Raw genomic sequence first — 57,671 nt, forward strand, 5'->3', positions numbered from 1 at the left:
TTTGCGGCCACGAAGCAATTCGCGGGCGCGAACAACGTGGGGTATTTGCCGATAAGTCCAATTCCACCAGCCGAAGGCGCGTGCAGCGAGATCGAGAGCACCCTTGGCATAACGCTGGGGTCCCCGGTTCGGTTGCCTCTGGCCCAGGTCGGCTCGAAGGTGTTCGACTCCGGCAACAGGAGTTTCGCCGAATCCGCACGTTGTGACGCTGTACTGCTCCGCGAAGGCGCGCACCTGCTTGAGAACTCGTGCATCTTTCGAGATATCCGAAAAGCAGACAATCAAGAGTGAGGGCTTAGTCATACACCATCCAAGGATTCGCTCAATATACGTGAGACCTCCGCGCCAGAGACGCTCGCGACTGCATGCCGCCGCACCCAATCCCGTCCAGCAATCGCCTTGTTAAGCGCGAGATCTCTGTCGAGGATTAGCTCGCGCAGCCGGTGGGCTATCTCGTGATGCTCGGTGACGACCCACGCATCATTGGTTCCTGTAGGAAGCTGCGGCTCAAGTCGCTCATCCGCGCTTACCATCATCGCGCATCCAGCTGCCATAGCCTCGATGCCGAAAACACCTGGCACGTAGCTATAAAACTGGTTGAGCACAATGTGGGCCCGTTCAAGTGCCAACCTCACCTGCTCATGTGGGACGCCAGAGAGCTCGACATACTCGAACTCGAGCCCCTCCCGTTGCAGCAGCTCGATCGCGGCACGAACCAGCGGGGTGCCTTTGAGGATCGGCGATGACGGCGCGTGCACGACAATTGGCTTTTGATAGTCGTCGAACTTTTCAAAGCTGCGAACAACTTCTGCATCATCGTGAAAGTACTGAAAGGGATGAACTGGGCTAGTCAGGTAGGAACGCTGATCGGTGTCTGCATTAAATATGACATCGGCAAACTGATCCGCTGCCTGCGCAATGAGCCGCTTGCTCGCGTCATACCCCGGCGAGGCGAATACCGGGTTCAAGTTGCCTAAGTAAGTGCCAAGGTTAGGTCGTCCAGTTTCGAGCTCAAGTTGCTTCATGAGCTGCGGCGATCGGATGTCGTTGCCGGTGAAGTAGCACACGACGCGCAACCCCCGGCGTTTCAGAAACGCGAACTCATAGTTGCGGTGGTCGAACGCTGAGTTAATGAAGCCTTCGGCACTTACATAGACAAAACCTCGAGCCGCACGCGACAAGCGCCCCATAATCCAGGGGCCCAAGAAGAGTGAACGAAGGTGGGTCTTGAGAGCCGAAGTCGTCGGTTCTGGACTCCAGCCGTACGAATGAGTGTAGAACGGGTGCGGCGCGAGCACTACCGAGCGCGCGCTCGGCAATGCGTTCGCCAGTTGATGCACGATTCCCGCGATTTCGTAAGGACCAATAATCCAGTCCACTGGACTCTTGACTTTCCGCAACCCCGCTAACGCATAACTAACGTGCAGCGTGACGATTTGAACGAAAAAGCGCACCCGGACGACTAGTTGATACATCAGAGCACGCCGTCGAGTCGGACGGAGATCGACGCGATCATCGCTTTGCCGCCGAGCGATTGCCAGCGACAACCTCGGAGAGCACTTCGGCCACGTGCTGCAACTCAGATTCTTCGAGTTGAGGGTAAAGCGGGAGAGTAAGCGCACTTCGCTGAGCTCGCGTTGCCGCAGGCAACGCCTCGTCAGAGATGCCGAATCGCTCCGAGAAGTACGGTTGCAGATGCATCGAATAGGTGCCGAGAGTCGTCTCGATTCCGCGAGCTTTCATACCATCAATTACGTGATCGCGATCAATGTCTTCGTCAAGCAGCACGACATACGACTGGAATGAGTGCTCGTCCCCCGCTGGTGTGATTGGGGTGGTAACTCCAGGAGTGTCGACGAACAAGTCTGCATACGTTGCCGCTAACGCTCGACGGCGTTCCAAGATGTAATCGAGTCGCGCCATTTGCGCGACTCCGATTGCTGCATGAACATCACTGAGCCGATAATTGTAGCCAGCGTCGATGAATGACATATAGCGTTCACCGCGTACGGCACCGTGAGATCGCAAGACAGAAATGCTTGCGGCAACCTTCTCGTCGGACGTCGAGATCAGTCCACCTTCCCCCGTGGTGATGATCTTTCGAGGATGAAAGGAGAATACGCCGGCGGTTCCGAGCGCTCCTGCACTGACGCCGCGATGTGTCGCGCCGAGCGCGCATGCCGCATCCTCAACTACAGGGATATTGTGGCGGGCCGCAATATCAGAAATTGCCGTCATGTCCGCTGTCAGACCGAACGCATGCACCGGCATGATCGCCCGAGTGCGAGGAGTAATTGCTTCTTCAAGCAGTGACGGATTGAGGTTGAAAGTAGCGAGATCGATGTCGACAAACACGGGAATAGCGCCTTGCTGGATGACAGCGTTTGCCGTCGCAGGAAAGCTGAAATCCGGAATAATAACCTCGTCGCCAGCACTCACGCCCACAGCGTGTAGAGCCAAATGCAGACCCGTCGTCGCTGAGCTGGTAGCGAAAGCGAACGTAGCCCCGATATGTTCTGCGATCAGCTTCTCAAATCGCGCGGCTCTTGGTCCTTGAGTGAGATACCCGCTCTCGAGAACCTCCGCGATCTCGGCAAGCTCTTCGGCTCCGGTCAGGGGGACGTTGAGCCTCATGACAGCTCTCGGACGTACCACTCGACGGTCTCGGTGAGAGCGTCCTCGCTCAGCACCGCTGGGTGTTTGCCGAGCAGAGAATCCAGTCTGGTGACATCTGCCATGTGACGACGCACATCGCCCGGACGCTCGGCTGTATGGATGATCGGATGATCGGATGCGTTCATGATCTGGAGAATGCGCGCGACCAATTCATTGACCGACGTTCCGACTCCCGTAGCGACGTTGAGCTCGGAGCCTCTGCACGCCGGGTCGTCATGGATAGCGACAGTGAAATCAGCGGTGTCATGAACAAAGGTGAAGTCGCGAGTTTGTTCTCCGTCACCGTGGATCTCGATGGGCTCGCCCGTGAGCGCACGTTTGATGATGATGGGGATGATGCCGGCATACGACCCAGGGTTTTGACGGGGACCATAGTTATTGAACGGACGGACGATAGTCGCATCGATCCCGAAGGTGCTCACGTAGGAACGAATGATGTGGTCTTCGGCCGATTTCGCCGCGGCATAGGGAGTTATCGCGTCGTGAGGGTGATCCTCATCCATCGGCACATAGCGACCCGAACCATAAGCCTCTGAGCTCGACATATGCACTAGTCGCTCGATTAGACCGCGGCGCGCAATCTCACAGAAAGTTGTGGTGATTCCGATATTCGTCTGCATTGTCCAATGCGGATAGGTCAGGGACGTCGGCAAGGGAACTACTGCGAGGTCGAAGACGGTATCAATCTCAAACTGAGTGACGACATCCTGCATAGCGGCGAGATTTGACGCATCAAGACGGAGGACCTCAAGGTCAGGACGCACTCGTCGCGCTTCATCCAGGTTGCGTTCGTTGCCGAGAAAGAAATTGTCGACGACGATCAGCCGCTTAGGGTTCTCTTGGATCAGTCGATCGACGAGGTGACTTCCGATGAAGCCGGCACCGCCAGTAACTAGAACCGCCTTGGTGGTTATGGGCAAGAGAGACACTCCTCGTCGTTGTGGGACAATAACAACGCTGGTTACCGCGAAGCCAATTGATCTTACTTCATTGGCCAAGCAAGCGGCCTCCAGCCGAAGCGAAAGGGCGAGCGTGGCTCAGTTCCAGCAGACTAACGGCCTCCCAGCCAACCCGTACAATCCCCTGGCGTGGCTCATAGGCGAACCGACAATCGGAGACGACGTGTGGATCGGAGCGTTCTGCGTGATTGACGGAAGCGGCGGGCTTAAAATAGGGCGCGGGTGCGATATCTCAGCGGGAGCCCAGATTTACACTCACTCAACAGTCGGGCGCTGCCTGAGCGAAAGACGAGTCGACACCGATCGACACCCAGTGGAGATCGGCGAATTCGTTCATATTGGGGCTAACGCCGTAGTCCTCATGGGCACCACGATCGGACACCATTCAATAGTGGGTGCGGGTGCGATGGTCCGTGAAGGAACCACCGCACCTCCCTACAGTGCTCTTGTCGGGGTGCCCGCGAGAGTTATCGAGGGCGGCGCACTGCGTTACGCCGAAGCAGGCTTATAGATCCACTGCTCGCTTAGCACCTGAGCGCTCCACGACCCGGAATGAATCACATCTGCGAACTTGCGGCCCGAAGCTGCAGCCTGCCGCATGCTGTCTGGATCCGCAATCAACCCGAGCAGCACGGCTTCAAGCGTGTCGGGATCGGCCTCAACGACCGGCAACTCATGACCGGTCAAGTGCGCGATCAACTCGCGCACATCGGGCAGGACATGTCCGATAACGACACGGGAGGCAGCCATCGCCTCTACCGCCGCTACACCGTATGAGCCGATCCGGAACTGGTCGAGCACGATATCTGCATCCCCAATGATGGCGGGCATTTCGGCAGACGGGATCCCCGTCAAGCCACGGTATTCGATAACGCCTTCCGCATGAAGTCGATGAAGCATCGGCTCAATCAAATGCGTTCCTTTTACCGAGCCCATACTCGGCAAGTGAACTACCACGGGTACGGAATAGTTCAAAAGTTCTCGGGAGGACTCTCTCCAGCGCTCTGTTTCGACGACTACCGGACACCACGCGGCCTCGGGCACCTCGATCAGCAGATCGGGTGTCGATACGAAGATGGGCAGCTGATGAGCGCGAAGTAGGACCAAGTTAGCATCGGCGTCCGCTTGGAGTGCCGCCGTGTAGGCGTCATCTCCATACGGAGAAAAGTGGTCGCGCTCGAGGTGAAGCCGGGGCGAACGGATATCGGTGCCGTGACAGAGGAAAGCGCAAGAAATATCCCGCTGTTCGAGTTCACGGATTTCTTGCGCGACGTTTCGGCCGAAAAGCGGGCCAAACAACGAACGCTCAGCTTCGAAGAGAACATGAGTGAACTCGGTTACTGCCTCAAACTCTGCGCGCTGCCATGCAGAAGAAGCAGTCTGCACTGCGGTCGGCACCAGCGAGTCTGCCGGGAACGCAAAACCAGCAGGCAATTCAATTGCCATGTTGCGTGCGCCGATAGAGCCATCGGACGATTCAAGGGCACGAGCCCAGAGATACCCCTGGCCCGCATAGTTCGTCGGACCGATGTATACCCGCACCGGAGTGGGGGGGATATTTGTAGCCGGAGGAACCCGCTTGGGGTCTGCCCCGCCCAAGAGGCGCGCCGCAATTTTTCCCGCGAACCCATCCGGATTCTTCGCGACGTCATCGATCAATCGGTTGAGCGAACGCGGCAAATGCTGGCGGCGTGATACCAGATACGTCACCGCGCGGTGAATATTCTGTGCAAGGGTGCTCATCGCAGCCCCAACCGCTCTGCAATGCTGGTCACCCGGTCGGCAATCGCAGACAAGGAGAAGCGTTCACGGGCCCAAATGCTTAGCCGCTCGCGCCGGTCTGAACTGAGCGGTGCCTCAGCGATTCGCGCCATTGCCTGCGCGACAGCCTCATATTCGTAATCGACCGCAACCCCAACCGGATGCTCGCTCTGATGGTTCGCGATGAAATCCGCAGTGGGACCAACTCCCGTGAAAATCACGGGGCAACCTGCAGCGATCGAGGCATAAAGCTTAGTGGTGAACGCATAGTCGTAGCCCTGCGCCGGCTTCAAACTCGCCAGCGAAGCGGTGGCACCGGTAAGCAGGAGATTGAGTCGGGCCGCGTCAACCGGGTCGTGAAATTCGAGACCATCAATACCGAGTTGATTGCCCATGCGCTCAAGTTCAGCGCGCTCCGAACCATTGCCGACGAAAAGGAGACGATAGCCCGGATGGCGTTTGCTGAATTGAGCAAATGCCTCAAGCAAAATAGATGCGCCATGCCACTCGGAGTAAGTACCACCGTAAACAAAATATGGTCTATCGGCCGTCTGCGCCGGCAAGTAGCGGAAAACTGAGGCATCGACGCCGAACCCCAAAATAGTTGACTCTGTAGCTGATCCCAGCTCGCTCATTCGATCAGCGACGCCGCTTGAGATCGTAGTGACATGACCGGCTCCACGCCATGCAAAGACTTCGAGCGCGCGCAGAAGAGAAAGCACGAGGCGCGATCTGGTTGCCATGGCTGCGGCATCAGACCACACATCTGCAGCGTCATAAATGTATGGTCTCCTCAACAAGGCAAGAGCCACACGCATTACAGCTCCCGTAGTAGGAGGTGGCTCGACGAGATATACATCGGCTTTCTTCGTGAAGAGAAGCCGAAAAAAAAGCGGGAGATCGAAGCTCAGGTAGGGCAAATAGCCGCGCACATAGCCACTTTTGTCGCGGAGCACCGCAGCGCGCTTCACACAGACGCCTGCTACGTCGCTGGCTGCAATTCCCACGGGCGGCTTCGTCGTCAGGACAGTGACATCGTGCCCGGCACCGCTCAGTGACTCTGCGATCGATTCAAGCATGAAGGATGCCGCCGATGGCTCGGGCGAATAAATGCGGCTCGCAATAATGACGCGCATCTACGTCACATCCAAGAAGTGCTCATGGAGCACCTTGCTCGACAGCGTGCCATCGTGAACAGCACGAGCAAAAGCGGGGCCCTGCTGCGCGAGCCTGCGCGCGGCATCCCGATTTCTCAGAGCATCTCGCAACACGTCTTCAAGGCTCTCAATATTCGCCTCGAGAATCGGCAGATCGAGACCACACATCTGCTTGACAGCGTGACGCGCGTGCTCGCTCACATGCGAGATCACCAGACGGCCGGCAGCCATCGATTCACAGGCAGCTGCCCCGTAATCGCCCAGTCGGAACTGGTCAAGGACAATGTCTGCCTCACCGTAGATTGCGGGCATTTCGTCGTGAGTCCGGCCACTGATTGTCAGATATTCGATGAGTCCCTCATCGTGAAGGCGTCGCAGACCACCTTCAATCTCGCGTGTCCCCTTGAGTAGAGGATTGGACGGAACGTGGACCACCCTGGGGCGGTCGCGGACCAGAACCTCATGGCCACTGGCCCACGGTTCGACGGAAATGACAACAGGAAGCAGATGAGCGTAGGGAACGTCGAGCAGGAGACCCGGTGTCGAGACGAAACTGGGGAGGCTCAGTTCATCCAGAAGCTCCCGGTTTTTTGACGTTACGTCTTCAAGTTCAGCGACATTCGCCCATCGGTCCGCAGTGAACGGCGACCACTGTTCGTGTTGCGCATGCCGCGAAGGAAGACGAATGTCAGAGCCGTGGCACAGCATCCCCACCGAGACTCCGCCCTCTTGTAGAGCCTTAATCTGGCGACGAACGTCTTGATCCCACAGTCCACCCAGCGGCGGCATCTGTGCTTCGACTAGCACGTGAGTGAAACCACTCGTGAGCGCGGCGAGCTGCTCTCGTTGCCAGCGGCGAGAGTGTGTCATTGTGCGGCCGCGAACCGAATAGTCCGCTGGGTATCCGAAAGGATTGATTTCGGCATAAACAGAATTGGATGCCGTCACATGCCCAGCCCGCTCAACGGCACGCGCCCAACGGTAACCCTGCCCCGCATAGTTGGCCGGAGCGATGAACAGTCGGATCGGCTCGTCCGCGCGCGGAGCGGGAGCAGCGGGGATCGGCACGCGAAGCGCAGAATCGATGACTGTCGCGAGCACGTCTTGCAGCGGCTTAGGAAGCGCCTCCCAGAGCGGAGCGATACGAGGATGCATTAGCTGTCCTCGCTTTCGGATCCGGATGATCGACGAATCCAGTTGTCTAAGAGCACTTGCGAACTCAGGCGTCCGTCGTGGACAGCAGAGACGAAATCAGGTCCCGCGCTTTGTGCTGCTGTAAATATAGTCGGGTCTTGCGCGACTGTCTCCAACACCGATTCAAGCGAATCTGGTGTCGCTTCAACTATCGGTAATTTCATTCGTGTCGCAGACTCGACAACATTACGAACCTCGGCCGTGACATGCCCTACGACTAATCGCCCCGCAGCCATGGCTTCGCATGCCGCGACGCCATAGGAGCCCAACCGGAACTGATCGAGGACTACATCACTGCCGGAAAGAAGTTCCGGCATGGCGGCCGCTGGCACACCTCGTACTGGTCGGTACTCAATCACTCCCTTCTCATGGAGCGAATGCAGCATAGGTTCGATGAGGTGGGTTCCCTTCATGAGCGCTGATGTCGGCGCGTGCAGTACGCGCAGTGGACCATCGCTTCGCTTCGCCACGGTTTTCCATGCGGCCGGGTCAACAACAACCGGGCACCACCGCGCGGACGGTAGGTCCGCGAGCAGATCTGGGGTCGAAACGAACAGAGGACGACCCGATTCTTCGAGAATTTTGCGGTTGAGGGATGCAAGTCGCTCGAGTCGATCAAGGTAGAGATCCGGGTCCCTGTATGGCGACCACACCGTGCGATCCTGATGGCCGCTCGGGAGACGAACATCAGTGCCATGGGCCATGAACGCTGTATCGACGCCGTGCTCGGCCAAGTAGTGCGCTTCTCTCGCCACATCCCGATCAAAAAGTCGCCCGAAGATGGGTTCTTCGGCCTCGAAGAGAACGTGAGTAAAAGACGACACGGCATCGCGCTGGGCACGCTGCCACCGCGCGCCATTGTGATAAATCGTCGTCGAAACTTCGAGGTCGGTGGGGAATGCGAACCCACCTGGCACTTCAATCGCCATCGTGGCCACAGCCAGATCAGGTTGGACATGCTCAAGAGCGCGTGCCCAGAGGGATGCTTGACCTGAGTAATTCACCGGCGCGATAAGTACGCGAGCGTGCGCGTCTTCTCGCACTGCGGAAACGGGGGTGGTGTCGTCTGTGCTCGGTGCGCCCCATCGACGTGCAGCAAGGCGGCCCAAGACCGAAGTGGGTCTCTCTGCGATCGAATCGATAAGCCGATTAACAAAGGTAGGAAACCGGTTTCGCCTAGAGAGCAGTTTATCTACGACGCCCATAGTGCTATTCCTCCGTCGGAAGCACCCTGTTCGCGAGACCCGCGAGCGCGACCTGTTCGCCAAAAGCCGGTAGATTGCGCGCGAGTTCAGAGAAGGTGCCCTTGCCCTTGATGAGGCCAGCTTCGAGATAACAGATCTGATCGTAATCTTTAATGGTCGACAGGCGATGCGCGACCGAGATCAAGGTCACCTCACCCTTAAGGCTGCGGATTGCTTGAGTAACGTCGTCTTCAGTCTTCGTGTCTAGCGAACTCGTTGCCTCGTCGAGCACGAGCACGAGCGGATTCGCATAGAGAGCGCGGGCAATGCCGAGGCGTTGCTGCTGGCCGCCCGATAGAGACATGCCACGTTCACCGATTCGCTCGTCGATGCCGCCAGCACGATTAGATACAAGAGAAGAGAGCTGAGCCTTTTCGAGCACCTCGACGACGAGATCGCGGTCAAAATCATCGCTCCAGGTCAACGCAACGTTTTGCGCAATACTCGCGTCGAAGAGCGCAACCCGCTGAGGGACATAACCGACTCGACTGCGCCACGCGCGAATCACGTCAGTGAGGGGCAATCCATCAATAGTGATTGCCCCTTGACTCGGGACGCTGAGGCCCAAGAGCAGATCGATGAGCGTTGACTTTCCTGCACCCGACGGGCCAACGATGCCGAGCGAACTGCCAAGAGGAATGTCAAGATCGAGCCCACGGAGCACATCTTCATCGTTCTTGGGGTACCGAAAAACCACGGAATCGAGGGACAGAAATTTCGGAGAGACCGGGAGCACGGCTTTGTCGGCCGGCGTCGACGTCTCTTGGATGTTGCGCTCAGCGCTTGTCAGGTCGCCGATGACATCCTGCGCCGAAGGCACGCTGGCAGTGGCCTGCACGACCGCGCCCTGAATTGAGTTGATCGCCGGAATCAGACGGAAGCCCGTCGCCGCGAAAAGAGCAACCGCAGCGACCGCCCCGGTGAGGCCACCTTGGATGAATGCGGCAGCACCGATAAGCACGAAACCACCGACAAGCGCAGCCTCGAAGGCAAACAACGGTATGACGCCAAGGAACGAAGTGTTGGCGCGCGCGCGTACAGCATGAATACGGTTTTGCCTGATGACCTCCGCTACTTGGGGCAGACGGTCTCGCAAGCTCAGTTCTTTAAGAGCATCGACCATCTCGGTCATGAGGGTTGCGACACGGTAGCTGAAATTGCGGTTGACCATTCCTGCCTCGAGCGCGCGACGGGTTACGACCTTATTCACAACCAGGGCTACCGAAACGAGATAAACGAGCGCAATCAACGACGTCAGCGGATCTGCCACCAACATCACCCCGAGAATGAGCACCGTACTGGCAAGGCTTGCGGGCAAGGCCGCGAGCGGAAGCACGAAGCCCATTATGGTGTTCGCAATGCCAGCGTCTGCGATCCGTGTGATTTCAGCGACACTGCGCTTCGAGCGTTCTTCCCAACTCGAGTGGATGTATGCGCTGAAAAGTCGCTTGCCGATGTCGAGTTCGAATCTCGCAAAGCGGCGAGTCGCTATCCAGTGCAGCACCAAGGACAGCGCGCTCTTGAGAATAATGAGTGCACAGGCAACGAGCACGATGAGGGGGGTGTAGCTCGGATCTAGTTCGCCAATGACCGGAAGGTTGAGAGTTGATCCCGTGACTGCTGGCCCGATGACCAAGGCGAGAAGACCTAGGGCGGTGACATCTAGCACCGTAAGCAAACTTGTCATCGTCATGTAGATGAAGAAGAACTTTCGGGCCCCCGCCGGAAGAAGCGGGAGAAGGTCGCGCAGCGTGCGCCAGATCAGTTTCATTGTGTGTTGAGGATATCAGCACGCGTCCACGACACCTGTGCGATAAAAGGTAAGCGGCAGCGGCGTAAAAACATGCAGGTCACACGGTGTGCGATGAAGCTCTGAGCGAGCTCTAGAAGGGCGCGAGAGACGCCTAAACCGCGCGCGGATCGAAAGCGGCGAGCACGAGTGCGGCACCGTCGTTGACGTCACTTTCGGTGACTTCATTGGCGACCGCGCGCACGTCATCCGGAGCCTGCCCCATGGCGACACCACGACCGTGCGCGGCTGCCCACTCAAGCATGTCGATGTCGTTGCGACCATCGCCCATAGCGAGCACGCGAGACCGTGGGATGCCCAGTCGCGAACGTACGTTCTCTAACGCCGTCGACTTGTTGACGCCGTCAGGGGCAATATCGAGCCAGGCCGTCCAACCGACGTTGTAGCTGACCTTGTGCAGACCCATTCGTTCAACGACCGCAAGGAAATCTTCAACCTGGTGTTGCGGAGAAATCACGACGACGCGAGTTGCTTGAACCTTCACGAGCTCTTCAAACGCGACATTCTCGCTGACCGCTCCCAGCGCTCCGTCAGGGAACTCTCCGTAGACAAAGAACTTGCCGGTCGCATCCTCAACCGCATAGTTCGCCGAGCCGAGGTGGTCCTTGATGCTCTTGAGCACTTCGCTCGGATTAAACATCTCTACAAATTCGCGGGAGTAGCCGCCCTCGCCCATCGGATCGCGCTTGAGGGTGATCGCACCGTTTGAGCACACAACGTACTCGGGCTTGAGCCCCAACTTGTGCAAGATCGGCAGAGTCATGGCAACCGAACGACCGGTGGCCAGCATCACTTCGTGGCCGGCATCCCGCACCTTCGCGACCGCCGCGATGACGGCGTCGTTCATTTCGCCCGATTCGAGCAGCACAGTGCCATCGATGTCGAGTGCGATCATCCAGCGGTCATCCCGTGCTGCGGTTGTCACGCGATTGGCTCCAATACTTCGAGTCCGCCGAGGTAAGGGCGCAGCGCTTCTGGCACTACCACCGAACCATCGGGTTGTTGGTGGGTTTCAAGAATGGCAACCAACCATCGGGTCGTAGCCAAGGTTCCGTTGAGGGTTGCGACCGGGGCCGTTTTGCCCGACTCGGTGCGGTACCGAATGTCGAGCCTGCGTGCCTGATAGGTCGTGCAGTTGGAAGTCGATGTGAGCTCGCGGTACGTGCCTTGAGTGGGAACCCACGCCTCAATGTCGTACTTGCGGGCAGCGCTCGAACCGAGGTCGCCACCGGCAACATCGATCACCCGGTAGCTCAGACCACACGCCTGCAACATGGACTCTTGGAACGACAGCAGCCGCTCGTGCTCTTCTTGAGCATTCTCCGGCAACACGTAGCTGAACATCTCGAGCTTGTTGAACTGGTGCACCCGCAGGATGCCGCGGTTGTCTTTGCCCGCAGACCCGGCTTCGCGACGGTAACAGGTCGACCATCCGGCATAGCGCAGCGGCCCCTGAGAGAGATCGAGAATCTCGTCAGAATGGTAGCCCGCGAGCGCGACCTCACTCGTGCCCGTGAGATACAGGTCGTCGGCGGGCAAATGGTAGATCTCGTCGGCGTGCTCGCCCAAGAAGCCGGTGCCGGCCATCATCTCGGGGCGCACAAGTGTGGGAGTAATGAGCGGGATGAAGTCGCCAGCGATGGCGCGGTCAAGAGCCATGTTCATGAGGCCGATCTCGAGTCGCGCACCGACGCCCTTGAGGAAGTAGAAGCGGCTGCCCGAGACCTTTACTCCGCGCGGGATGTCGATCGCCCCAAGCATCTCGCCAATGTCGGCGTGATCGCGGGGTTCGAAATCGAATGCTGCGGGAGTGCCGACCTCGCGCACAAGCTCCCAGTCATCCTCGCCACCGACGGGCACGCCGTCGACTGCGATGTTGCCGAGAGCTCCGACGATGCGAGTGAACTCTGCTTCAGCCTCGCTCGACGCCTGCTGGGCGGCCTTCACTTGAGCAGAAAGCTCTTGGGCCTGCGCGACAAGGGCCTTCTTCTCGTCGGAGGGTGCCTGAGCGACCTTCTTGCCGAAGCTGTTTTGCTCGGCACGCAATGCCTCGAACTCGCCAATGCGCGAGCGTCGGTTCTGGTCGGCAGCAATAGCGTCGTCAACCAACTGAACGGATGCCCCGCGAGCGAGTTGCGATTGCCGCACGGCGTCAGGGTTTTCTCGAAGAATTTGGGGGTCAATCACCAGTACAGCCTATCCATTCATGGCGTAGCGTTTATCTGTGCCCACGACTAAGAACACAAAGCCTCGAGTGGCGGTTGTTTACAACCCCATTAAGGTCGACCTTGCCAAGCTCAAGAAGTTGGTAAACGCAGCCGCGAAAGCTGCTGAGTGGGCGGCTCCGCTGTGGTTCTCGACAACAGAGGAAGATGTCGGCCAGGCAGTCACGGGCAGTGCCATTCGTCGCGGGGCCACGATCGTAATCGCTGCTGGCGGTGACGGCACGGTGCGTGCCGTTGCAGAGGCCCTTCGCGGCACCGGAGTGGCGATGGCGGTGGTTCCTGCGGGCACCGGCAACCTCCTCGCCCGCAACCTCGATCTGCCTGCAGGCAATCTTCCTGAAAGTGTCGAGATCGCTTTCAACGGCGTCGACCACACCATTGATTTGGGCATGGTGGAGATCGTGCGAGACAACGATGATCACGAAGAGCACGCCTTCTTAGTGATGGCTGGGCTTGGTCTCGATGCCAAAATGATCAAGAACACGAGTACGAAGCTCAAGAAAGCTGTTGGCTGGCTCGCCTACGTCGATGGCATTGCTCGTTCGATCCCCGAGCTGCGACCGGTCAAGCTGCGCTACAGCGTGGATGGCGCACCCAATCGTTCGCTCAGTGCCCACACCGTCATCATCGGCAACTGCGGGGCGCTGCCCGGCGGCCTTCTTCTCATGCCCGAAGCTAAACCGGATGACGGCATCCTCGACATGGCGGCGCTCGTGCCGCGTGGTCGTTTCGGCTGGCTCAACATTTGGAACAAGATCGCGTGGGAGAACGGCGTGCTGCGTAAGAGCGCTATCGGGCGCCGCATCATCGACCTATCGAAAGACGTTCGCGATGTTCGGTACGCCACAGGCAAAGACCTCAACATGATCGTCGAAAACCCCGAAGAGTTTCAGCTGGATGGTGACGAATTTGGTCTCGCTAAGTCGGTTCACGCGTGGGTCGATCCCGGTTCGCTCATTGTTCGCGTGCCGAACTCCGGCTCCAAGTAAGGTTCGGCAGCACAGTCATCCGCACGCAGAACTGAACAGCTTTAGCGAGCGGGCGGCTCGTTCGTCGTGATGGCCCGCAACCAGTCGCGAGCTTCTACAAAAACGTCGTTGCCATAGCGCGGCGTCACCGTCGTGGCGAGCTTGTCTGCGCGCGGGTAACTGCCCAAGAAGATGACGTTGGGGCTGAAACGCTTGAGTCCAAGAAGCGCATCGGCAACTCGCTCGTCAAAAATGTGCCCTTCAACATCAATGACGAAGCGGTAGCGCCCCAAGGAGTCTCCGATGGGCCGAGACTCGATGAGGCTCAAGTTCACCCCTCGCGTCGCGAACTGTTCGAGCATCTCGAGGAGTCGACCCGGCTTATCGTCCGGAAGCTCGACGATCATGCTCGTCTTGTCGGCCCCTGTCGGCTTTGGCAGCTCCGTGCGAGAGCTGACGAGAACGAACCGGGTGACCGCGTTCTGGTTGTTTCCGATCTCGGTTGCCAACACATCGAGGTCGTAATGCTCGGTGATGCCGGGCGGGGCGACGGCGGCATCCGCAAGGTCACTGTCGAGAAGAGTCGCCGCAGCCGCAACGTTTGAGCTAGCTGGCACGTGGCCGTGGCTCGGCAGGTTGGCATCGATCCACCGGCGCGTTTGAGCGTAGGCGACCGGATGCGCGTTGACGACCTTGACGTCAGCGAGCGTGGTTCCCGGGCGCGCGACAAGAACGAAGTTCACCGGCACAAGATACTCACCCATGATGCGCAGGTTGGGCACGGTCGTGAGCGCATCCTGGGTGGCGCTGACCCCACCCTCGACCGAATTCTCGATGGCGATCATTGCCGCAACGCTGCGACCGCTCGTCACATCGTCTAGCGCTTCGCCAACATTATTGACGCTCTTCCAGTGCGCCCCTACCGCTTCGGGAACCTGCTTGAGTGCAGCCTCCGTAAAGGTTCCTGCGGGCCCCAGATAGCTGTAGCTCGCAGTGTTCAGGTCGGGCGTCGAAGTCATGACACGAGTTTAGAGTGCCAACAGCTAGCCGTAGGTCGGTGCGGCAGGCAGTCCAAAGAACTCTTCAAGAGTTTGGATGCCCGTGCTGTGCAATTCTGCGGCAAGCTCCGTGCCGACATACCGCATGTGCCATGGCTCATACTCGTAGCCGGTCACGTCAGTCTTGCCCAGCGGGTATCGCACGGTAAAGCCGTACTTCCAGCCGTTTGCCGCAAGCCACTGCCCCTGAGGGGTGTCGCCAAAGCACTGCTCAAGCGAACAGTTGGCAGGCAGAGCACTGACGTCGATCGAGAGCCCCGTCTGGTGTTCGCTGTGGCCGGGGCGCGCACTCGTGAGGTCTGCTGCCTCCTGCCCGAGACTGGAAACCCACCCCGCGTAGACGCTCTCTTGAGACCAATAGCTTCGATACGAGCTCTGCGACTGCATCTGGAGGCCGGTCTCGGCTTGGAATGCCGCAAACATCTCAATGACGGCGGCCGCGGCATCCGGGGTCAAATAGGGCTCATAGACGTATGGCACGTCTACGAACACGAGGTTGGGCTCGTACGTTTGCGGATTGAGGGGACGCAGTTTGTTCGCGACCACCCACAGGCTGCTGGCGTCGTCGTTCGAGAAGGCTGTCTTGTCAAAAGTCGGGGTCGGGGTCGGCGTCGGTGTTGGAGTCGGTGTCGGTGTCGGTGTCGACGTTCGAGTCGGGGTTGCCGTCACCACCGGCTCTGGAGTGGGGGTGAGCACAAAGAACGACACCACAACAGCAACAACAATCAGCACGAGGCCCGTGACAGCAATGATGATCAATCGGCGGTGAGACCCACCAGTAACCGGGGCAGCAGATTCAGACACGCATCGATACTATGCGCATGCTCAGGCTCGCCGGTGAACTGATCCCCACACGGTGTCCCGCGAGTAGGCTTGGCACTATGGCGAGCGAAGTTATCCATGATCCTGCGATGACCCGTTACGAGTTGCTCGTAGACGGTGTTCAAGCGGGCCTTGCCGACTACCGGCTGCGCGACGACGAAATCGTCTTTGTGCACACCGAAATTGACCCCAAGTTTCGGGGACAAGGTCTCGCCAACGAACTCGCCAGGGGCGCCCTCAATTTGGTGCGTGCCGAAAGCGAGGCTCGTGTTGTCGCGCGCTGCGAGTTCATCAAGAAGTTCATCGGGGATAACCCCGAATACCGCGACCTGCTCAGCCGCTAAGCTCTCGCTGACGTCAGCGGCGAGGAACGACGACCGGATGCCCGCCAACGTCGCGGAGTTCGACAGCGAGGCCGTAGACCCGCTCAACACGCTCGGCGGTGAGTACCTCGCTGGGGGTTCCGATCGCGTCGAGAGCGCCATGGGCAATAAGGGCCAGTCGGTCGGAGTAGGCACCGGCGAGACTTAAGTCGTGCAGCACCACGACGACCGCCCGACCGTCTTCGGCCATCGAGCGCGCGACCCGCATGACATCTTCTTGGTGACGGAGATCGAGCGCGGCAGTTGGCTCATCCAAGAACACGACAGGGGTGTGCTGGGCGAGAACTCGCGCGAGTGAGACGCGAGCTTTTTCCCCGCCCGACAGGGTCGTGTAGCGACGGTCACCGAGGTGCGCGACATCCGTGACTTCAAGAGCTTCGTTAACGACGGCAACATCATCGCGGCTCTCCAGCGAACGGGCCCAGGGGCTGCGACCCATCGCGACAACCTCCGAGACTCGGAAAGGGAAGCTCACACTGTTCTCTTGAGTGAGCACAGCGCGCAAGCGAGCCAGTTCACCGTGGCGGATGCTGCCGAGCTCTCGCCCATCGATGGTCACGGTGCCGCTGTCGGGCTTTCGATCGCCGCTCAACACTGAGAGCAGAGTCGATTTTCCGGCACCGTTGGGGCCGACAAGGGCAAGCACTTCACCCGGCGTGACGTCGAGGCTGACGTCGTCGAGGATGGCGCGGCCCCCGAGTCGCACAGCGATATTGCGTGCACTGATCATGCCCAGCCTCCGCTCTGGCGACGCTGGCGGAACAAGAGGTAGAAGAAGAAGGGGCCACCGACGAGTGAGGTGAGCAATCCGATCGGCAGGTCACCGCCCGCGACGACGGAGCGCGCGAGTAGGTCGGAGAGAACAAGAAGCACGCCACCGCCGACAGCGCTGGCAACGATCAGCGAGCGATGGGCGGGACCAATAACCATGCGCATAGCGTGCGGAACGACGAGCCCGACGAAAGCGATGATGCCGCAGAACGCCACCGCAACACCCGTGAGAAGTGCGACGATGATGATCGAGACGATGCGGAGCCGTTCGACATTGACGCCGAGGTGCCGCGCGTTGCGCTCCCCCAGCGCGAGAAGGTCGTAGGGGCGCGCAAGCACAATTGCGGCCGTGAGTCCGACGGCGGTGACGAGCGTGACGATGAGAACTTCACTCCACCGCGATCCGTTCAGCGAGCCGAGTTGCCAGAAGACAATCTGTTCCCGGCTGCCCGAATCGGCAACAAAGAGCAAGAAGGCAAGACCTGCGCCAGCGAAAGCGTTGACGGCGATACCGGTGAGCAGAAGGGTCACGACTTCGGTGCGACCGTTCGCGCGCGAGACAAAGTAGACGAGCAGGGTTGCGAGCAACCCGCCGACAAAGGCAAAGAGTGCGATCGCGCTGTCCCCGAGAGCGGCAACGCCGACAACGATTGCGGTGGCGGCACCGAGCGCTGCTCCGGATGACACCCCAACGACCCCAGGCTCAGCGAGCGGGTTTCCAAAAATGGCTTGCATGACGGCGCCTGCGACGGCGAGTGCAGCGCCCACGACCAGGGCCATCGCAATGCGGGGGAAACGTACGACCCACAGTGTGGATTCCACAATCGAGTCGTTCGGTGCCCACTCGTTCTGGATGCCAAGCGCCCGCAAGAGCGACCCGCCCACTTCGGCGGGAGCGATGGGAAGTTGCCCGAGCACGGCCGATGCCACAATGCCGCCGAGCAGCAGAGCGGCAAGGGTGAGCGTCAGAGTCAGGCCGCGGAGGGTGTGGTTCACGGAACGCGCTGCAACCACTCTTCGGTGCCAAACTTTTCGGCAACGAGTTCTTCGGCGCGCGCGATCTCGTCACTCGTGAGTTCACTCTCGGTGAGGCCATGGAGTCCCCGGAACGTCGCGACCATAGTGTGGATGATGTCGGCGCGCTCCATTCCGGTCTGGCTACGCAGCGGGTCAACGCGCTTGGCCGCCGACTTCGTGCCTTTGTCGCTCATTTTCTCGCGACCGATGCGCAAGACCTGCACCATTTTTTCGCCATCCATGTCGTAGCTCATGGTGACGTGGTGCAGCACGGCCCCTGCGCCGAGACGTTTCTGGGCGGCTCCGCCGATCTTGCCGGTGGGGCTCGCAATATCGTTGAGCGGCTGGTAGCTCGCGTCGATGCCGAGCGACTTGAGGGCGATAATGACCCACTCATCGAGGAAGGCGTAGGAATCGGCAAAGGTCATTCCCTGCACGAGTTCAACGGGGGCGTAGATCGAGTACGTGATGACGGTGCCGGCTTCCATGAACATGGCACCTCCTCCGGAAATTCGGCGCACGACCTGGAACCCAAATTTCTCGGCATTTTCAAGGTCAACCTCGTTGCGCAGCGACTGGAAGCTACCGATGACGACGGCGGGCTTGTTCCACTCCCAGATGCGCAGGGTCGGCTTGCGGCGACCGGAGGCGACCTCTTCGGCGAGCACCTGATCCATCGCCATTTGCATGCGCGGTTCAAGCGGCGGTCCGGAGACGATCTGCCACTCATAGTCTTTCCACGTCGTGGCCCGCTGCAGAGCGCGACGGATGGCCGTGGCCACAGATTCGGCAGAGAAGCCGAGCATGACAGCACCCTCGGGCAGCGACTGCTGAACAGCACTCGTGATGGCTTTCGCATCAGAGTTGGCTGGCAGCCCTTCGATCGCCGAATTGATGTCTTCTAGCGCCTCATCCGGCTCCAGAAAGAAGTCACCAGCGAGGCGAAAGTTGGTGATGGCGTCATCGACAACATCGAGATCGACCACTACGAGTTTTCCGCCGGGCACCTTGAATTCGCCGTGCATCGCTCACCCCTGTCTAGTTGTGCTGAATCCAGCCTAATGCGCCGCGTTCACCTGCGGAATTGACCAGTCGAGCCCAGGAACAAACTCCCCATGCCCGTGGTCGATCATCCGCGCCCGTAATCGCTGAAAAGCCTCGTCGAGCGCCTCGGTGCCGGGATCGCGATTGATGCCGGTGTGGCTGTATTCGTAGACGGTCCACGACGGCCAGACGTGCAAGTGCGCGTGCGGAACCCGATAGCCCTCGAACATGACGCCGACACGATCGGCATCCCATTCATCGCGCTGAGCCAAACCGATGAGTCGCCCGACGCGAAAGATGTGCATCGCAAGTTCTTCGTCGAGGTCACTCCACCGATCAACCTCGATGCGCGGAATCACGAGCGCGTGACCCGGCTTGCGGGGCTCGATGGTGAGAATGGCAAAGACACGGTCATCCGCCCAGATAAAGCGCCCGGGCGAGCGACCGTTCAAAATCTCGGTAAAGATCGATGCCATTTATTCGGGCTTTGCTGCCTCAGGAAGGGGCGCACCCGGATGCACGGGCTTGAGTCGCGCATCGAGCCACCCCACGAGGTCGGCAATCACTTCGTCTTTATTGGTCTCGTTGAAAATCTCGTGCCGCGCCCCCGGGTACACGATCGCTTCGATATCGGTGAGTTTGGAACGAGTGACATAGTCTGCCGCGAGCGCCTCAATGCTTGCTTCTCCGCCGAGCGAATCTTCGTCGCCGATCATGATGAGTAGCGGGATGTCGCGAGCGAAGTTCTTGGCTGGGCGACCCATCAGGCGCAATCCATCGGCGGGGCCGAAGAGTTTGAGGGCATCCGCATAGAACGTCAGCGGGTCATTTACGAAGTCATCGGCAACCTGCGGGTCGCGACTGAGCCATTCGTACCCGGTGGTGCCGAGAGCTTTGTGCTTGGCGTTGAGATCGCCACTGTTCATGTGGGTGAGAGTGCGGTGCGCTGTGCCGGTGAGGATAGCGACTTCGTATTCGTTGGAGTGCTTGTTGAGCACGTCTTGCACCATGAGTGAACCCCACGAGTGGCCGAGCAGCGCGAGAGGAAGATCGGGATGTTCACGACGGATGATGGCCGAAAGCTCACGGATGTTCTCGGTTGCCGCCCGCAGACCGCCCTTGCCGAGCTTGCCCAGTTTGCTGGCATCGCCCGCAGCCTGCTCGAGACCCGTGGCACCGTGGCCGCGGTGGTCGTCGGCATACACCGTGTAGCCGGCGGCGACGAGCGCTTGCGCGACGTGCTCGTAGCGACGGGCGTGATCGCCTAGACCGTGGGTGAGCTGAAGCACGGCGTGCGCTTTGGGTGACTCCCAGACGTAGTAGTGAATCGTCACTCCGTGCGCGTCAGTGTAGGAGTGGTCAGTTCGTGGCGCCGTAAACGTGGGCATTGGGGCCTCCTTGCTCGTTCCATTCTACGGCGGCGAACTCGGGAGAAGAATGGGTGAGTGTGGCTCGCACCGCCGTTTAGTTAGCAAACCTAATTTGCTAGACTAATGAAAATGCCCGACAAACTAGACGACGAACTCAGAATCGCCCTCATGCGCATCGCTCGTCGCATCCGGCAGCAACGCCACGACGACACTCTTAGCGACAGCCAACTCTCCGTGCTTTACGTGCTCAGTCACTACGGCAGCAGCACGCTCGCCGCTCTCGCCGAGCACGAACGAGTCACCCCGCCCTCGATGAATCGCACCGTCAATTGCCTCAGCGACGAAGGCCTCATCACGCGCTCCAGCTCGCCAGACGACGGCCGCAAAGTACTTATCGAAGCCACGGATGCCGGAATCGAGCTTGTCGACAAAACGCGCCAGCGCCGCGCCGAGTGGTTTGCCGCTGAACTTTCGACCCTCAGTGCTGAAGAGCACGACGCCCTCCATGCAGCCATTCCAGTGCTGTTGAAGTTGGCCAATTCGTGAGCGCAATGTTTCGCTCGCTTCGCTTCTTCAACTACCGGCTCTGGACCATTGGCGCGATCGTCTCCAACACTGGCGCGTGGATGCAGCGCACCGCCCAGGACTGGATCGTTCTTACCGAACTGACCGACCACGATGCCGCCGCTCTAGGTTTCACGATGGCCCTGCAGTTCGGTCCGCTCCTGCTGCTGATGCCCGTCGCCGGAATCATTGCCGATCGCTTCGACCGTCGCGTTGTGCTGCTCTGGACACAGTTCAGTCAGTTCGTTCTCGCGCTTGGGCTCGGCATCCTCGTGGTCTCGGGTTACGTCGAGCTGTGGCACGTTTACGTCTTCGCGCTACTTCTTGGTGTCGCGACGGCGATTGACGCACCCGTTCGCCAGGCCTTTGTGTCGGAGCTTGTTAGCGACAAAGATCTGCCCAACGCGGTGGCCCTCAACTCGATGTCGTTCCAGAGCGCCCGCCTTATTGGGCCCGCGATCGCTGGCGTGCTCGTCGCTGCGATTGGCTCGGGCCCCGTGTTCCTCGTGAACGCGGCCTCCTTCGCGGGCGTGCTCGCCTCGCTGTGGTTCATCCGCCGCAGCCAGCTCTACCCGGTGGCCAAACTCGGGCGTGCTAAAGGCCAAATTCGAGATGGGCTGCGCTACGTTCGCAATCGACCCGACATCCTGATCGTGCTCGTCATGGTCTTTCTCGTCGGAACCTTCGGCTTCAACTTCCCCGTCTTCATCTCCACCATGGCCACCGCCGAATTCGGCAAGGGAGCCGCAGAATTTGGGCTACTCTCCTCGATGATGGCTGTCGGAGCCATTGTTGGCTCTCTTCTGGCCGCTCGCCGCGAGCGCGCGCGACTTGGCGTCGTCGTCATCGGTGCCATCTTCTTTGGCGTTGCGTGCCTGCTCGCCGCGCTCGCCCCCAGCTACTGGACCTTTGGAGCCGCTCTCACGATCGTCGGCGTCTCATCGCTGACCATGATGACGACAGCCAATGCCTACGTTCAGACCTCAACCACGCCCATCATGCGCGGCCGCGTCATGGCGCTCTACCTCGCGATCTTCGCCGGCGGCACCCCTATCGGCGCCCCCATCGTGGGCTGGGCAGCCAACGAACTCGGTGCCCGCTGGGCGCTCGGCATCGGATCGCTCTCGGGCCTGCTCGCTGCAGCATTCGCCATCACCTGGCTCGTCTACAGTCGCGGAATGCGCGTCGGTCGCGTACCCGAAAGTCGCTTCCGACTGCGCTTGCGCTTCCCACCCGAGCCCACGCCTGAAGAAGAGCGTGAGCTCGCGACTCAAGAAATTGCGATCGTGGAGACCACCACTCGACGCACGAGTTAAGCCTCGCGGGTAATCTCCACACTCACGAACAGCTTCGAGCCAAACGGCCCCGCGTACACCCCACGAAGCGGAGGCACGTCGTTGTAGTCACGACCGCGACCGACCAAGACGTGACGGTCTCCGATATCGATGAGGTTCGTAGGGTCGTAGCCACGCCACTGCCCGTTGCAGAACCACTCAAGCCACGCATGGGACTCACCCGTGACGGTCTCACCGATAGCGGCATCCGGTTTCGGGTGAAGATAACCAGAAACATAGCGGGCAGGGATACCGACCGAACGCAAAGCACCAAGCGCGAGGTGAGCGATGTCTTGGCAGACACCCTTGCCTCCGGCCCAGGCCTCCGCCGCAGTCGTCGCCACTCCCGTGACACCGCTCATGTACTGGATGGCATTACCGATCGCCTTCGAGATTTCGAGGGCGCTCTCGCACGCGTCATCCGACTTCGCTGCAATATCTTTCGCGAGAGCAACAACCTCGGCTGGCGGTTCAGTGCGCCGCGTCTGGCTCAGGTTCTCGACGGCATCCATCGACAACTCAGCGGCCACCTCAAGTTCAGCCCAGCTCATGCACTCCGAGACATGTTCACGCTCGTGAACCTCAACCAAGCTCGTAGCGGTCAACGACAGCTCTTTGTGACCCGTCAACACCTCAAACGAGGCAACGCGAGAACCCCAATAGTCGACATAGTTGCTCTGGCTAGAGAGCGGAAGGATGTCAAGGTTCGAGAACAGCACAAGCTGGCTCTCGACACTGGCGGGCAACATCCGGGCCTCGTTGTACGACGCCGTAACCTCGCCGCCATAGCTGAACCCTGTGGAATGAACGATCCTGAGTCGCTTCATGAGATCTCTCCAACCCACTCGGGTGCGGCATTCGTCGGGAAGTAGCGCTGACGCACTGCCTCCGAAGCCGCACTCGTTGCTGCCTGCACCCGATCCATGTGGTGGGGCAGGTCATCCAAAATTTCGGCAATCGGCCGATACTCCAACTCGCTGCGAATCTTGCCCAGAAGCCGCTGAGCATCATCGTTCACGCCGACGCGATTCATGCGACGAGGCTCAAGCTCACGCATGCAATCTTCTGCACGCGACACCGAGAAGAGGATGCTGCGCGGAAACAAGCGGTCCAACAGCAAGAACTCGGCAGCGTTGCTCGCGCTCGGCACGCCACGGTAGGTGCGCAAGTACGGCTCGAAGGCGCCACAAGAACGCAGAATTGTCGTCCACGACGGACCACTCGCCTCGGTGAGGCTTCGCGTGGCGAGAAGTCGCGCCGTCATGTCTGCGCGCTCAAGACTGCGACCCAGCGTGAAGAACTGCCACGCCTCATCCCGGCTCGTCGCCGACTCGACAATGCCCACCGCGAGAGCGGAGCGCTCACGAACCCAGGAGAAGAAGTCAGAAACCTTATCTCCAGAAATTCTGCGCGGCATCCGGGTCTGCGTGGTGTTGAGGCACTCCCACAACTCGGTCGACACAATCTCGCGGGCACGACGAGCGTTCTCGCGAGCGGCACCCAGCGAATAGGCAATCGACGCAGGCTCCGTGCGGTCGACCGCAAGGATCGACAAAACATCACCGCGAGTCAGAGTGGCATCAGGGGGAGCCTCGCTACCCATGACGCTCAAAAGGGCGCGGCACGCATCATCCTCTTCAATCCACGGGTCTTCGAGCAGCAACTGAAGGTGCACGTCGAGGATGCGCGCGGTACCGTCGGCACGCTCAATGTAGCGACCGATCCAGAACAGCGATTCTGCGATGCGGCTCAGCATGATTGACCTCCCTCGATGTCGACATTCTGCTGTTGCTGCTCTTCTTGACGTTGTCTCTGAGTGAGCGTTCGCGTGCTGTCGTGATCTTCAGCGTGATCTTCGTGAGCACTCGCTTCGAGCAGCATCTCGGGAGTGATGACCGTGATAGCTTCCGTGTCTGCTTGCCGTTCGACAAGGCCCTGAACGGTTGCCTCGGACTCTTCGATCTTCTCGCGACCGACAACCCACGTGTCTTTCGAGCCACCACCTTGAGAACTGTTAACGACAAGCTGACCTTCGGGCAGCGCCACTCGAGTAAGGCCACCAGGGAGAACCCAGACATCGTTTCCGTCATTGACGGCGAACGGGCGCAAGTCGGCGTGACGCGGCCGCATCCCGTCGTCGATAACCGTGGGGATCGTCGAGAGCTGCACCACTGGTTGCGCGATCCACCCTCGCGGGTCTTTGAGCAACTGCTTGCGGAGAGTCTCCAACTCTGGCTTGGTTGCCGCCGGGCCGATCACGAGGCCCTTACCGCCGGAACCATCCACCGGCTTAATCACGAGCTCATCGAGCCGGTCAAGCACTTCTTCGAGCGCGCCCGGATCTTCGAGCCTCCAGGTATCAACGTTAGGGATAATCGCCTTTTCGCCGAGGTAGTAGTCAATGAGATCGGGCAAGTAGGTGTACACAAGCTTGTCGTCGGCCACACCGTTTCCGACAGCATTGGCAATCGTCACGTTTCCGAGGCGAGCCGCGAGCATCATGCCCGGGCTGCCCAACATGGAATCGGCACGGAACTGCAGCGGATCGAGGAACTCGTCGTCAACACGGCGGTAGATCACGTCGACCCGAGTGGGACCGGCTGTCGTGCGCATCCAGACCCGTCCACCAGAGCAGAAAAGGTCACGGCCCTCGACGAGCTCAACACCCATGAGACGCGCGAGCAGCGTGTGTTCGAAGTACGCCGAGTTGTAGACACCGGGAGTGAGCACAACAACGTTGGGTTCATCCACTCCACCCGGCGCACTAGCACGCAGCGCCTGCAGCAGCTTGTGCGGGTAGTCGCCAACGGGGCGAACGCGCATCGAGACAAACAACTCGGGAAGAGTCTGCGCCATCACTCGACGGTTCGAGATCACGTAGCTGACACCACTGGGCACGCGCACGTTATCTTCGAGAACGCGCCACGCACCCACTTCGTCGCGGATGAGGTCGATACCGCTGACCTGAATACGCACACCATTAGCCGGGTCGATGCCCGCCGCCTGACGATGGAAGTGACTGGATGAGGTGATCATGCGGGCCGGAATCACACCATCTTTGATGGCATTCTGTGGCCCATAAATGTCGGCGAGGAACGCTTCGAGCGCTCGCACACGCTGCTTGATGCCCGACTCGACCTGTTTCCACTCAGAGAGGTCAATAACTCGCGGAACAGCATCAAGAGGAAAAGGCCTCTCTTCGCCAGCGAAGTCGAAAGTAACGCCTTGGGCGAGGTAGCTGTCTGCGAGCGCTTCAGTACGTCCGCGCAGCTCTTCCTGCGTCATTTGCGCCAACGCGTCATGGATCTCGCGGTAGGGGCGACGTATCTCGCTATCGGCAGAGAACATCTCATCCCACGCGGCTGGTCCGGTGCGTTTGGAGGCGCTTGATGTGTATCCGTCAAACAAATCTGCCATGTACAGACACTATGCGGGTTAACCAATTTCTGCGCGGAAGTGGGTTGATTCAGCCAGAATGTCGCGCACAATTTACAGTTAAGCAATGGCTGCACACCTCCCCACGATTCTTGTTCTCCCCGGTGGAGGGTATTCACGCCTCGCACCCCACGAAGGCAAGCCCGTTGCTGAGTGGTTGCGTTCGATCGGGTGGAATTCTCGCGTCGTTGAATACCCCGTTGGCACGAAGCATCCCGCCCCTTTGCTGGCAATTCAGTCTGAAATTGCGAAAGAACGTGCGCTAGGGGCTCCTCTGGTTGGCGTTTTAGGCTTTTCCGCGGGCGGTCATTTGGCCGGCCACGCCGCCGTTGCGCCCCTCGCGAAGCCCGAAGAGCGGCCCGATTTTGCCGTGCTCGGCTACCCCGTTGTCACGATGACCGGCGAAACACATGCAGAGTCTCGCGAGAACCTCATCGGGCTGGATGCCAACCAATTTCTGCGCGAAGACACCTCGCTAGATTTGCTGGTCACCCCTGCTACGCCCCCGATGTTTATCTGGCACACGGCTGCAGACAAGCCCGTTCCGGTAGAAGCTCATTCATACCCGCTCGCTGCCGCTCTCGCGGCAGCCCGAGTGCGGCACGAACTTCACATATTCTCTGACGGCAAGCACGGGCTCGGGCTCGCCAACGGAACCCCCGCCGAAGCGTGGCAGTCGCTGTGTGAAATCTGGTTGAGCTCATTGCGCTAGCGGCGCAGGCACTCGTCCGGCGCTAACGGCGCAAGCGCTCGTCCCGCTGTTAACGGCGCAAGCTAAAGGCTTCCGCGCGCGTGGTCGGGCCGGAGACCAGAATGGTGTCGTCTGCGGCAATGACAGTTTTCTCGTCGGTGTAGGTCCAGGCGCCGCCATGCGGGCGAACGGCCGTGATCGTGACGCCCGCGGTGGAACGCACGCGTGATTCGCCAAGAGTCTTGCCAATGATGGCCAGCGGCGGTGCCATCTTGACGAGAGAAAAGTCATCGCCAATCTCGAGGTAGTCCTGCATCGACCCACGCACAAGGTGGGCGACGCGGCGCCCCATCTCCTTCTCGGGATAAATAACATGACTCACGCCAAGCTGCTCCAGGATTGTGCCGTGCGCATCGCTTACCGCTTTTGCCCACACGTGCGCCACATCGAAGCGCAGCAGCAAGGATGTCGTCAGGATGCTCGCCTGAATGTCACTACCAATCGCCACAACGACGCGGTCGAACTCGGGCACCGCCAACTGCTGCAGCACCTCTTCCCGAGTCGAATCGGCAGCAACCACATGAGTCAGCTGACCGTTGAGCTCTTGGACAATCGACTCGTCAGAGTCGATGCCGAGCACCTCAGTGCCATTCGCCATAAGTTCCAGAGCGAGAGCGCGACCGAAACGGCCCAACCCGATAACCGCAACAGAGTCTGCTGCGGCCACGGTAGAGACATCCGGACCAGAGAACATGCGCAATTTAGCCAATGATCGGCCTTTCTTTGGGAAGTTCGTAGAGGACGGCGCGCTCACGAAGCGCAAGCGCGGTAGCAAAACCAATCGGGCCAAGGCGACCCACAAACATCAGCACGGCCAAAATCAGTTGCGCCGCCACCGGCAGCTCGGGAGTGATGCCCTCCGACAGACCGACAGTGCCGAACGCCGAAACGGTCTCAAACAGCACCGGACTCAGCGGCAAACCCGAGAGCAGCATGATGACCACGGTGGATGACGCCACAACCGCCACCGATAACAAGACCACCGCGATCGCTTGGCGGTGCACCGCGCGCGACAGTCGCTTGCCGAAAACGTTCACGACGCCGTCTCCGCGCACTTCTGCCAGGAGGATGAAGAACAGCACCGCGAAGGTGGTGATCTTGATGCCACCGGCAGTGCCTGCCGGGCCACCACCCACAAACATGAGGGCGGTCATCCCGAATTGGCTCGCCTCACTCATGGCACCGATATCGATGCTGTTGAAGCCGGCGGTGCGGGTTTGCACCGATTGGAAGAAGCCAGCGAGGAGTTTGGCGTGCCAGTCGAGCGGGCCGAGAGTGGCGGGGTTGTTCCACTCGATCAGAGTGATGTAGACGGCACCCGCCACGAGCAGCAATGGCGTTGCCGCGACCACGATGCGCGTGTTCATGCTCCACTTGAGTCGGTTGCCGCCATACCTCAACAGTTGAACGATCACGGGGAAGCCTAAACCGCCCAGGATGATTTCGGCACAGAGGGTGAGCGAGACAACCGGATCGTCAACGAACGACATCATGCTGTTGCTGAAGAGCGCGAATCCTGCGTTGTTGAATGAGGACACGGCGTGAAAAACAGCGAACCAAGCGGCATCTCCCACGCTGTAGCCGTAGCGCAGCAGAAACCAGAAAAAGAGGATGAGCGCGCCAACGCCCTCGATGATGAGCGAAATCTTGAGCACACCGAGAATCAGCGAGCGCACATCGCCAAAGCCAACGCTCTTCGTCTCGGCGGCGGCCGTGATTCGCGAGCGAAGCGAGAGACGGCGAACCACCGCGATACCGATGATCGAGGCAAAGGTCATGACTCCGAAGCCACCCACTTGGATGAGCACCATGATCACGACCTGACCGAAGCCTGTCCAGTAGGTGGGAGTGTCAACAATGACGTGGCCAGTCACACACATCGCCGAAACGGCTGTGAAGAACGCTTCGACGAGAGTCGCACCGCCGGGACCGGTACGCGAAATAGGTAGCGCCAGCAGGGCGGTGCCCGCTGCGATACCAGTCAGAAACCCGAGAAGAGTCAGCTGCGCTGGATGAACCAGCTTTCGCTTAGACCCCGAACCGCGGAGGATATTGTGCACCGGGACACACTACGCCTGTTTTCGCGCGCGCGTATCACCCCAATTGCAGGACACGCGGCGAGCAATTTAGGAGCTCAGCGGCTCCAACACGAAGACCGGAATCTCGCGATCAGTCTTGGCCTGGTAGTCCTCGTAATCGGGGTACGCCGCGACTGAACGCTCCCACCAGAGTGCCTTCTCGTCACCGGTCACTTCGCGCGCCATGAAGTCGCCCTTGAAACCGACATCATGCAACTCAACGTGCGGGTGAGCCACGATGTTGTAGTACCAGACCGGATGCTTCGGAGCCCCGCCAAGCGAAGCAACAACGGCATAGCGGCCGTCGTGTTCCACTCGCATGAGGGCGGTCTTGCGCAGCTTGCCGGACTTGGCACCCACCGTCGTCAACACAATGATTGGCATCCCGCGCATGAGGTTGCCCTCGTGCCCGTTGCTTGCTTCAAAAGTGTCGGCCTGGTTGCGGGCCCACTCCGAGGTGCTTGGTTCGTACTCTCCTGTTAGCGGCATGCTTCCACGTTACCCTTCTGAACCTGAGGTTCCGAAGGAGAGATAGGTAGTTTCTACTCATGCGCTGGCCCACGGCTGAGCGATTTACTGGGCGCATGATCACTTCACAGCGCGCGCTGAAAGGCGCAATCTCCGTCGCCATCGCGGCAGGACTCACCGTCTCCCTCTCTGGTTGCTTCGCCAATCCTCTCGAGAGCTTTACCGACAACCTCATTGAGGGAACGGTGGAGAACGCTATCGAAGGCGCGACTGGCGCTGAGGTAGATGTCTCCGGAGACGGCAGCAGCGTCTCGCTCCCCGACTCTTGGCCAGGTGAGCTCCCCGTTCCCGACGGCAATATCTTGTTCTCGCTCTCCGCCGGGGGCACCTACACCGCGACCGTCGTCGTAGCGAATGAGGCTGCGGCAAAGGCCGGCTACGAACAGTTCGTCGCGGACGGCTACGAGGTGACCGCTGAGCTGTCACTCGGCGAAGGCAGCTACGCCTACAGCCTGGTGAGCGACGCCTGGGCTGTGCAGTACACGTGGGGCATCGACGAAGAAGGCACCGCGACGGTCAATATTTCCGGCGCCCCCAACGAATAGAGCCCTGCGTCCGCTATCTACGGATTACAGCTCAGAAAGCACCTCTTCGAGCTCGACCCGCCCTGTGACGCCTAGCTTGCGGTAAATGCGAGCCAAATGGTTGTCGACAGTTCGAACAGACAACCCCAGCTGCTGGCCGATTTCGCGACTGCGTTTGCGGCCAGCAGCGGCACGGGCGATCGTCCATTCCCGCTCGGTGAGCTCATCGGCGCTCGCTTCGCCCGGCACGCGATCCATATCGGCCGCGAGGCGACGTGCGAGAAGGGTGGCTTTGCGCTCCAACTCGCTCTGGCCAGCCGCGGCCGCGCTACGTGCAGCGTAGAGAAGGCCATCGACCGCGAGCGCAGCTACCCCCGACGACACCAGGGTGGGAGCGAGCTGACAGAGGCGGGCGACATCCGCGACCGACACAACGTCACCCCACTCTCGAATGCGGGCAATCAGCGGCGACGGCGATAGTTGCGTCAGCAGTTGCAACTGCTCTCGCGCAGCCTCCGGATGCCCGACCCGGATCGCGACAGTGAGCGTGAGGGCACTCAGCAGAAAGTGGCCGAGAGCGATGCCCTCTGTTGCGGCAGCAACGATCACCTCGGCGGCCTCCGAGGAGCGACCTTCGGCATGCAGCAACCACGCTTCACATTCGGCCCGTTGCAAGATCACTTTGGCGTCACTCGCATGCTCGGCAGAGACCTCACCAAGCAATTCTCGCGCCGCGGCCGGATCGCCCCATTGTGCTTCGACTGTGGCATGCAAAGCGATCGCCGTGCCCAGCAGCCCAGTAAAGTCACGCCATTTCAATTGCTCAACTGCAAGAGCAGCCAACGAGTGCGCCTCACCCAACCGGCCGTCGTGCACCCGCACAATCGCGAGAGCGTACGACCAGACACCGGCGGAATCAGCGAAACGATCGAGCCGCCGTTGCGCAGCAAAGTCGCTGGCGAGCCCAATCTCACCCGAGGCAACGAGCGCGAGAAACTCCGAGAGATCGAGAAGCGCCCCTGCGAAGGGTGCTTCGAAGCGGAAGGCTTCGGCGAGCGGACGGGTCTGCTCAATCGCGGCGAAAGCATCTGTCGGGTTGCCCGCCATCGTCGCGATCATCGCAGCCGTGAGCCCCGCGTTGACGGCCCCCAGTCCGCCATCTGGCGATACCGGATCCGCGACCTCGGCCAAGGCTTGAGCATCACCGGTCATGAGTTGCCACTTGGCCAGTTCGGGACGAAGAACAGCCTGAGCACGGGCATCCATTTGTTGCAGCGCTGCGCCCACTCGCTCGACGGCTTCGGCCGGCCGCGAAAGGCGATAGACGACATGCTGACCCCACCGCGCTAGAGCAATGGCACGCTGATCGTCGTCACTGGCAAGCGAAATCGCTGACTCAAAGGTGGCAGACGACCGCTCGGACTGGGCAAGAGCCGACAGTGCACTCGCCAAGACAAGTTCGGGCGCAAAGCGGCGCTCCGCCGCTTGCGCACGTTCGGCGAGTGATGCCGCCACCGCATGGTCGCCAGCCGCGTGTGCGTAACTCGCTGCCCAGTCGAGGTCGTCGTTGCTGATCTCGGCATCGGTCGACGCCAAAAGCACTGTGGCCGTGAAGCGCAATTGTTGATCACCCATCGGCATGAGTCGGGCAGCGATTTCTTTCACGAGGGCAGCACGTTCGGCACCGGCCAGCTCAGCCGTGAGCGCTTCCGCGAAGAGGGGATGCGCAAGTCGCACCCGAGGAGTCACGTCGTCCTTCGTCTCCTCCACGACGCTCTCCGCAGTGAGGTGCGCAAGAGCATCCGCTTCATCTGCTCGAATAGCGGCGTGCGGCATCGGTTGCGCTATCGCGATCAATTGAGCGAGACGACGCTCCTCAACGGTCAGTTGCTGCACGCGCTCGGCAATCGTGGCGCGCACATGCTTGGGCAACGCCGACACTGACACCTCGACCCCGAAATCTCCACTGCGGATGCCGCCCGCTCGCGCTGCAGCAAAGATCAGTTCGCGCAGCATCAGTGGGTTTCCGCGGCTCCTGTCGAACAGTGCACGCAGGCTCTCGGGGCGCAGTGTTCCCCCCAAATACTGTTGGAGGATCGACTGGCTGTGTTCGAGGCTCAAGCCTTCAAGGTCAACAATGTCGATGAGATTCTCGTGCAGCAATCGGGCGAGCGGCCCAGAGACTTCGTGGGAGTCGCGGGCGGTGAGCAACGTCGTCACGCCGAAGACGCGAACGAGTTGATAAAGCACGCTCGCTGAAACGGCATCGAGAAGTGGCGCATCATCGATGACGAGAACGAATCGCTGCGGGTTCTCGCCGACAACCGCCACGAGGGCTTGCACGCGGTCACTCACGCTCTCGAGGTCGTGCCTACCCGAGCTCGCTAAGACCGGCGCGAGGGCGCCGAGCGGAACATCCACGAGCTCTGCGAGACCTATGACAGGAACAACGGAGCGCCCATCGGCGCGCAAAGCGAGCGAAATGTGGGCGCCCAAAGTGGTCTTACCGACCCCACTCGGACCGCGCAACATGACCGACCTCGGGCGGGGGCCGCGAAGCGCCGCAAGCACAGCATCCCTCTCGCTTTCACGGGGCAAGACAGGCCAGCGCGCCATGGGGTGCCCTTTCTGACTCGGCCGACAATATGGCCGCCAGCATACTGGCCCGGCGTAACAAGTTGAATAACCTTTCCATAAGGCATGCTGGAGAGGCCGCTGCCCGCCACCCCGCTCAGGAGACTTGCGCCATGATCACGATCGCCCTTCCCGACCAGCAGATTTTTGACAGGCTCGCGCCACAATTGCCCGACGTCAATGTCATCGTGTGGGGTCCGGCAGACGGCGCACCCCCTGTGCACGTTGACCTCGCGCTGCTGGGTTACCTCGGAGCCGCCGGCGGTCTTCGCTCCTTTGAAGGAATGGATGTCGCCGCCCTCCAATCACAATCGCTCGGCTTCGACGGCATCGAAGATCGCCTCCCGGCGGGGATCACCTACTGCAACGCTGTCGGCGTGCACGAAGCATCCACCGCTGAACTCGCCGTCGGCATGATCATCTCCGAACAGCGCGGCTTTGCCGAACACTTCGCCAATCAGCAGACCGGCACGTGGAACCAGCACGAGCAGGCCGGAGTTGCCGGAAAGACCGTCGTCATTCTTGGTGCAGGAGGCGTCGGCAACCAGATCGCCGACAAGCTCGCCCCGTTTGACGCCAACGTTGTGCGCGTCGCCCGCACCAACCGCAGCGACGCGAGAGGTGCCGTGCAATCAATGGATGCCCTGCCCGCCCTGCTCGCCAAGGCCGACATAGTGGCAATCGCCGTTCCCCTCAGCGAGAGCACAACAGGACTCGTCAACGCCGCCTTCTTGCAAGCGATGAAGCCTGGCGCGCTGCTCGTGAATGTGTCTCGCGGCAAGATCGTCGACACCGACGCACTCGTGGCTGCGGCATCCGCCGGTCATGTTCGCGCAGCGCTTGACGTCACCGAACCCGAACCACTGCCGAGCGATCACCCCCTGTGGTCAACGCGCGGCGTGAGCATCACTCCGCACATCGGCGGGGCAACGTCGGCAATGCACCCTCGAGTGGATGCTCTCATGCGCGAGCAAGCCCGTCGCCTCGTCGCGGGTGAGCCGCTGGCCCATGTGGTGGTTGAGGGGCGCTAGCTATAGCCGCGGAGCCGTCGATTCGCGAACGACGAGTTTAGGCGAGAAGACCACTTTTCGACGATCAGCGCTGGGGTCCGCAGCCTCATTAAGAAGTAGCTCAACCGCAGTTTGCCCCATTTGAGCGCTTGGCTGGCTAATCGATGAAAGCGGCACTACGGCGGCGCTAGCAAAGTCGATATCGTCATAGCCAATGAGCGCAATGTCCTCTGGCACTCGAACAGAAGGACCCCCATCAGAGCTCATGAGGAGCGCTTGCAGCACACCCATCGCGACCAGGTCGTTCGCTGCAAAAATAGCGTCAGGGCGCTCATGCGGAGCTCTCGCAAGAATCATTGCCCCCGCATCGCGGCCCGCAATAACGGTAAGCGCATCAAGCTCGATGACATCAATCTGTGCGTTCGGAACCTCGTCTGCTGCGCTCTGGGCACCAGCGAGTCGATCGGAAACCTGACGAATAGCCATAGGGCCACCCACAAAGGCAATGCGGCGACGACCAATATCTAGGAGGTGTTGAGCAGCCAACCTGCCTCCGACAATATCGTCGACCGAAACCGAACTAAACGTGGAGTTAGGGCTTTCTCTGTCGACGAGCACCGACGGGATCCCGCGTTTACGCATCGAATCGAGCCGGGCGCTGATGTCACCGTACGGGGAGATCAGAACACCGAAAACTCTTTGCTGCTCAAATAGATCTAGATACTTAGCTTCACGCTCGCTGCTCTCGTCGCTGTTTCCTAGCGTGACCGTCAGGCCGCCTTCAGCCGCTTTATCCTCGGCGCCGCGAGCAATGTCCGTGAAAAAGGGGTTCCGTACGTCGAGCACCACGAGACCAATAGTTTGGCTATGACCAACACGAAGTTGCCTGGCGGCATCATTACGAACGAAGCCGAGCGCCTCGATTGCTTTCTGCACCCTTTTTACCGTCGCTGGCGAGACTTTGTGGGGGTGGTTCAGCACGTTTGACACGGTGCCGACGGAAACGCCAGCACTCTTGGCGACATCATGCACACTCGGCGTTGACATATCGAAACCACAACTTTTCAGCTCAGCACTGGGCTACAGAGGGAAGCGAGAAATGTTCTCGACCCTGAACAGAGTGTAACGATTCACTCCGTTTCGGCCAACCACTTGCCCCGGGCGCTCGCTCCGGGCTTGACGCGACCTAATCCAAGGACGTATCGTTCTGGAAATATTGATTTTATCGATTCAATTTTTGCCGTTCAGTGATTTATCTGAGCCGCTTGCACGACAACCACAGCACTAACTCAACGCGGAGGCACGACAGTTCAATGGCGACTGAAGCAGAAAAGTCAGCGGCATCACCCGCCTCTGCACCCCCCGCGCTCAGCCTCAAGGGCGCATCGAAGACGTTCGGCCCGGTTGTAGCCCTAGCGGACGGAACGATCGAGGTTCTCCCCGGAGAGATTCACGCACTCGTCGGCGAGAACGGTGCGGGCAAGTCAACCCTTGTCAAGATTCTCGCAGGCGTGCACTCACCCGACGGAGGCGAGTTCCGGGTCGCTGGCAAGAGCGCCCAGTTCCGCAACGTCAGCGAAAGCAAGGCAGCAGGCATTTCGGTCATCTACCAAGAGCCAACCCTGTTTCCTGATCTCAGCGTCGCCGAGAACATCTTCATCGGGCGCCAACCCAAAGGTCGCTTCGGCCTCATCAGCCGCAGTGAGATGCGCCGCAAGGCAGCAGAACTCTTCGAGACTCTCGGCGTTCCGATCGATCCTGACCGCATCGCCGACGGCCTCTCGATTGCCGACCAACAGATCATCGAAATCGCGAAAGCAATCTCGCTCGACGCCAACGTGCTCGTCATGGACGAGCCAACAGCGGCGCTCTCCGGAGTAGAAGTAGAACGACTTTTTAGCGTCGCTCGCGCACTGCGCGACAAAGGCGCCGGCATCCTCTTCATTTCTCACCGCTTTGAAGAAGTCTTCGACCTGTCCGACCGCATCACCGTCATGCGCGACGGCCGCTACATCCAAGTGCACAGGACCGCGGATGTAACTGTTCCCGAAATCGTGCAAGAGATGGTTGGTCGCGAACTGGGTGAGCTATTCCCGAAAGAGACCGCCGAAATCGGCGACGTTGTCCTCAAAGTCGAGAACCTCAACAGCGCAGGAACGTTCACTGGAATTAGCTTCGAAGTCCGTGCAGGAGAGATTGTGGCTCTCGCTGGCCTCGTCGGCGCCGGCCGCACCGAGGTGGCCCGTGCCATATTCGGTATCGACTCCTACGACTCCGGCAGCGTTAGCCTCCACGGCAGAACGCTCAAGCCGCACAGCCCACGAGATGCCATTGCAGCCGGAATCGGATTCGTACCCGAAGACCGCCGCAAGCAAGGACTTGTGCTCGACCTCTCCGTCTCCCGAAACGCCACTCTTACCCTGCGTAACTCACTCGCGCGCTTCGGTCTTATCTCGGGGCGCCGTGAGCGCGAAGCAGCTGAAGAGTGGTCGCAACGACTGCAGGTCAAGACGGGTTCGCAGGATCTCGCCGTCTCAACCCTCTCCGGTGGAAACCAGCAAAAAGTCGTACTGGCCAAGTGGCTCGCCACCGACCCGACGTTTCTCATTGTCGATGAACCCACTCGTGGCATTGACGTAGGAACGAAGGCTGAAGTCCACAGGCTCATCTCCGATCTTGCAGGACGCGGCATCGCCATCCTCATGATTTCTTCAGAGCTACCCGAGGTGCTCGGAATGGCAGATCGCGTTCTTGTCATGCACGAGGGCCGGATTTCGGCCACCCTCAACCGCTCAGAAGCGTCAGCCGAGCTAGTGATGCAGGCCGCGACAGGCAACCATGATGTGCTCGACGTGAACCGCCCCAACCTCGAAACGCCTATTGAAATGGAGGCGGGCAAGTGAGCACCGTGACCCACGCACCGGCCGCGCCACGAACGAGCGCGCTCAAGCGCTTCATCACTGCACGAGAGATTCCCGTAGCGAGCGCCCTCATCGCGCTGATCATCATCACGACGATCATCAACCCTCGTTTCCTTTCGCCGCAGAGCACAAAAGACTTGATGTTGAACGCCACCATCATGGTCATTCTGGCCGTGGGGCAGGCGCTCGTCATCATCACCCGCAACGTTGACCTCTCGGTCGGTGCGATCCTCGGGCTCGTTGCTTTCGGCACAGGCACCCTCTTCGATATTTTCCCCAACATCCCCCTGATCTTGGTCTTCGTAGTCGGTATGGCTTTTGGAGGAGTGCTCGGCGCCATCAATGGGGTACTCGTGACCTCAGCGAAGGTGCCAGCGCTAGTAATCACGCTGGGGACTCTCTACATTTTCCGCGGAGTGCTCACGAGCTGGGCCGGCTCCACACAGTTCTTCTCTGGCGACAACCCCAAAGCCTTCGGCAACCTGTCCGTCGACACCTTCCTCTCGATCCCGATCATCACGATCATTGCCTTGGTCATTACCGTGGCTGTCGCGATGTTCATGAGTTCTGTTCGAAGCGGCCGCGACCTCTACGCAATTGGCTCGGATCCAGACGCCGCGCGGCTGTTCGGAATTCCCGTTCCCGGGCGAGTCCTCAGCGCATTCATCGCATGTGGCGCCTTGACGGGGCTTGCCGGGGTTTTATACACCTCGCGCTACAACTCCGTAGGTGCTCTCACCGGCTCCGGGATTGAACTCGATGTTGTTGCCGCGGTGGTCGTCGGAGGCGTCGCGATCTTCGGCGGCTCCGGCACAGTCGCTGGTGCCGCGATCGGTGCTGTGCTGCTTTCCACCATCACGGGGGCGCTTACTGCAACCCGTGTCGACAAATTCTGGCAGCAAGCGATCGTGGGTGTACTCATCCTGGCCGCGATCATCATCGACCGAGTCGTTGCGCTGCGAAAGACCCGCAAGCTGCGAGCGAAAGAGGCAAAAGATGTCTGAGACCACTACTCGACGCTCACGCGGTCAGTTGAGCCAGCGCCTGCTCGGCCATGATGCCGTGATCTTCTACATTCTGATTGCCGTTGTGGTCATCTCCATGGTGTCCGTCAACTTCTTTGCCTCAACACTCACCGTGGGGTTCCTTCTTATTCAGGTCATCCCGATCCTGCTCATCGCGATGCCGATGGCACTCGTGATTGTTTCAGGCGAGATCGACCTCTCGGTTGCATCAACCGCAGGGCTGACAAGCGCCGCGATGGGTGTCTTGTGGCGCGATAGCGGCCTCGATATCGGAATCGTTATTGCGCTCTCAATTCTTATCGGAGTGGTGTGTGGAGCGTTCAACGGATTCCTCATCACGACTCTGGGCCTGCCGTCGCTCGCCGTGACAATCGGAACATTAGCGCTATACCGAGGCCTTGCCCTCGTCGTGATTGGTGACCAGAAAGTCGCGAGCTTTCCGAAAGAACTCAACGCATTCGTGCTCTCCAAAATCGGGAACACCGGGATTCCCGTAATGATGATCTTCGTGCTGATCGTGATCGCCTTCTTTGCGGTTCTCCTTCACTTCACCCCCTTTGGCCGTGGTCTTTACGCGCTGGGCTACAGTCCGCAAGCTGCAACTTTTGTAGGGGTTCGGGTCGGGCACGCCAAATTCTGGCTGTTCGTGGGCACCGGAGTGGTGTCATCGATGGTGGGTGTGTTCCTCACACTGCGACTGGCAAGCGCCGGTCCCGACAACGGAACGGGCCTAGAACTCAGCGTGATCGCTGCAGTGCTACTCGGCGGCGTCTCGATTTTCGGCGGCAAGGGAAACATTCCTGGCGTGGTTGGAGGAGTGCTGCTGATTGGCACTCTCACGTACGCACTTCGGCTCGCAAAGGTGCCCGAGACGGCACTGATCATTGTCACCGGCGGATTGCTTGTGCTCTCCGTTGTTGCCCCCAGCGTCATCGGCTGGGCCAAAGAACGTATTCGGTTGAACCGGATGCACCGAGAAGTCCAGGGGCAGAACGCCCCAGGCACAACCAGCGCCTAAGCACCAGGCGTCTTTACGAAAGGAAGAACAATGAAGTTGTTTTCCACGAACAGCAACGGTCGCCGTATCGGCACTGTTGCTGCAATCGCAACCGTGGTGGCGCTCGCCGCGACCGGTTGTGCTGCAACTGACGGTGGCGATGCCGGCGGCGGCGATGCCGGCGCTGGAACCATCGCCTTCCTCCCCAAGCAGCTCAACAACCCCTACACCGACGTGGTTCTTGGTGGAGGTGCCGAGGGAGCAGATGCAATTGGCTACGACTCTCAGGTCCTCGGGCCCCTTGAGGCAAGCGCAAGCGCTCAGATTCCGTTCATCGAACAGGCAACGCAGGAAGGCACGAACGTTATTGTCATCGCGGCTAACGACCCCGATGCCGTAGGGCCTGCACTTCAGACGGCACGCGAAGCTGGCGCGAAGATTGTGGCGTTCGACTCTGACACCAACCCCGACTACCGCGACATCTTCATCAGCCAAGTTGTTGCCAAGGATGTCGCACTGATTCAGCTGGAGATCATCTCCGAGCAGATCGGTGGATCTGGTGAAATCGCGATCCTGTCGGCAACGGCAACCGCGACCAACCAGAACGAGTGGATCAAGTTCATGGAAGAAGAACTCGCTTCGAACCCTGACTACTCGGACATCACGCTCGTAGCCAAGGTCTACGGCGATGACGACGCCGACAAGTCCTTCCAAGAGACCCAGGGACTGCTCTCGTCGTACCCTGACCTCGCGGGCATCATCTCGCCCACAACAGTCGGTATTGCTGCAGCAGCCAAGTACATTTCGACCTCGGACTACAAGGGCAAGGTCGCTCTGACTGGTCTTGGACTTCCGAACGAAATGCGCGAGTTCGTCAAGGACGGCACCGTTCAAGAGTTCGCTCTCTGGGACCCTGCACAGCTCGGCTACGTTGCAGCATTTGCTGGCAAGGCTCTCGTTGATGGAACCATCACTGGCGCAGAAGGCGACACCTTCGACGCTGGCGACATGGGCGAAATCACTGTGGGAGCGAACGGTGTAGCCATCGTTGGACCGCCGACGCGCTTCAACGCAGACAACATCGATGAGTACGACTTCTAACTAGCCGCTTGCTTCTCCGGGTCGGCTGAAAAGCCGACCCGGAGAAACACACTTCGCCACAACCACCAGACTAGATTTTCGGAGCCGATGATGTCCCTTACTCCAGCTTCAGAACTGCTTCCCGCCAAAACCCGTCGCAGCACCCGCATTGGCCTTGTCGCCGGCGGCCTCGCAGCCTACTGGCCACAGTTCCCCGCGCTCCTCCCTCAACTTCAGGAGTCGAGCAAGTACGTCACCGACCGGTTCACCGCACTTGATGCAGAAGTCGTCGACGTCGGATTCATCTCGGATGCCCAAGAGGCCACCGTCGCGGCAGAGAAATTGCGGCGCGCTGATTGCGACCTCATCGTCATCTTCCTCACCACCTACCTCACGGCATCCATGGTTCTTCCGATTGCCCAGCGCTCAAAGACTCCGGTGCTCGTGATTGATCTGCAGCCAACCGAGGCGATGGATCACGCCAATTTCGATACTGGAAAGTGGCTAGCGTATTGCGGCCAATGCCCTGTACCCGAAGTAGCCAACGTCTTCAAGCGTGCAGGTATTGAGTTCCGCAGTGTTTCCGGGCACCTGAAAGATGAACGTGCGTGGACTCGCATCAATCGCTGGGTAAACGCGGCAAAAGTACGCGCCACGCTTCGCCACGCCCGTCACGGCCTCATGGGCCACGTCTACCCGGGCATGCTCGATGTCTCGACCGACCTCACGTTGGTATCGAGTCAATTCGGCTCACACGTTGAAGTCCTTGAATTCGACGACCTGCGTGTTCGAGTCGACGAAGTGACCGATAACCAAGTCGCCGATCGCATGAAACTCGCCCGCGAATTGTTCACTCTCGACGAGTCCGTTCGCGAAGAAGACTTCGCCTGGGGTGCCAAAGTCAGCGTTGGGCTTGATCGGTTGGTCGAGGACTTTGATCTAGACTCCGCTGCGTACTACCACCGCGGACTCAATGGTGAGCTGCACGAGCGTCTCGGCGCAGGCATGATTCTCGGCTCATCACTACTCACTGCTCGCGGTATTCCCTTTGTCGGTGAATATGAGTTGCGCACCAGTTTGGCCATGCTCGCCGCACACACCATCGGCGCAGGAGGATCATTCACAGAAATCCAGGCGCTCAACTTCTTTGACGACGTAGTGGAAATGGGTCACGACGGACCAGCCCACCTCGCAGTGTCGGAGCGTGATCCGCTGCTGCGCGGCCTCGGGGTTTACCACGGCAAACGTGGCTACGGGGTATCCGTTGAGTTTGATGTGAAGCAGGGACCGGTCACGACTTTCGGGATCGGTCAGGATCGCGACGGCAGCTACACGTTCATCACTAGTGAGGGAACTGTGACTTCTGGGCCGCTGCTAGAAATTGGCAATACGACCTCGCGAGTGAGCTTCGGCGGCGACCCGGGCGAGTGGGTCGATGAATGGTCGCAGACTGGCATTGGCCACCACTGGGCACTCTGCGTTGGCCATATTGCTGGCGACATCCATGCTGCAGCAAGCCTCCTCGGAATTGAACACCGCCACGTCGACATGGCCGACCTTCCCCAATGGCGTTAGGAGGGCATCCGTGAACCGATACTGCTTTCAGCTGCAAGTGAAGCCTGACCACATCGACGCCTATAAGGCAGCGCACGCTGCTGTGTGGCCCGAAATGCTTGAGGCCCTTGCTGCAACCGGGTGGCACAACTACTCACTCTTTCTTCGCGCCGACGGACTATTGATTGGCTACGTCGAGGCAGACGACCTTGCTGCCTCGCAACGAGCAATGGCAGCGACCGACGTGAACTCTCGATGGCAGCAAACCATGGGCGAGCACTTTGTTGATCTCGATGTTCCACCCGATGAGGGTTTCATCTCGCTCACTGAAGTGTTCAATCTCGAGCATCAGCTCGACGCCAGCAGGAGGGGGCCGCATGAATGAATTGTCTCACCAAGTAACTCGGATTAGACTCACTTTGAATCGATTCATTTACACGATTCCCTCAGCCGCTCGCGAGCGAACGCTACTCGTCGCGACCCCATAAATCTCAACCCGCCGCACCTTCAGCAGAAAGTAAGAATTCCCATGGCGCATTTCAGCTCAATCGCATCCCGCCTCGAAGAGCAGGCCATCGAACTCCCCTCGTGGGCTTTCGGCAACTCGGGCACTCGGTTCAAGGTCTTCGGCACCCCAGGAACCCCACGCACCCCCGAAGAGAAGATTGCGGATGCCGCCCAGGTCAACAAGTACACGGCACTGTCGCCGACTGTTGCCCTGCACATCCCGTGGGACAAAGTAGAGGACTACAGCGCGCTGCGCAGCTTTGCGAACGAGCACGGCGTTGAACTCGGAACCGTGAACTCAAACACCTTCCAAGACGACGACTACAAGTTTGGGTCGCTCACGCATGTCGACCCGACAATTCGCCAGAAGGCCATCGATCACCACTTCGACTGCATCGACATCATGGGCCAGACAGGGTCACGCGACCTCAAAATCTGGCTCGCCGACGGATCAAACTATCCCGGCCAGGCTGACCTTCGTGGCCGCCAAGACCGCCTCGCCGACTCGCTGCAGAAAATCTACGACCGCTTGAGCGGCGAACAGCGCATGGTGCTTGAGTACAAGTTCTTCGAACCCGCTTTTTATCACATGGATGTTCCGGACTGGGGAACCAGCTACGCCCAAGTTGCCGCTCTCGGCGAGCGCGCACTCGTGTGCCTCGACACCGGCCACCACGCTCCCGGCACCAACATCGAGTTCATCGTGATGCAGTTGCTGCGCCTCGGCAAGCTCGGCTCCTTCGACTTCAACTCACGTTTCTACGCTGACGACGATCTCATTGTGGGTGCCGCTGACCCCTTCCAACTGTTCCGCATCCTGCATGAAGTTGTTCGTGGCGGCGGCTACGGCGCCGACAGCGGTGTGGCCTTCATGCTCGACCAGTGCCACAACGTCGAAGACAAGATTCCCGGCCAAATGCGTTCGGTGCTCAACGTGCAAGAAATGACCGCCCGCGCACTGCTCGTCGACACGGATGCTCTTACAGCAGCCCAAGACGCTGGCGATGTACTCGGTGCCAACGGAATCCTGATGGATGCCTTCTACACGGATGTTCGCGGTGACCTTGCGGCCTGGCGCGAGTCGCGCGGCTTGCCCGCCGACCCGATGGCGGCGTACGCGGCATCCGGCTACCAACAGAAAATCGCCGAAGACCGCGTTGGTGGCGTGCAGGCTGGTTGGGGAGCCTAAAGCGACCGCACGATCGCTCCCTCTCACACCTTTCGCCTCTGACACTTAGGACACCTTAATGACGAACCCCACTGCAGCTGAGCTCATCGCCCGCTCCAACCGACTCGGTTCTGACCCCCGCGTCACCAACTACGCCGGCGGCAACACCTCAGCCAAGGGCACCGAGACCGACCCTGTCACGGGCGAGCCTATTGAGCTCATGTGGGTCAAGGGTTCCGGCGGAGACCTTGGCACACTTACGGAATCTGGCCTCGCCGTGCTGCGCCTCGACCGTTTGCGCTCGATGACGAACGTCTACCCTGGCGTTGAGCGCGAAGACGAAATGGTTGCGGCGTTCGACTACACCCTTCACGGTAAAGGTGGCGCTGCGCCATCCATCGACACCGCCATGCACGGACTCGTGGATGCTGCCCACGTCGACCACCTTCACCCCGACTCGGGAATCGCCTTCGCTACGGCGAAAGATGGCAAGAAGCTCACCAAGAAAGCCTTCGGCGATAAGGTGGTGTGGGTTGACTGGCGTCGCCCCGGCTTCCAGCTCGGGCTCGACATCGCTGAGATCAAAGCAAAGAACCCGAAGGCGATCGGCTGCATCCTCGGTGGTCACGGAATCACCGCATGGGGTGACACGAGCGACGAAGCAGAAGCGAACAGCCTCTGGATCATCACCACCGCCGAAGAGTACATCGCGGCTAAAGGCAAGAAGGCCCCGTTCGGCCGCACTGTCGCCAAGAACGCGGCACTGCCCGAAGGCGAACGCCGCGAGAAGGCTGCTGCGCTAGCCGCAACGATCCGTGGCATCGCCAGCCATGACCGCCCCATGGTCGGTCACTTCACTGACTCCGACGAGGTACTCGACTACCTCGCCTCGGCCAACGCCCCCAAGCTCGCAGCCCTCGGCACGAGCTGCCCTGACCACTTCGTGCGCACCAAAGTCAAGCCACTGCTGCTCGACCTGCCAGCCAACGCTTCGATCGAGAGGAGCATCGAGCGTTTGAAAGAGCTGCACGAGGAGTACCGCAAGGATTACACCGCGTACTACGACAAGCACGCGAGCGATGACTCCCCCGCGATCCGTGGAGCCGACCCGCTTATCGTTCTCGTTCCCGGCGTCGGCATGTTCAGCTACGGGGCCAACAAGCAGACGGCCCGTGTTGCTGGCGAGTTCTACGTCAACGCCATCAACGTCATGCGTGGAGCCGAAGCGATCTCGACCTACGCGCCCATCAGCGACGCCGAGAAGTTCAACATCGAATACTGGGCGCTCGAAGAAGCCAAACTGCAGCGGATGCCCAAGCCCAAGTCACACGCGACGCGCGTTGCCCTCGTGACCGGCGCAGCATCCGGCATCGGCAAGGCCATCGCTACGCGCCTCGCTGCGGATGGCGCCTGCGTCGTCATTGCTGACCTCGACCTCGAGAAGGCTCAGGCTGCTGCCGCCGAGATCGGCGCTGCGTATTCAAACCCGGCCGATGTCGCGATCGGCCTCAAGGTCAACGTGACGGATGCCGCAGCCATCGACCGCATGGTGCAGGATGCCGTGCTCGCTTTTGGCGGCATCGATATCGTCGTGAACAATGCGGGCGTTTCGCTCTCGAAGCCGCTGTTGGAGACCACGGAGCAGGATTGGGACTTCCAGCACGACATTATGGCCAAGGGCTCGTTCCTTGTGTCGAAGGCGACCGCACCGGTGCTCATCGAGCAGGGCATGGGCGGCGACGTCATCTACATTTCGTCGAAGAACTCGGTTTTCGCTGGCCCCAACAACATCGCCTACTCGGCCACGAAGGCCGATCAGGCACATCAAGTGCGGTTGCTTGCTGTCGAGCTCGGTGAGCACGGCGTGAAGGTTAATGGCATCAACCCCGATGGCGTGGTGCGCGGTTCTGGCATCTTCGCTGCGGGTTGGGGCGCCAACCGCGCCAAGACCTACGGCGTAGAAGAGGAAGACCTTGGCAAGTTCTACGCTCAGCGCACGATCCTCAAGCGTGAGGTTCTGCCCGAGAACGTCGCGAACGCGGTCTCCGTGCTCACGGGCCCCGACCTCAGCCACACGACTGGACTGCACATTCCGGTCGACGCTGGTGTTGCGGCGGCGTTCTTACGATGAGCGCTGGAGCTATGGCAATCGCGTCAGCGGTTGCGCGACGCCAGCTCCGAGGGAGCCTGCGACCGAGGCGGTACTCGCATGTTGCCTAAAGCCGTCGCCGCCGTTGACCTCGGCGCGACGAGTGGCCGGGTCATGCTCGGCCATGTCGGGCACAATGAGCTCAGCGTGCGGCCTGTTGCACGCTTTCCCAATGGTCCGGTAAGCCGTGAAGACGGCTTGCACTGGGATATCGATGCGCTGTACTCAAGCGTGCTCGCGGGCTTAGCAGCTGCCGTTCGCGAAGAACCACAGCTATCGAGCATCGGCGTTGATTCGTGGGCTGTTGACTATGCGTTGATGGAGGGCGGGCGGATGATCGCTCCCCCGTTCCACTACCGTGACGAGCGCACGGCAGCCGGGGTCGAGCGGGTGCATGCCATTGCCGATCACGCCGAGTTGTATGCGTCGAACGGGCTGCAGTTTCTGCCGTTCAACACCCTCTATCAGTTTGCTGCCGAGCAGAACCTTGCGGGCGCCGATAGCTTCTTGCTTGTTCCGGATCTCATCAACTACTGGTTGACGGGGCGTCAGGTCGCTGAACAAACTAACGCCTCAACAACGGGGCTGCTCAACCTAGCGACCGGTCAGTGGGATGACGCTCTCATCGAGAAGCTCGGCTTCTCCCGCACCCTGTTCCCTGAGCTGGTCACTCCCGGCACAACGCTGGGGCCGGTGCGCGACGAGTTCGGCATCCGTGCCGACGTGGTCGCCGTGGGATCGCACGACACGGCATCCGCTGTCGTCGCTGTGCCAGCCACGGGCGACGACTTCGCTTACATCTCGTGTGGCACCTGGGGGCTCGTGGGTGTTGAGCTGGGCTCGCCCGTGCTCACCGAGGCAAGCCGGGCCGCGAACTTCACGAACGAGGGCGGTGTCGACGGGCGGGTGCGTTACCTGCACAACATCATGGGCTTGTGGTTGCTGAGCGAGTGCGTGCGCGAATGGCAGAAGGATGACGCGAGCGTTGACCTTCTCGAGTTGTTGGCTGCAGCATCCGCACTGACCGTGCGCGTACCCACCTTTGACGCAAACGACCCGCGCTTCATGGCCCCCGGTGGGATGCCTGAGCGCATCGCCGAGTGGTGCACCGAACACGATCTCCCGGCCCCGCAATCGCGCGTCGAGTTTGTGCGCAGCATCATCGAGAGCCTCAGCGTTGTATTTGTGGATGCCGTACGCACGGCCTCGGATCTCTCCGGAAAGTCGGTGTCGGTCATCCATATCGTCGGCGGTGGTTCGCAGAACGAGTTGCTCTGCCAACTGATCGCGGACCGCAGTGGAATGCCGGTGCTCGCGGGCCCCGTTGAAGCGACGGCCATTGGCAATGTGCTTGTTCAGGCGCGGGGTCAGGGTTTTGTTGAGGGCTCGCTTGAGGCGCTGCGTTCACTCGTCGCTGCGGCGTTTTCGCCGAAGCGGTACTTTCCGACTGCGCGCTAACGCTCGTTAGCCCTCGTCGAGCATCGGGTAGGTCAGCGCGATCTGGCGACGAATCTCGTCGAGGGTGCACATGATCTGCACGCTCTCGGTGGGCGAGAGAATGTCGTTGGCAAGTTCACCTGCGGCGACGAGGCGCTCAAGTTCGGCGGCTTGAAACTGCATGCCCCGACCAGTGGTGCGTCCGTCAAATTCTTCGACGACGTTTCCGTCGGCATCGAAGCGCGTATAGGCGGTTGGCGCGTACCAGGTCTCGGCGATCTCGATGCGGCCTTCGCTGCCGACGATGACGGCGCGGGTTGGCCCACGAAGGTCAAGCGTTGTCTGCAGCACGGCTTGAGCCTCGGTGCCGTAGCTCAAGATCATTGCGGTTTGCCGATCCACGTCGGTGGCTGTCTTGGTTGCCACTGCGACGACGCTGCTAGGAGCTCCGAGTACGTCGTAGGCAAACGACAGCGGGTAGATGCCGAGGTCGAGCAGGGCTCCTCCACCGAGCAGCGGGTTGTTGATCCTGTGCAGGGGGTCGCTGGACAGGTTCTGGTTGTGGTCGGCGATCACGCTGCGGATCGTGCCGAGGGCACCACTCTTAATGAGTTCACGAATGCGCACCATGTGCGGCAGGTAGCGCGTCCACATGGCTTCAAGAACGACAAGACCCAGTTCGGATGCCCGAGAGACAACGTTCTCGGCCTGAGCCGCGTTCATCGTGAACACCTTTTCTACGAGAACATGCTTGCCGGCGTTGAGCGCGAGCAGAGCGTGCTCTTCGTGGAAGGGATGGGGAGACGCAACATAGATGGCGTCAACGGTGGGGTCGGCAACGAGTTCTTCGTAGCTGCCGTGCACGGTCGGGATTCCGTATTCTGCGGCGAACTTAGCTGCCGCTTCTGCGGTGCGAGATCCGACCGCGACGACGTTGTGGCCGTGTTCGATGAGGTCGCTGGTTTGTAGCCCCGCGATCCAGCCCGTGCCCAGAATTCCCCACGCCAGTTGCTTTGTCATGCCATCTCCTTTGTTGCGCACAAACACATATCAGGTCAACCTAACAGGTCGCTATTCTGCTTTGTCATACATTCTGCTAGATTGTTTGACAATCCACACGACGACGAGGGAGCCGCATGATCGAGAACGCCGCAGTGCTGCCCGATACTGTCGCCCACAAACTTCGAGCCGACATCATTTCGCAGAAGGATGCGCCAGGCTCCGCCATCACCGAATCGGCTGTCGCGCTCCGTTTCGGAGTCGCCCGCCCCACCGCGCGAATCGCGATCGATCGACTCGTCGCCGATGGACTCTTGCGTCGTGAAGCCCACCGCGCCGCCCGCGTTCCCGAACTCAGCTACGACGACGTTCTCGACCTCTTCGACACCCGGTCCACCGTCGAAGCTGCCGCGATGGCCGCACTCGCCGAAGCCGGCGCTATCCCCGCAGAAGCGCTCGCCGCTCACCGCGCCCTCACCGCCACCGATGATTTCGCGCATCACGACATCGAGTTCCACCGGGCGCTTGTCGCCGGTCAGCCCAGCTCACGACTCACTCGCCTGCACGAACTGCTCATGGGTGAAATCGAACTATGCATCGGGCAGGTTCAATCCGCCCAGCTCATCACCGCCCACGAGGTGGCCGAACAACACCAGGGCATCCTCGATGCCATCACCGCCGGGGATGCCGCGAGCGCTGAGCAACTCACCCGCGACCACATCTTGGGGGCGCGCGATCGCCTCCTAACCCACCTCGACACCGACAACTAAAGGCAACCATGGTCAAGCGTCAATTTCCGAACCCCGTAGAGCTCGCGAAGCTCATGAAGTTCAAGGCACCAGAGCTCAACGGCAAGAAGCGCCGCCTCGATAGCGCCCTCACGATTTACGACCTCAAAGACATCGCCAAGCGACGCACCCCCAAAGCCGCCTACGACTACACGGATGGCTCGGCCGAAGGCGAGATCTCGCTGAGCCGCGCCCGCCAGGCCTTCGAAGACATCGAGTTCCACCCCTCGATCCTGCGCGACGCCTCGCACGTCGACACCACCACCCAGATTCTCGGCGGCACCTCAGCCATGCCCTTCGGCATCGCACCAACCGGCTTCACTCGCCTCATGCAGACCGAAGGCGAGATTGCTGGCGCGGGCGCAGCGGCGGCAGCAGGAATTCCGTTCACTCTCTCGACGCTGGGCACGACATCCATCGAAGATGTGAAGGCCGCCAATCCGAACGGCCGCAACTGGTTCCAGCTGTATGTCATGCGCGAACGCGAGATCTCGTACGGCCTCGTCGAGCGCGCGGCAGCCGCAGGCTACGACACTCTGATGTTCACGGTCGACACCCCGGTTGCCGGTGCGCGACTGCGGGACAAGCGCAATGGGTTCTCCATCCCTCCGCAGCTGACGGCAGGCACCATCCTCAACGCCATCCCGCGCCCGTGGTGGTGGTTCGACTTCCTCACGACTCCCCCGCTCGAGTTTGCATCACTCGCGACCACGGGCGGCACTGTGGGCGAACTGCTCGACTCGGCCATGGATCCGTCGATCAACTACGACGACCTCAAGATCATCCGTGACATGTGGCCAGGCAAAATCGTGATCAAGGGTGTGCAGAACCTTGAAGACTCGAAGCGCCTCGCTGATCTGGGCGTCGACGGCATCCTGCTCTCCAACCACGGCGGGCGCCAGCTCGACCGCGCCCCCATCCCGTTCCACCTCTTGCCCGAAGTCGCCCGCGAAGTCGGCAGCGATGTCGAAGTGATGGTCGACACGGGAATCATGAACGGAGCGGATGTCGTTGCCTCGATGGCGCTCGGCGCCAAGTTCACCCTCATCGGTCGCGCTTACCTCTACGGGCTCATGGCCGGCGGGCGCGAGGGCGTTGACCGCACGATCCAGATTCTGTCGGAGCAGATCGTGCGCACGATGAAACTGCTCGAGGTCACGAGCATCGACGAGCTCGAGCCGAAGCACGTGACTCAGTTGCAGCGGTTGGCTCCGCGCGCCGTTGCCCCGAGTGCGGCCGCTGCGGTGCCCGCGAAGTAAGACCACTCGCGCCGCAGGCTGTGGTGGGTTGCCGCGCGAGTTCTCTGGCCCTGCCGGGCTCTCAATTCTGACGTGAGTCGGTCGGGGCCCGGCGGGGCATAGGGTTGAGCATCGTGACTCAGAACTCTCGCGATACTCCGACCCCCGTCTGGCGCGCGCCAGGAATGCCCGCTCTGCTGGTGCTGACGGCCGCCGGTTTCGGAGGTTTCATTGCGCTGATTCCTGTCGCACCGCTGTGGGCAATTCAGGGCGGGGCCACGGAAGCGGGCTCCGGTTTCGTCAACGGAGTGTTGTTGCTCGTCACCGTTATGACACAGCCCTTTGTTCCGCGACTCCTGGAGCGCTTAGGTACTGGCCGCGTGCTCGCAGCGGGCCTCGCTCTTCTCGGAGTTCCTCCACTGCTGCTTCTCATTTCGGATCAACTAGGCTGGATTCTCGCTATTTCCGCGGTCCGCGGTGTCGGCTTCGGCATTCTGACGGTCACCGGCTCGACCGTTGTGGCGAACCTTGTTGACCGCGCCCAACACGGTGCTGCTGTCGGAATCTACGGCGCCGCAATCGCGATCCCACAGATCTTCCTCGCGCCTACCGCAACTCTGCTCGCGGAGACCGTCGGATTTTGGGCCGTCTTTGCGCTCGGCGCGCTGCCCCTCTTGGGCATCAGCTCCGCCCCTCGACTCGCCCGCATTCTTCGCGCCCAAGCTGCCGAGCGCGAGTTGCTGCCCGCCACCGGTTCAACGCCGGTCACAGCACCATCGGGCGCCCGATCGCAGCGACGGATGCTCGCTGTCACCCTTTTGCGCCCCATGATGCTGCTCAGCGGCGTGACTCTCGCCGGCGGTGCGCTGCTCACTTTCGCGCCACAAATGAGCTCATCGCCCGCGGCGACCGCTGGAGCGCTCGCCCTGCTCACCCTGAGCGCCGCGATCACCCGCTGGGGTGTCGGCGGCCTCTCTGATCGCTACGGTGCCGGTCGCTTCCTGTGGCCGCTCGTCGTCATCTCAGTCGCCGGCCTCCTCGCGATCGCCCACGCTGTGCAGAATCCGGATTCCACGGGCATTCTGCTGTTCCTCCTCGGTATGACGCTCGTCGGCATTGCCTACGGTGGACTGCAGAACCTCACCCTCGTGCTTTCCCTCGCCGCCGTGCAACGCAAGCAATACGGCACAGCGAGCGCCGTCTGGAACATCGGCTTCGACCTCGGAACAGCCCTCGGTTCAGTGCTCATCGGCACGCTCGCCACAGCGTTCGCGTTCCCGCCCGCACTGCTAATCGCGGCTGCAATTTCGTTGCTCACGCTGCCGCTCGCCTTTATTCGCGGACCGAGGGTCAGCGACTAGCGGGGCTTCCGTCAGCAGTGCTCGTAGACGTAGTCTGGTGAGCCGGGCGGCGTAAGATCGCGATCTCGCAGCATCGTGATGCGCGGTGTTGCGGCATCCGCGCACACGTCGGCGAAGGGTCGCCGCAAGTCGTCGGTGTACTCGATATCGATCACGGCGTCACCGTAAAAATCGGTGAAATCAGCGCACTCCTCGAACTGGTCGCACTCTTCGACGATCACAAAATCGAAGCCAATGGCGGATGCCGCCTGGCCAAGCAGCTCAGCAGAATTCTTCTGCGCTACCGCGAGCCCATTCTCGTGACCGGCCTGCACGAGCAGCGTTGCCATCGCGATCGCGTCCGCGCGCTCAAGTAGCCCTTCGGAGCGCGAGTAGCTGTCGAGGTTATCGAACTCGACCGCCTCAAAACCTTTGTCAGCGCATCCCATAATCGCGGGGGTCAGTTGCTCGGCGATAGCCTCACGGTTGCCCTCGGAACGAATGTCGAGCAGCGTCTCGTCCGGCCAGTTCGGGTCGATAACCGCGTCGCCTGCGCTGTCGCGCAAGAGCAACTCGGCCGGCCACTGCTCGCCCGGCTGGGACTGGAAACCATTGATGTAGCAAATGGAATATGCCCCGTCGAGCGGCTGCTCTTCTGAGTCCCGCACGACCACCGACACTGCCGCTTCGGGCTCGTAGGCTCCGCCTAACTGGTAGTCGGCGATCGCTCCCGGCTCGAAAAGGCTCCAGGCCGAGGGAGCTGACCCGGCGTTGGCGGATGCGGTGGGCGAGTCGGGTTGCGCGTCCCCTGCGGGGGCGGTAGTGCATCCCGCGATTGAGAGCACGAGCGCCGTCGCGAGAACGAGCCGTGTGGTCGGGGAGGTGCGCGACCACAGGGAGGCGGGTGCACTCGGCGTAGGCGCGTTCATGAAGCCGAGTTTAGACCGAGCGTGATCACGTCCTGAACCGCCCTACCCCGCGAAAGCTACGCGAGTCGAAGCAGGCGCGCGCGCAGTTCTTTGGGCGTCGATTCGGGTAGTGCTGAAGACAGCTCGCTCCGCTGCGGGAGCGACCCCCCTTCGGAGACAACCGTGATGGCGCGAGCGAGGCTGCCGCGGCCTACGTGTTGCAGGGCATTGTCGTCGGCATGCATCTCGAGCAGCAAGGCAACTTCGCGGGAAGCATTTCGCGCGGTTGGCAACCACGGCAATGACACCTTCCATGCGGTAAAGAAGATCAGCACAATGTCGTGACGAAGTCGCACGTGAGCGCGCTCGTGCTCGACGACCGCTTGCAACTCTTCGTCGTCGAGCAGCTGGATGAGGCCGGCGCTCAGCACGGTGATGGAGGTCAGCGCCCCGGGCAGGCAGTAAGCGACAGGGGCAGGAGTATCGATGAGCCGAGTGCCTGGGCGGTCTGTCATCGGCTCGCTCAGCAACGTAATGAGCTGGGAGTGGCGGGCACGCTCGCGCTCGGCATAAACCACGGTAACGAGAAGGTTGAGCACGAGGTGCACTGTAAGAAAGAGTGCGCCAGAGAGAGCAAGCAGCGACCAGACGGAGGAGCCAGCGGGGAGTTCGTTATGCGTGACGAATCTCCACATGCCGTTTGCGGCATCCGGAAGGTCAGTGGCGAACGTTGCTGCTCCGAGCAGAACTAGCGACCCGATCATGCTGAACCCGCCCAAAAGCGCAACGGACTGCCAGACAAGCAATCCGAGGGTCGGTCGACGGTACGCCCAGGAAGCACCCGGAAGGAGAGTGGGCACGGGCCACGCAAGCAGAATTGCGATAACGCCGAGCCCGATAGCGGCGGCGACCATACTTACCGCCCGGCGAGGATGCGACGGAGAGTCTCCGCCTCTTCGTTCGACACCTGGCCGACAAACCGCTCAAGGACGGCAGCGCGATCGTTGGCGCCGCCCAGCACTTCATGCATGAGATCTGCCATGTGCGCTTCACGTCGAGCGGCAGCGCGGTAGCGGTGCGGGCGGGAGTCGCGTTCGCGCACGACAAAATTCTTGTTCTCGAGGCGAGAAAGCACAGTGAGAATCGTCGTGGCAGCTAGCTCTCGGCCTAAACCTTCCGGCGCAGCAAGCTTGGCCTGCAGGTCGTAGGCAGAGAGGCTTTCGCCACCAGCCCACAGCAAGTCCATCACGCTGCGTTCAAGTTCGCCTAGGGAGTTCATGAGCTAATTCTACCCTAGGTAGAAATATTTTCTACAAGGGTGTAGAAATAGATGCACAGGACTTCTACAGCAAGTAGAACTAGCCCTCCGCATCAGAGCACGGCCGCAGAAAGAAAGGCTTGGAGTGGACCCCCTAGAAATCGCCAGATGGCAATTCGGAATCACTACCGTTTACCACTTCGTCATGGTTCCCCTCACGCTCGGCCTTGGCCCCGTCGTCGCGCTTATGCAGACCCAGTGGGTGCGCACCGGCGACGAGAAGTGGCTACGCATGACCAAGTTCTGGGGCAAGTTGTACCTCATTAACTTCATCATGGGTGTTGCCACCGGTCTCGTTCAAGAGTTCCAATTCGGCATGGCGTGGAGCGAATATTCGCGCTTCGTCGGTGACGTCTTCGGCGCACCGCTAGCCATGGAAGGACTCCTCGCCTTCTTCTTCGAATCCACCTTCCTCGGGCTCTGGATCTTCGGCTGGAACCGCCTGCCCAAGAAGATCCACCTTGCCTCACTCTGGATCGCTGTTGCCGGCTCTGTCGTTTCGGCCTTCTTCATCATCGTCGCCAACTCCTGGATGCAGCACCCCGTCGGTGTTGAGCTCGTCGACGGTCGCCCCGTGATGACCGACATCTGGGCAGTGCTCACCAACAACACAGCTCTCACCGCCTACTCCCACACCATCATGGGTGCCCTTGCCGTCGGTGCGGGCTTCGTCGTCGGCATCTCCTGGTACCAGCTCTGGCAGCGCCGCCGCGACGGCATCGACACCGTGGATGCCACGGGTCGCGTCGTCGTCGGCGAGAACGCCAGCATCCCCGGTCGCGATCGCACCGATCACGCGGTCTGGATTAAGAGCATCCGTATCGCCGCTGTCATCGCCATCATCGGATTCGGTGGGGTTGCCATCACGGGTGACCTGCAGGCAAAGCTGATGTTCGAACAGCAGCCGCTCAAGATGGCCGCAGCCGAAGCGGCTTGCCACGACGGCACGAGCTTCTCCGTGCTCTCGATCGGCAACATTGGTTCTCAAAACTGCGACGAGGTCGTCGGGATCATCGAGATTCCTGGGATCCTCTCGTTCTTGGCGCACGGTGACTTCGACACCGAGATCAGGGGCGTCAACACTCTGATTCCCGAGTACCAAGAGATGTACGGCACCAACCTGCCCGATGACCCGCTCTATGGAGAACGCGCCGGTCAAGAGATCAACTACTTGCCCATCATGGAGGTCACCTACTGGGGCTTCCGCCTGATGATTGGTTTCGGTGCACTCGCTGCCGGCTTCGCGCTGCTCACCCTGTGGATGGTGCGCAAAGGCACGGTGCCTCGTTCGAAGTTCCTCATGGGAACCGCCCTGGCCAGCATCGCTGCTCCATTCGGCGCCAACATCGCCGGCTGGGTCTTCACCGAGATGGGTCGCCAACCCTTCGTGGTTGCCCCGAACCCGACCCCCGGTGGCGTCGATGGTGTGTTCATGTTCACCGCCGCAGCAGTTTCCCCCGGCGTGAGCGGAGAAGAGATCATCTTCTCGCTCGTTGCCCTCGGCCTGGTCTACGGCGCTCTCCTTGTCGTCGAGTTCCGACTCCTCGTGAAGTACGTGCGCGGTGGCGTTGCCTCAGCGATGCCCGAGCTCGCGCATCCGGTTGACGACAACGATGACCCAGATAACCCCAACCGACGCGACGACGTTCTCGCGTTCGCCTACTAAGCAGAAGGGCACGCAATCATGGAACTTCTTCCCACTATTTGGTTCATCGCCATTGCGGCACTGTGGATCGGCTACCTGCTTCTTGAGGGCTTCGATCTCGGTGTCGGGATGCTGTTGCTCTTCAGTACGCGAAGTGACAAGCAGCGTCGGCTCATGCTCAATGCCATCGGCCCGGTTTGGGATGGCAACGAGGTCTGGCTCATTACCGCCGGCGCCGCTACGTTCGCTGCATTCCCGCTCTGGTATGCGTCCCTGTTTTCCGCGCTCTACATACCGCTGACGATTGTTCTCGTGAGTCTGATCTTCCGTGCTGTCGCTATCGAATACCGCGGCAAGGGGTCGACTGAGCGCTGGCGCATCTGGTGGGATCGCGCACTCGGTCTCGGTTCGCTCGGCTCGGCATTCGGTATTGGTGCGGCCCTCGCGCTCACCACTACCGGCCTCCCCATCGACGCCAATGGTGACCGGGTCGGCGGCGCTTTCGCGTGGCTCACGCCGTACGCCATTCTCGGTGGGCTTGCTGTTGTCGGCTTCTCACTCGTGCACGCCTCTGCCTTCCTCGGGCTCAAAACGGATGGCGCTGTGCGTGAGCGTTCACGTCGCTTCCTCGTGCGCTGGAGCCCCGTCGCACTGCTCCCGATCGTCGCGTGGGTCATCGCCGTGCAGCTGCAGAGCGGTTCAGTCATCACTTGGGTGCTCGTCGTCTTCGCCGTGGTTGCGGTCGTCTTCGGCTGGCTCAGCGCCAAGGCCGGGAGCGAAGGCTACGCTTTCATCGGCATCGCCGCCTTCTTGGTTGCGGGAGCGTCATCCATCTTCGCCGCGGTGTACCCCGTCGTGTTGCCGTCCACGATCGATGAGGCGTTCAATCTCACGATCTCGAATGCGGCCAGCGGTGAATATACCTTGAGCGTTATGACTGTCGTCACGGCCTTCGGCCTGCCTCTCGTCTTGCTCTACCAGGGCTACACCTACTGGGTCTTCCGCAAGCGCCTGAGCGAGAAGCACATTCCTGAGGCTCACGTAGTGAAGCCCGCTGTGGCACCCGTTTCTTCAGCTCGCTAGGGCACCATGGAGGGCATGAGAGAGAAGCTTCGCGAACGGCTCGCAGCAGGTTTCGGTCCGGGCGGTGTGCACACACTGTTCGGGCTGGGCTTGCTCTCGACGCTCAAAGGTCTCGCTCTTGTGCTGATGGCCGAGGCCGTCGCCCGTGGCGTTGTGGGAGTCATCGAAACGGATGCCCCAGCCTGGCAGTTCGCTATTGTGCTTGGCATCTCTGCCGGGGTGCTGCGCGCAGCGACCGCATGGGGCACCGAGAGTTTCGCGACCCGCGCTGCTCTCGGCGCGAAAGAATCATTGCGCCGCGATCTTGCCGAGCGCATGCTCACGGGCAGCCGCTCGAGTGTCGGCTCGAGTACTGCTGTTGCCACTGTCGGTCTCGATGAACTCGACAACTACTATCGCGTTGTCTTACCGGCGATTGTGACGACGGCGACGGTTCCCCTGCTGGTTGGCGCTCGCATCCTTTCCGTCGACTGGGTGAGCGCGCTCATCATCGTGCTCACGGTGCCGCTGGTTCCTGTCTTCATGGTGCTTGTCGGCTCTCACACCCGGGAGCGTTCCGAGGCCGCAAGCGCGAGCCTTGAACGCCTCTCTGATCATCTCGTCGAGCTCGCGCGCGGCCTGCCGGTGCTGGTCGGCCTTGGCCGGGTGGGCGAGCAGTCGAAAGCTCTGCGGGCGATCTCGGCCGAGAACCGTACAACGACGATGGCGACTCTGCGCACCGCTTTCCTCTCAGCGCTCGTGCTCGAACTGATTGCCACAATCTCGGTGGCGGTTGTCGCCGTGTTTGTGGGTGTTCGACTCGTCAATGATCAGCTCCCCCTCACGATCGGCTTGATCGCGCTTGTGCTCGCGCCGGAGTGCTTTGCTCCCTTCCGCGAACTCGGCGCAGCATTCCATTCCTCCGAGAATGGGCTAACGGCGCTTCGCCGAGCACGCTCGATCATCGATGCGCCCCGCTCGCGCGAGCACCGCCAAAGCGACGGCAACTTCCGCGTCACCGATCTGACCATCAGCTATGCGGGCCGCGCTGCTCCCACCGTAAACCAGTTGAGCTTTCGCGCAACACGAGGCACCATCACCGCCCTGGATGGGCCCAGCGGCAGCGGAAAATCCAGTGTTCTTGAAGTGCTGGCCGGTAATCGTGAGCCGAGCGGCGGCAGCGTGTGGGGCGTTGATCCCTCCCGAGTGGCGTGGGTTCCGCAACATCCGCACACCGTTGCTGACACCGTGATCGACGAACTGCGGCTCTACAGCGACGATGAGCAAGCGATTAGCGCTGTGCTCATGGAACTCGCCCTCACCGACATTGCCGAATCCGATCCTCGCCAAGTGAGCCCCGGCGAACTGCGGCGCATCGCTGTTGCGCGCGGACTACTGCGCGTCGAAGCGGGAGCAGAGCTGTTGCTGCTGGATGAGCCGACGGCCCACCTTGATCCGGCATCCGCTGCCCGCGTTGAAGCCGCAATCGCCGAACTGCGTGGTCGCCCTGTAACGGTGATCGTCGCATCGCACGAGTCCGGCATTGCGGCTCTTGCCGACCAGATCATCGCTGTCGGCACCTCGGGCGGCACCCGCGCCGTCGAGGCCCGCATCGACCCCCTCACTGTTGTTGGCGAAGCGGATGCTGACGCTCTCGCCGCACCCCGCTCCCCCCGCGCCACTCTCGCCGGCCTACTCGAGTTTGTGCGCCCCTCACTGCCCACTCTCGTCGGAGCAATTGCTCTCGGTGTTGGCGCGAGCCTCTTCGCGATCTCGCTGACCGCGATTTCGGGGTGGCTGATTGTGCGGGCCAGCGAGCATCCGCCCATCATGTATTTGCTTGTCGCGATCGTGGGAGTGCGCTTCTTTGGCATCGGGCGGGCAGCGCTGCGCTACTCGGAGCGGCTCGCCACCCACAGCGCGGTGCTTCGTTCGCTGATCGAGCTGCGCGTTTCTCTGTGGAACGGTCTCGGCGCTCGGGCTCTCGGTTCGCGCGCTCTCGCCAATGGCGGGGTGGCTCTCGACTATCTCGTCGCGGCCGCCGATCGTGTGCGCGACCTTGTTCCTCGCGTCGTTCTCCCTCCCGCAGTTGCCATCGGAACCTCCCTTGCCGCACTCATCGCGGTGGGGCTGCTGCACGCGCCAGCCGTTCCCGTGCTGCTCTGGGGTCTCGCCGCCGGCCTCGTTCTGGCCCCTCTCGTTGCCGTGTGGGTTGACC

The 57,671-nt window shown here is 60.6% G+C and carries 53 protein-coding genes and 1 pseudogene (2 of these 54 cut by a window edge); 24 read left to right on the top strand and 30 right to left on the bottom strand.

Annotated features, from left to right (window positions below; genetic code table 11):
• The 4 genes from AACZ26_RS00280 to AACZ26_RS00295 form a co-directional block, all read right to left on the bottom strand.
• Positions 1-303, bottom strand: partial view of a glycosyltransferase family 1 protein gene (locus AACZ26_RS00280; protein ID WP_339618283.1) — the beginning only. 849 nt of this gene lie to the left of the window's left edge; only the first 303 of its 1,152 coding nucleotides appear in the window; the start codon lies at positions 301-303; the stop codon falls past the left edge of the window.
• The gene (locus tag AACZ26_RS00285; protein ID WP_339618284.1) at positions 300-1,379 is read right to left on the bottom strand and encodes a hypothetical protein; all 1,080 of its coding nucleotides are present in this window, start codon (positions 1,377-1,379) and stop codon (positions 300-302) included. Before AACZ26_RS00285 ends, AACZ26_RS00280 begins: the two co-directional genes overlap by 4 nt.
• A gap of 133 nt (positions 1,380-1,512) precedes the next feature.
• Positions 1,513-2,634 (bottom strand): DegT/DnrJ/EryC1/StrS family aminotransferase, encoded by a 1,122-nt coding sequence (locus AACZ26_RS00290; RefSeq protein ID WP_339618285.1) that lies wholly within the window; start codon positions 2,632-2,634, stop codon positions 1,513-1,515.
• A complete protein-coding gene (locus AACZ26_RS00295; RefSeq protein ID WP_339618286.1) occupies positions 2,631-3,674 on the bottom strand; it encodes an NAD-dependent epimerase/dehydratase family protein in 1,044 nt (347 codons plus the stop codon). The genes AACZ26_RS00290 and AACZ26_RS00295 overlap by 4 nt, the downstream gene beginning before the upstream one ends.
• Here AACZ26_RS00295 and AACZ26_RS00300 point away from each other — a divergent pair.
• Positions 3,589-3,873: pseudogene (locus AACZ26_RS00300) on the top strand (hypothetical protein); the annotation flags it as partial. The gene AACZ26_RS00295 and the pseudogene AACZ26_RS00300 sit on opposite strands and share 86 nt — an antisense overlap.
• A 75-nt stretch (positions 3,874-3,948) precedes the next feature.
• On the top strand, positions 3,949-4,146 hold the full coding sequence (locus AACZ26_RS00305; RefSeq protein ID WP_339620607.1) for a hypothetical protein: 198 nt from the start codon (positions 3,949-3,951) through the stop codon (positions 4,144-4,146).
• On the opposite strand, the gene AACZ26_RS00310 is transcribed toward AACZ26_RS00305, so the two are convergent.
• The 7 genes from AACZ26_RS00310 to serS form a co-directional block, all read right to left on the bottom strand.
• Positions 4,125-5,378, bottom strand: coding sequence for a hypothetical protein (locus AACZ26_RS00310; RefSeq protein ID WP_339618287.1), 1,254 nt, complete (start codon positions 5,376-5,378; stop codon positions 4,125-4,127). The two genes, AACZ26_RS00305 and AACZ26_RS00310, sit on opposite strands and share 22 nt — an antisense overlap.
• Positions 5,375-6,532, bottom strand: a complete 1,158-nt coding sequence (locus AACZ26_RS00315; protein ID WP_339618288.1) for a glycosyltransferase family 4 protein — start codon at positions 6,530-6,532, stop codon at positions 5,375-5,377. Before AACZ26_RS00315 ends, AACZ26_RS00310 begins: the two co-directional genes overlap by 4 nt.
• A complete protein-coding gene (locus AACZ26_RS00320) occupies positions 6,533-7,708 on the bottom strand; it encodes a hypothetical protein (protein ID WP_339618289.1) in 1,176 nt (391 codons plus the stop codon).
• Positions 7,708-8,952: a hypothetical protein gene (locus tag AACZ26_RS00325; RefSeq protein WP_339618290.1), complete on the bottom strand. Its 1,245-nt coding sequence runs from the start codon at positions 8,950-8,952 to the stop codon at positions 7,708-7,710. The genes AACZ26_RS00320 and AACZ26_RS00325 overlap by 1 nt, the downstream gene beginning before the upstream one ends.
• A gap of 4 nt (positions 8,953-8,956) precedes the next feature.
• On the bottom strand, positions 8,957-10,762 hold the full coding sequence (locus AACZ26_RS00330; protein WP_339618291.1) for an ABC transporter ATP-binding protein: 1,806 nt from the start codon (positions 10,760-10,762) through the stop codon (positions 8,957-8,959).
• Between the two features lie 133 nt (positions 10,763-10,895).
• On the bottom strand, positions 10,896-11,726 hold the full coding sequence (locus AACZ26_RS00335; RefSeq protein WP_339618292.1) for an HAD-IIB family hydrolase: 831 nt from the start codon (positions 11,724-11,726) through the stop codon (positions 10,896-10,898).
• Positions 11,723-12,988, bottom strand: coding sequence for a serine--tRNA ligase (gene serS, locus AACZ26_RS00340; RefSeq protein WP_339618293.1), 1,266 nt, complete (start codon positions 12,986-12,988; stop codon positions 11,723-11,725). The genes AACZ26_RS00335 and serS overlap by 4 nt, the downstream gene beginning before the upstream one ends.
• A gap of 37 nt (positions 12,989-13,025) precedes the next feature.
• Here serS and AACZ26_RS00345 point away from each other — a divergent pair, with 37 nt between their 5' ends.
• Entirely contained in the window at positions 13,026-14,015 is a 990-nt protein-coding gene (locus AACZ26_RS00345; RefSeq protein WP_339618294.1) for a diacylglycerol kinase family protein, read from the top strand.
• Between the two features lie 41 nt (positions 14,016-14,056).
• Here the strand turns inward: AACZ26_RS00345 and pheA are convergent, their stop codons facing one another.
• On the bottom strand, positions 14,057-15,013 hold the full coding sequence (gene pheA / locus AACZ26_RS00350; protein WP_339618295.1) for a prephenate dehydratase: 957 nt from the start codon (positions 15,011-15,013) through the stop codon (positions 14,057-14,059).
• 24 nt (positions 15,014-15,037) lie between these two features.
• A complete protein-coding gene (locus AACZ26_RS00355) occupies positions 15,038-15,856 on the bottom strand; it encodes a M15 family metallopeptidase (protein ID WP_339618296.1) in 819 nt (272 codons plus the stop codon).
• A 77-nt stretch (positions 15,857-15,933) separates the two neighbouring features.
• On the opposite strand from AACZ26_RS00355, the gene AACZ26_RS00360 reads away from it, so the two are divergent.
• Positions 15,934-16,218 (top strand): GNAT family N-acetyltransferase, encoded by a 285-nt coding sequence (locus AACZ26_RS00360; protein WP_339618297.1) that lies wholly within the window; start codon positions 15,934-15,936, stop codon positions 16,216-16,218.
• Positions 16,219-16,231: 13 nt separating this feature from the next.
• Here the strand turns inward: AACZ26_RS00360 and AACZ26_RS00365 are convergent, their stop codons facing one another.
• The 5 genes from AACZ26_RS00365 to AACZ26_RS00385 are packed head-to-tail and all read right to left on the bottom strand — an operon-like array spanning position 16,232 to position 20,477.
• Entirely contained in the window at positions 16,232-16,987 is a 756-nt protein-coding gene (locus AACZ26_RS00365) for a heme ABC transporter ATP-binding protein (RefSeq protein WP_339618298.1), read from the bottom strand.
• Positions 16,984-18,042, bottom strand: coding sequence for an iron ABC transporter permease (locus AACZ26_RS00370; RefSeq protein ID WP_339618299.1), 1,059 nt, complete (start codon positions 18,040-18,042; stop codon positions 16,984-16,986). Before AACZ26_RS00370 ends, AACZ26_RS00365 begins: the two co-directional genes overlap by 4 nt.
• A complete protein-coding gene (locus AACZ26_RS00375) occupies positions 18,021-19,070 on the bottom strand; it encodes a biotin/lipoate A/B protein ligase family protein (protein WP_339618300.1) in 1,050 nt (349 codons plus the stop codon). Before AACZ26_RS00375 ends, AACZ26_RS00370 begins: the two co-directional genes overlap by 22 nt.
• A 33-nt stretch (positions 19,071-19,103) precedes the next feature.
• Complete coding sequence (locus AACZ26_RS00380; RefSeq protein ID WP_339618301.1) at positions 19,104-19,565, bottom strand: HIT family protein; 462 nt, start codon at positions 19,563-19,565, stop codon at positions 19,104-19,106.
• Positions 19,566-20,477, bottom strand: coding sequence for an alpha/beta fold hydrolase (locus tag AACZ26_RS00385; protein ID WP_339618302.1), 912 nt, complete (start codon positions 20,475-20,477; stop codon positions 19,566-19,568).
• A 111-nt stretch (positions 20,478-20,588) separates the two neighbouring features.
• Here AACZ26_RS00385 and AACZ26_RS00390 point away from each other — a divergent pair, with 111 nt between their 5' ends.
• Positions 20,589-21,005 carry a MarR family transcriptional regulator gene (locus tag AACZ26_RS00390; RefSeq protein WP_339618303.1) on the top strand — a complete coding sequence of 139 codons (417 nt, stop codon included), beginning with the start codon at positions 20,589-20,591 and terminating at the stop codon, positions 21,003-21,005.
• Complete coding sequence (locus AACZ26_RS00395; RefSeq protein ID WP_339618305.1) at positions 21,002-22,339, top strand: MFS transporter; 1,338 nt, start codon at positions 21,002-21,004, stop codon at positions 22,337-22,339. The genes AACZ26_RS00390 and AACZ26_RS00395 overlap by 4 nt, the downstream gene beginning before the upstream one ends.
• Here the strand turns inward: AACZ26_RS00395 and AACZ26_RS00400 are convergent.
• The 3 genes from AACZ26_RS00400 to AACZ26_RS00410 are packed head-to-tail and all read right to left on the bottom strand — an operon-like array spanning position 22,336 to position 25,774.
• Positions 22,336-23,184: a transglutaminase family protein gene (locus AACZ26_RS00400; protein WP_339618306.1), complete on the bottom strand. Its 849-nt coding sequence runs from the start codon at positions 23,182-23,184 to the stop codon at positions 22,336-22,338. The two genes, AACZ26_RS00395 and AACZ26_RS00400, sit on opposite strands and share 4 nt — an antisense overlap.
• Positions 23,181-24,113, bottom strand: coding sequence for an alpha-E domain-containing protein (locus AACZ26_RS00405; RefSeq protein WP_339618308.1), 933 nt, complete (start codon positions 24,111-24,113; stop codon positions 23,181-23,183). Before AACZ26_RS00405 ends, AACZ26_RS00400 begins: the two co-directional genes overlap by 4 nt.
• On the bottom strand, positions 24,107-25,774 hold the full coding sequence (locus AACZ26_RS00410) for a circularly permuted type 2 ATP-grasp protein (RefSeq protein WP_339618309.1): 1,668 nt from the start codon (positions 25,772-25,774) through the stop codon (positions 24,107-24,109). The genes AACZ26_RS00405 and AACZ26_RS00410 overlap by 7 nt, the downstream gene beginning before the upstream one ends.
• An 85-nt stretch (positions 25,775-25,859) precedes the next feature.
• Here AACZ26_RS00410 and AACZ26_RS00415 point away from each other — a divergent pair, with 85 nt between their 5' ends.
• Complete coding sequence (locus AACZ26_RS00415) at positions 25,860-26,504, top strand: alpha/beta hydrolase (RefSeq protein WP_339618310.1); 645 nt, start codon at positions 25,860-25,862, stop codon at positions 26,502-26,504.
• Positions 26,505-26,553: 49 nt separating this feature from the next.
• Here the strand turns inward: AACZ26_RS00415 and AACZ26_RS00420 are convergent, their stop codons facing one another.
• The 3 genes from AACZ26_RS00420 to AACZ26_RS00430 form a co-directional block, all read right to left on the bottom strand.
• Positions 26,554-27,252 (bottom strand): TrkA family potassium uptake protein, encoded by a 699-nt coding sequence (locus AACZ26_RS00420; RefSeq protein WP_339618311.1) that lies wholly within the window; start codon positions 27,250-27,252, stop codon positions 26,554-26,556.
• Positions 27,245-28,603: a potassium transporter TrkG gene (locus tag AACZ26_RS00425; protein ID WP_339618312.1), complete on the bottom strand. Its 1,359-nt coding sequence runs from the start codon at positions 28,601-28,603 to the stop codon at positions 27,245-27,247. The genes AACZ26_RS00420 and AACZ26_RS00425 overlap by 8 nt, the downstream gene beginning before the upstream one ends.
• 66 nt (positions 28,604-28,669) lie before the next feature.
• A complete protein-coding gene (locus tag AACZ26_RS00430; RefSeq protein WP_339618313.1) occupies positions 28,670-29,110 on the bottom strand; it encodes a nitroreductase family deazaflavin-dependent oxidoreductase in 441 nt (146 codons plus the stop codon).
• A gap of 59 nt (positions 29,111-29,169) precedes the next feature.
• Here AACZ26_RS00430 and AACZ26_RS00435 point away from each other — a divergent pair, with 59 nt between their 5' ends.
• On the top strand, positions 29,170-29,694 hold the full coding sequence (locus tag AACZ26_RS00435) for a hypothetical protein (protein ID WP_339618314.1): 525 nt from the start codon (positions 29,170-29,172) through the stop codon (positions 29,692-29,694).
• Between the two features lie 24 nt (positions 29,695-29,718).
• On the opposite strand, the gene AACZ26_RS00440 is transcribed toward AACZ26_RS00435, so the two are convergent.
• Positions 29,719-32,289, bottom strand: a complete 2,571-nt coding sequence (locus AACZ26_RS00440) for a LuxR C-terminal-related transcriptional regulator (RefSeq protein WP_339618315.1) — start codon at positions 32,287-32,289, stop codon at positions 29,719-29,721.
• 131 nt (positions 32,290-32,420) lie between these two features.
• On the opposite strand from AACZ26_RS00440, the gene AACZ26_RS00445 reads away from it, so the two are divergent.
• Positions 32,421-33,338, top strand: coding sequence for a 2-hydroxyacid dehydrogenase (locus tag AACZ26_RS00445; protein ID WP_339618316.1), 918 nt, complete (start codon positions 32,421-32,423; stop codon positions 33,336-33,338).
• Here the strand turns inward: AACZ26_RS00445 and AACZ26_RS00450 are convergent, their stop codons facing one another.
• Positions 33,339-34,364, bottom strand: coding sequence for a substrate-binding domain-containing protein (locus AACZ26_RS00450; protein WP_339618317.1), 1,026 nt, complete (start codon positions 34,362-34,364; stop codon positions 33,339-33,341).
• Positions 34,365-34,630: 266 nt separating this feature from the next.
• Between AACZ26_RS00450 and AACZ26_RS00455 the strand changes: the two genes are divergently transcribed.
• From AACZ26_RS00455 to AACZ26_RS00495, 9 genes are all read left to right on the top strand, one after another.
• Positions 34,631-36,220 (top strand): sugar ABC transporter ATP-binding protein, encoded by a 1,590-nt coding sequence (locus tag AACZ26_RS00455; RefSeq protein ID WP_339618318.1) that lies wholly within the window; start codon positions 34,631-34,633, stop codon positions 36,218-36,220.
• Entirely contained in the window at positions 36,217-37,242 is a 1,026-nt protein-coding gene (locus AACZ26_RS00460; protein WP_339618319.1) for an ABC transporter permease, read from the top strand. Before AACZ26_RS00455 ends, AACZ26_RS00460 begins: the two co-directional genes overlap by 4 nt.
• The gene (locus tag AACZ26_RS00465) at positions 37,235-38,281 is read left to right on the top strand and encodes an ABC transporter permease (protein ID WP_339618320.1); all 1,047 of its coding nucleotides are present in this window, start codon (positions 37,235-37,237) and stop codon (positions 38,279-38,281) included. The genes AACZ26_RS00460 and AACZ26_RS00465 overlap by 8 nt, the downstream gene beginning before the upstream one ends.
• Before the next feature lie 30 nt (positions 38,282-38,311).
• The gene (gene rhaS / locus AACZ26_RS00470) at positions 38,312-39,361 is read left to right on the top strand and encodes a rhamnose ABC transporter substrate-binding protein (protein ID WP_339618321.1); all 1,050 of its coding nucleotides are present in this window, start codon (positions 38,312-38,314) and stop codon (positions 39,359-39,361) included.
• A gap of 87 nt (positions 39,362-39,448) precedes the next feature.
• Positions 39,449-40,915: an L-fucose/L-arabinose isomerase family protein gene (locus tag AACZ26_RS00475; RefSeq protein ID WP_339618322.1), complete on the top strand. Its 1,467-nt coding sequence runs from the start codon at positions 39,449-39,451 to the stop codon at positions 40,913-40,915.
• Positions 40,916-40,925: 10 nt separating this feature from the next.
• Positions 40,926-41,279 carry an L-rhamnose mutarotase gene (locus AACZ26_RS00480; RefSeq protein ID WP_339618323.1) on the top strand — a complete coding sequence of 118 codons (354 nt, stop codon included), beginning with the start codon at positions 40,926-40,928 and terminating at the stop codon, positions 41,277-41,279.
• A 144-nt stretch (positions 41,280-41,423) separates the two neighbouring features.
• Positions 41,424-42,590, top strand: coding sequence for an L-rhamnose isomerase (rhaI, locus tag AACZ26_RS00485; RefSeq protein ID WP_339618324.1), 1,167 nt, complete (start codon positions 41,424-41,426; stop codon positions 42,588-42,590).
• Positions 42,591-42,648: 58 nt separating this feature from the next.
• The gene (locus AACZ26_RS00490) at positions 42,649-44,700 is read left to right on the top strand and encodes a bifunctional aldolase/short-chain dehydrogenase (RefSeq protein WP_339618325.1); all 2,052 of its coding nucleotides are present in this window, start codon (positions 42,649-42,651) and stop codon (positions 44,698-44,700) included.
• A gap of 78 nt (positions 44,701-44,778) precedes the next feature.
• Positions 44,779-46,176, top strand: coding sequence for a rhamnulokinase family protein (locus AACZ26_RS00495; RefSeq protein WP_339618326.1), 1,398 nt, complete (start codon positions 44,779-44,781; stop codon positions 46,174-46,176).
• Between the two features lie 6 nt (positions 46,177-46,182).
• Here AACZ26_RS00495 and AACZ26_RS00500 read toward each other — a convergent pair whose 3' ends face one another.
• On the bottom strand, positions 46,183-47,175 hold the full coding sequence (locus AACZ26_RS00500; protein WP_339618327.1) for a Gfo/Idh/MocA family oxidoreductase: 993 nt from the start codon (positions 47,173-47,175) through the stop codon (positions 46,183-46,185).
• 116 nt (positions 47,176-47,291) lie between these two features.
• Between AACZ26_RS00500 and AACZ26_RS00505 the strand changes: the two genes are divergently transcribed.
• From AACZ26_RS00505 to AACZ26_RS00515, 3 genes are all read left to right on the top strand, one after another.
• The gene (locus AACZ26_RS00505; RefSeq protein WP_339618328.1) at positions 47,292-47,924 is read left to right on the top strand and encodes a GntR family transcriptional regulator; all 633 of its coding nucleotides are present in this window, start codon (positions 47,292-47,294) and stop codon (positions 47,922-47,924) included.
• Between the two features lie 8 nt (positions 47,925-47,932).
• The gene (locus tag AACZ26_RS00510; protein WP_339618329.1) at positions 47,933-49,201 is read left to right on the top strand and encodes an alpha-hydroxy acid oxidase; all 1,269 of its coding nucleotides are present in this window, start codon (positions 47,933-47,935) and stop codon (positions 49,199-49,201) included.
• A gap of 113 nt (positions 49,202-49,314) precedes the next feature.
• Positions 49,315-50,541 (top strand): MFS transporter, encoded by a 1,227-nt coding sequence (locus AACZ26_RS00515; protein ID WP_339618330.1) that lies wholly within the window; start codon positions 49,315-49,317, stop codon positions 50,539-50,541.
• 11 nt (positions 50,542-50,552) lie between these two features.
• Here AACZ26_RS00515 and AACZ26_RS00520 read toward each other — a convergent pair whose 3' ends face one another.
• The 3 genes from AACZ26_RS00520 to AACZ26_RS00530 are packed head-to-tail and all read right to left on the bottom strand — an operon-like array spanning position 50,553 to position 52,707.
• Positions 50,553-51,449: an endo alpha-1,4 polygalactosaminidase gene (locus tag AACZ26_RS00520; protein WP_339618331.1), complete on the bottom strand. Its 897-nt coding sequence runs from the start codon at positions 51,447-51,449 to the stop codon at positions 50,553-50,555.
• Positions 51,450-51,505: 56 nt separating this feature from the next.
• Positions 51,506-52,342 (bottom strand): M56 family metallopeptidase, encoded by an 837-nt coding sequence (locus AACZ26_RS00525; protein ID WP_339618332.1) that lies wholly within the window; start codon positions 52,340-52,342, stop codon positions 51,506-51,508.
• A 2-nt stretch (positions 52,343-52,344) separates the two neighbouring features.
• Entirely contained in the window at positions 52,345-52,707 is a 363-nt protein-coding gene (locus AACZ26_RS00530; RefSeq protein ID WP_339618333.1) for a BlaI/MecI/CopY family transcriptional regulator, read from the bottom strand.
• Positions 52,708-52,831: 124 nt separating this feature from the next.
• On the opposite strand from AACZ26_RS00530, the gene AACZ26_RS00535 reads away from it, so the two are divergent.
• The 3 genes in view from AACZ26_RS00535 to cydC are tightly spaced (at most 18 nt apart) and all read left to right on the top strand, a layout consistent with a single transcriptional unit that may run on beyond the window.
• The gene (locus AACZ26_RS00535) at positions 52,832-54,412 is read left to right on the top strand and encodes a cytochrome ubiquinol oxidase subunit I (RefSeq protein WP_339618334.1); all 1,581 of its coding nucleotides are present in this window, start codon (positions 52,832-52,834) and stop codon (positions 54,410-54,412) included.
• Between the two features lie 18 nt (positions 54,413-54,430).
• Complete coding sequence (gene cydB, locus AACZ26_RS00540; RefSeq protein ID WP_339618335.1) at positions 54,431-55,474, top strand: cytochrome d ubiquinol oxidase subunit II; 1,044 nt, start codon at positions 54,431-54,433, stop codon at positions 55,472-55,474.
• A gap of 15 nt (positions 55,475-55,489) precedes the next feature.
• A protein-coding gene (gene cydC, locus AACZ26_RS00545) for a thiol reductant ABC exporter subunit CydC (RefSeq protein ID WP_339618336.1) crosses the window boundary here: on the top strand, positions 55,490-57,671 show its 5' portion. Its footprint extends 1,175 nt past the window's final position; 2,182 of the gene's 3,357 nt are visible here — the first part of the coding sequence; it begins with the start codon at positions 55,490-55,492; its stop codon lies off the right edge, out of view.

Origin of the sequence: uncultured Salinibacterium sp. (assembly GCF_963974405.1) — a bacterium.
GTDB lineage: Bacteria > Actinomycetota > Actinomycetes > Actinomycetales > Microbacteriaceae > Rhodoglobus.

Bases quoted from the DNA above. Each gene is read 5' to 3' on its own strand.
- AACZ26_RS00290 (WP_339618285.1), bottom strand. From the start codon at position 2,634: ATGAGGCTCAACGTCCCCCTGACCGGAGCCGAAGAGCTTGCCGAGATC.
- AACZ26_RS00310 (WP_339618287.1), bottom strand. From the start codon at position 5,378: ATGAGCACCCTTGCACAGAATATTCACCGCGCGGTGACGTATCTGGTA.
- AACZ26_RS00315 (WP_339618288.1), bottom strand. From the start codon at position 6,532: ATGCGCGTCATTATTGCGAGCCGCATTTATTCGCCCGAGCCATCGGCG.
- AACZ26_RS00320 (WP_339618289.1), bottom strand. From the start codon at position 7,708: ATGCATCCTCGTATCGCTCCGCTCTGGGAGGCGCTTCCTAAGCCGCTG.
- AACZ26_RS00325 (WP_339618290.1), bottom strand. From the start codon at position 8,952: ATGGGCGTCGTAGATAAACTGCTCTCTAGGCGAAACCGGTTTCCTACC.
- AACZ26_RS00330 (WP_339618291.1), bottom strand. From the start codon at position 10,762: ATGAAACTGATCTGGCGCACGCTGCGCGACCTTCTCCCGCTTCTTCCG.
- pheA (WP_339618295.1), bottom strand. From the start codon at position 15,013: ATGACTTCGACGCCCGACCTGAACACTGCGAGCTACAGCTATCTGGGG.
- AACZ26_RS00360 (WP_339618297.1), top strand. From the start codon at position 15,934: ATGGCGAGCGAAGTTATCCATGATCCTGCGATGACCCGTTACGAGTTG.
- AACZ26_RS00365 (WP_339618298.1), bottom strand. From the start codon at position 16,987: ATGATCAGTGCACGCAATATCGCTGTGCGACTCGGGGGCCGCGCCATC.
- AACZ26_RS00375 (WP_339618300.1), bottom strand. From the start codon at position 19,070: ATGCACGGCGAATTCAAGGTGCCCGGCGGAAAACTCGTAGTGGTCGAT.
- AACZ26_RS00380 (WP_339618301.1), bottom strand. From the start codon at position 19,565: ATGGCATCGATCTTTACCGAGATTTTGAACGGTCGCTCGCCCGGGCGC.
- AACZ26_RS00385 (WP_339618302.1), bottom strand. From the start codon at position 20,477: ATGCCCACGTTTACGGCGCCACGAACTGACCACTCCTACACTGACGCG.
- AACZ26_RS00390 (WP_339618303.1), top strand. From the start codon at position 20,589: ATGCCCGACAAACTAGACGACGAACTCAGAATCGCCCTCATGCGCATC.
- AACZ26_RS00400 (WP_339618306.1), bottom strand. From the start codon at position 23,184: ATGAAGCGACTCAGGATCGTTCATTCCACAGGGTTCAGCTATGGCGGC.
- AACZ26_RS00405 (WP_339618308.1), bottom strand. From the start codon at position 24,113: ATGCTGAGCCGCATCGCAGAATCGCTGTTCTGGATCGGTCGCTACATT.
- AACZ26_RS00410 (WP_339618309.1), bottom strand. From the start codon at position 25,774: ATGGCAGATTTGTTTGACGGATACACATCAAGCGCCTCCAAACGCACC.
- AACZ26_RS00415 (WP_339618310.1), top strand. From the start codon at position 25,860: ATGGCTGCACACCTCCCCACGATTCTTGTTCTCCCCGGTGGAGGGTAT.
- AACZ26_RS00430 (WP_339618313.1), bottom strand. From the start codon at position 29,110: ATGCCGCTAACAGGAGAGTACGAACCAAGCACCTCGGAGTGGGCCCGC.
- AACZ26_RS00435 (WP_339618314.1), top strand. From the start codon at position 29,170: ATGCGCTGGCCCACGGCTGAGCGATTTACTGGGCGCATGATCACTTCA.
- AACZ26_RS00440 (WP_339618315.1), bottom strand. From the start codon at position 32,289: ATGGCGCGCTGGCCTGTCTTGCCCCGTGAAAGCGAGAGGGATGCTGTG.
- AACZ26_RS00445 (WP_339618316.1), top strand. From the start codon at position 32,421: ATGATCACGATCGCCCTTCCCGACCAGCAGATTTTTGACAGGCTCGCG.
- AACZ26_RS00450 (WP_339618317.1), bottom strand. From the start codon at position 34,364: ATGTCAACGCCGAGTGTGCATGATGTCGCCAAGAGTGCTGGCGTTTCC.
- AACZ26_RS00455 (WP_339618318.1), top strand. From the start codon at position 34,631: ATGGCGACTGAAGCAGAAAAGTCAGCGGCATCACCCGCCTCTGCACCC.
- AACZ26_RS00465 (WP_339618320.1), top strand. From the start codon at position 37,235: ATGTCTGAGACCACTACTCGACGCTCACGCGGTCAGTTGAGCCAGCGC.
- rhaS (WP_339618321.1), top strand. From the start codon at position 38,312: ATGAAGTTGTTTTCCACGAACAGCAACGGTCGCCGTATCGGCACTGTT.
- AACZ26_RS00475 (WP_339618322.1), top strand. From the start codon at position 39,449: ATGATGTCCCTTACTCCAGCTTCAGAACTGCTTCCCGCCAAAACCCGT.
- rhaI (WP_339618324.1), top strand. From the start codon at position 41,424: ATGGCGCATTTCAGCTCAATCGCATCCCGCCTCGAAGAGCAGGCCATC.
- AACZ26_RS00490 (WP_339618325.1), top strand. From the start codon at position 42,649: ATGACGAACCCCACTGCAGCTGAGCTCATCGCCCGCTCCAACCGACTC.
- AACZ26_RS00495 (WP_339618326.1), top strand. From the start codon at position 44,779: ATGTTGCCTAAAGCCGTCGCCGCCGTTGACCTCGGCGCGACGAGTGGC.
- AACZ26_RS00500 (WP_339618327.1), bottom strand. From the start codon at position 47,175: ATGACAAAGCAACTGGCGTGGGGAATTCTGGGCACGGGCTGGATCGCG.
- AACZ26_RS00505 (WP_339618328.1), top strand. From the start codon at position 47,292: ATGATCGAGAACGCCGCAGTGCTGCCCGATACTGTCGCCCACAAACTT.
- AACZ26_RS00510 (WP_339618329.1), top strand. From the start codon at position 47,933: ATGGTCAAGCGTCAATTTCCGAACCCCGTAGAGCTCGCGAAGCTCATG.
- AACZ26_RS00520 (WP_339618331.1), bottom strand. From the start codon at position 51,449: ATGAACGCGCCTACGCCGAGTGCACCCGCCTCCCTGTGGTCGCGCACC.
- AACZ26_RS00525 (WP_339618332.1), bottom strand. From the start codon at position 52,342: ATGGTCGCCGCCGCTATCGGGCTCGGCGTTATCGCAATTCTGCTTGCG.
- AACZ26_RS00530 (WP_339618333.1), bottom strand. From the start codon at position 52,707: ATGAACTCCCTAGGCGAACTTGAACGCAGCGTGATGGACTTGCTGTGG.
- cydB (WP_339618335.1), top strand. From the start codon at position 54,431: ATGGAACTTCTTCCCACTATTTGGTTCATCGCCATTGCGGCACTGTGG.